The organism is Actinoalloteichus sp. AHMU CJ021, assembly GCF_002895405.1.
GTDB lineage: Bacteria > Actinomycetota > Actinomycetes > Mycobacteriales > Pseudonocardiaceae > Actinoalloteichus_B > Actinoalloteichus_B caeruleus.
The window spans coordinates 1,672,136-1,728,744 of the sequence record NZ_CP025990.1; the positions used below are offsets into that span (position 1 = coordinate 1,672,136).

Sequence of the window (56,609 nt, forward strand, 5' to 3'; positions counted from 1 at the left end):
CCGACGCGAGGGCGGTCACCGCGGGTGGTAGACCGAGAGCGCCACCGCGCCGGTGACCGCCACCACCTCGGGCCGTCCCGCCAACCACGACGAGACCTCGACCTCCTGGACGTGGTGGGCGCTCGGCCCCATGCCCACCAGCCGCCGCACGTCCGCGTGACCGAGGGCCAGCCTGAACTCCACCTGCTCGCGCTCCACCAACCGGAAGTGGGCGCCGAGCTGGTCGTCCATCCGCTCCTGCTTCCTGCTGTCCACCCCGACCAACCCCAACGGCCCCACCAGCTCGGCGAGGTGGTGGTCCTCGGGCGTGACCACCAGCAACACGCCGTCCGCCGCCAGCACCCGGCGCATCTCCGCCGGGTTCCTCGGCGCGAACACGTCCAGCACCAGGTCGACCGCGTGGTCCCGCACCGGCAACCCCGCCCAGGCGTCGGCGACCACCGCGCCGGCCCTCGGGTGGCAGCGGGCCGCGCGCCGCGCCGCGTACCTGGACACGTCCACCGCGACGCCCCGGGAGCCGGCCAGCCGATCGAGGACACCCGCCAGGTAGTAGCCGGTCCCCGCGCCCACCTCCACCACGCACGCGCCCTCGCGCCCCGGCTCGACGGCTGATCCGGCGGCGGTGGCGACCAGGTCGCGGATCGGCGCGTAGTGGCCAGCGGTGAGGAAGTCCGCCCGGTCGGCGACCATGCCCGCGGTGTCCCCACCGTGCCCGGAGTGGCGTCCGGTCAGCAGGCTCACGTAGCCCTGCCGGGCCACGTCGAAGTGGTGCCCCTCCTCGCAGCGCAGCCCCGACCGGGTCGTTGAACAGGCCCGATGGCAGTGCGGGCAGGCCAGGACATCCACGACGTCGGAAAGCACGGGACGGGAACCTTCGGGGACTGGGGGACGGTGACTCGCGCCGCTCAGCCTAGGCAGCGGCGGCACCACCCCCGTGACGGGCACCCGGGCGGCTCGCGGTGGCTCGCCTCACAACCGGTTCTGGGAAGCGGGCGATCTCGTGCACGGTTGGGCAGAGGGTGCCTCAGGGTCGAGGTCCCGCACTCGGAAGTCCTCCCCTCCCCGGGTGACCTCCCCACCGCGCCGGTCACCCACGTCGTCACCCGCACGACGGGCCACCACTCGCCTCACCACCGATCTGGAGAAGTCGTGCCACTCGCCCTCCTCGCCCTGGCCGTCGGCGCCTTCGGCCTGGGCACCACGGAGTTCGTCATGATGGGCCTGCTGCCGGAGATCGCCGCCGGCAACGAGGTGTCCATCCCCACGGCGGGCCACCTGATCTCCGGCTACGCCCTCGGGGTCGTGATCGGCGCGCCCGCGCTCACCGCCGTGGGGGCCCGCCTGCCCAGGAAGACGATGCTGCTCGGCACGATGGCGTTGTTCACCGCGTCGAACCTGGTGTCGGCGCTGGCCCCCAACCACGAGACCCTGCTCGCCACCCGGGTCCTCGCCGGGCTGCCCCACGGGACGTTCTTCGGCGTGGGCGCCGTCGTCGCGGCCAGCCTGGTCGCCCGCGAACACCGGGCGAAGGCGGTCTCCATGATGTTCGCCGGGCTCACCCTCGCGAACGTCGTCGGCGTGCCACTCGGCACCCTGCTCGGGCAGCAGGTCGGTTGGCGGTGGACCTTCGTCATGGTCGGCCTGGTGGGCGCGGCGGCGCTGGTCAGCGTCGCGGCCCTGGTCCCCCGGCAGCCCGCGCCACGGGACGCGGGCATGCGCCGGGAGCTCGGGGCGTTCCGCCGGCCCCAGGTGTGGCTGGCGCTGGGCATCGTCACCTTCGGCTTCGGCGGGACCTTCGCCTGCTTCAGCTACATCACCCCGATGATGACCGACGTCGCCGGTTACGACGCCGGCAGCGTGACCTGGCTGCTGGCGTTGTTCGGCGTCGGCATGACGATCGGCAACCTGCTGGGCGGCCGGCTCGCCGACCGGGCGTTGATGCCCAGCCTGTACGGGTTCCTCGCCGGCCTGGCCCTCATGCTGGGCCTGTTCGCCTTCACCGCGCACGACAAGGTGCTCGCCGCCGTCACGATCTTCCTGATCGGCGTGACCGGCTTCGCCGCCGGCCCGACGGTGCAGACGCTGATCCTGGACCGGGCGGAGGGCGCGCCGAGCCTGGCGGCCGCCAGCATCCAGTCCGCGTTCAACATCGCCAACGCGATCGGCGCCTACCTGGGTGGGCTGGTCATCAGCGTTGGGCTGGGCCTCACCGCTCCGAACCTCGTCGGCGCGGGGCTGGCGGTGGTGGGCCTGGGCATCGCGGTCGTCTCCGGGGTGTTGGCCCGCCGGGAGAACGCGCGCGAGGGCGGCGGACCGACCCCCTCCGAGGGTGATGGCTCCACGGGTGCCGAGCTGCCGGCCGCCCCGGCTGGCGGGTTCGGGGAGCGGGCCACCTCCCCGATCGGCCGCTGAGCGACCCCCGGGGCACCACCCGCCCGCCGGCGGCCCCCAAGAGGGGAGGACCCCACCTCGGGCGGCGCCGAGGGAGGCGGCGGCCGGGCCCGGGCTGGGAGGAAGGCGGCGAGCCCGGCAACCGCACGTGTCCGGGCCCCGCAGCGGGCGCCCCTTGGCCCCAGGACCGGCCCGCACGCCGGACCGTCCTCGTTCCCGCAGCTCAGGACGGTTCTCCCCCAGCTCGACGACGCCGAGGCACCCCCCTGCGCACACCCCTCCAGGGGTGTTGTACTGTATCCCTGCGAGCGAACGGAGGGGGTCCTCCGGGAGCGAGTGACACGGGGCTGTGGCGCAGCTGGTAGCGCATCACACTGGCAGTGTGAGGGTCAGGGGTTCGAGTCCCCTCAGCTCCACCACCATCGAAACCCTCCTGATCGGGATCACCATCCAGGTCAGGAGGGTTTTTCGTGGTTCGCGGACAGTTGCCGTTGACATTGACCCGCTGGCGCTGGGTCGGTCCAGCCGGTGCGGATGGCGCCCGTCCGGGTCCTCACCGGCCGCCGTCCTGAAGGACCGCGACATCGTTCCGGCCGCGACGTCGACGAGGATGCTGACCACCGTCTCACTAACGACCGTCAGGGTCAGTCCGCGTCGAGAGGATGGTGACGTGTCCGGTGCGCACCAGTTCCTGGTCCTGGCGGATGCGGACGCGGATCGACTCAGTCATCCGCCACCACCCGGCGGGATCAGGGCGTGGACGCGGAACCCGCCGTCCGACCCGGGACCGGCCACCAAGTCGCCAACGGGTGCGCTGGAGGAACGGGTTCGGCCTCGGTGACCCCGCGCCACGGCGCCCGCCCGCGGCTAGCCCGCCCTGACGTGACGGGACGCGGACGACGGGCATGCGGGTGCTCTCCCAGCTAGGAGGGGCCGTGCCGCCGGGCCAGCTCCACCAGACGTTCGGCCCCCGCCGTCCAGTCGTCGCCGTGCCCAACCAGCACGGTCCGCGCGCTGGTCTCGGCTATCGCGTCCAACGACTCCAGCGCGCGTTCGGGGTCGACGGTGGCGGCCCCGGAGACGATCTGCGGGCCCGTCGTACCCCGGTACGGGTTGAGGGTCACCACCGCGTCACCGGCGATGACCGCGTCTCGCTCGGGGAAGTGGAACGCGCAGTGGCCCAAGGTGTGGCCGGGGGTGTACAACACCCGAGGGCCTCCCGGGACCACCAGCTCGGTGTCCCGGATGCGGTGCACCTCCTCCACCGGTTTCGGCCACCACGCGCGGTTCCTCACGAATCCGGCGACCAGCGGCGCCGCCCTGAGCTGGGTGGCCAGGTACCAGCTGAGCGGCCGGGATCGGCCGTACTGGCGGGGGTGCCGGGTCAGCGGGACGTCGTTGTCGTGGACGAGGACGGGAACCCCCAGCTCGGACCGCATCCGCTCGGCGAAGCCGAGGTGGTCGAAATGCCCGTGGGTCAGCACCAGCGCCTCGACGTCCTGGAGACGCCTGCCCAGGTCGGCCAGCGCCTGCCGCAGTGGTTCCCACGAGGTCGGGAGCCCGGCGTCGACGACGGTGAGGCCGTCGTCATCCTCCACGATGAACCAGTTGGTGTGGGCGTGCTCCACGCGGTGGATACCGTCCGCGACGTTCCTGCGCAACATGTCGCTCTCCTGGGTCGGGGCTCGCGTCGGTCCTCACGGCGCCGGATCACGGCCGGGGGCGAGCCACGCCGGCCGCTCTCGCCGTGAACCCATGCACGGGGGCTACCCGAGGACTCCCACCACATTCCGGGCTCGCGGAACCGGCGGAGGCGAGGCGCATGCCAGGAAGGACCTCGCTCTCCCGTCGCGCCTCACGTCGACGCCGCCCTCCGCCACCCCGAGGAGGGAGTGCGACGCGCGGTCGTCCGTGGCGAGTCCGACGTGCCCAGGGCGGGGCAGCCGCTGCTGGTCCGCCACGGAGGCCGGTCGGGGGGCCCGCGGCGCGAGGTCGGGCGGGGTGATGTCGATGTCCTGTGAGCGGACGCGGGATGTCGTCCCCGCATGGCCGTGAGGCGGGACCGTATCCGCCCTGCCTTTCCGGCGTGGCGACCCCTGTCATGGCGCGGCCCCTCTGGATCGGGAGGTGACCCCGAGGGGCGGCTGCCAGGCCAGGAGGCCTGATCAGCTGGTGGGCCGTGGGTTGGTCGGGCCGTGGCGGCCCAGTGGCGCGACGCACTCGCCGAAGCCCGGACCACCGCTCACCCCGGGCTGCCCTGGCTCGGTTCCCGACGTCGCCCGCTCCCGGAGGAGTTCCAGCCGCCGGTCCCAGGCCGCGGCCATCAGGCCCAGCTGGTTGGCCGCGGCACCGAGCCGTGTTCCCACCGCCCTGTACCGCAACTCCCGACCGTGTCGCTCCCGCTCGACCAGGCCGGCTCCCCGAAGGATCTCCAGGTGGCGGGAGATCGCCTGCCGGGTGACGGGCAAGCCCTCGGCGAGGGCGGAGGCGGAGGCGGCACCGGCCTCCAGCCTGCGGAGGATCGCCCACCGCGTGTCGTCCCCAAGAGCGGAACAGATCTCCACGACCGTCCGGTCGGGCCCGTTCACCGCGCCGTCCGTCCGACGTGCCGGTGGAGCGCCGCGAGTTCCTGCCGCCAGCCCTCGGTGTTGTCGTCGAGCATCCTGCGCCGGAGCAGTGCGGTCTCGTCCAGCTCCGCGAAGCCGCTCTCCACCACCCGCAGCCGGACCGAGGAGGTACCGACGGGTCGGAGGAGGAACTCGACGAGCGTCGAGTTCCCAGGCCCGAGGGCGGCGACGCGCCCAGCCTCCGAAGGGCCGCCGTACCAGCGGAAGGCGATGTACTCGTGGGGACGGCTGTCGACGGTCTCCACGGCGAAGACGCCGTGCTCCGGGTCGCGGACCAGGACCCGGGCGTCTCCGTCGGCCCGGAGCTCGTGCGGGGTGATCTCGCCGCCGTTGATCCACCAGCCCGGTTCGGACACCAGGTCCCAGACCACTCGAGGTGAGGCCTCGATGAGGATGTCCCGCTCGATCCGGTCCTCGTTCCCATCCCGCGACATGCAACCAGTCTATTGCATGAACGCTGGATTTAGTGCAATCATCCTGTTGCACTTCACTCCAGGAGGTACGAATGCCCAGTCCCCGGTTCCGCGGTGGCCCCAACATCGCCATGAAACTGCCCGCCGCGCGCTTCGACGACACGGTCGCCTTCTACCGGGACGTGCTCGGTCTCGACGTCACCGAGGAACCATCGGCGGCGACCGGGATGGTCTCGCGCTCGGTGCGGGTGGATTCGACGCCTACACCCTGTGGCTCGACCGGGTGGACAACTACGCGCACTCCGACATCTGGCTGGAGCTGACCACCGACGACCTCGACGACGCCGTCCGACACCTCGCGGCGCACGGCGTCGGCACCAACGACGAGCTGGAGGAGCTACCGCCGGGAAGCCGAGCCCACTGGGTGTGCGCTCCGACCGGGGTGCCGCACATCCTGCACCCGCACACGTCATGACCAACCGCCGCGCCACCTCGGCCAGCCAGCGCACTGCGTGACGGGCCGGGTCCGACGGCCCGGCGGGCTCGTGGGCTGCCGCCGCCCCGGGACGGAGGGCCTCAAGCCCTCGCCCCGCCCCCTCCTCCGAAGGCGCGGCGCGGCCCGCCGCCCCACCCGAGCGGAAGCCCCGGTGGTGGCCGGTGGCCCACCCGGCACCCGCGTCAGCCCACGACGACCGGGGACGCCGACCTTCCGGGCCCCTCCTCGGCCGCTGTCGCCGCCCGAGCTCCCGCTGGGGCGACCGTGAAGGCGGTGCGCAGCAACCGCGCCAGGGTGACCAGCTGGTCGCCACCCCGATCACGGCGCCACACCAACCCGAGCTGGGAGGACGCCTCCATGCCCGTCACCGGCAGGAAGCGAACGTCCCGGCGCGCCGCGCGGTCCGCGAGCGGACGGCAGACCAGCATCACGTGCTCTCCGCCGGCGACCGTCGCGAGACCCTCGTGGATCGTGGAGATGGCCACGGACGAGGAGATCGGCAGGCCCGCCGGCGTCGCGCGCGGCACCCTCGCGGCCATCCAGTAGTCGGGTGCGTCGCCGAGGGGGCGGACGACGTCCCACTCCGCCAGCTCCTCGACCGTGACCGACGTCCGGCGGGCCAGCGGGTGGTTCGTCGAGACCGCCAGCAGCCGGTCCTGCGGGGGGAACCGGTACCCGACGGTGAGCGAGGCCTCGTGGCATGGCAGCTCCACCACCGCCGCGTCGACCCGACCCTCCACAACGGCGGTGAAGGGCGAACCCAGCGGTACCTCGCTCAGCGCCATCGACACCCCGTGCTCGGCGCGCAGCGACCGGAAGGCCTCGGTGATCTCCTCGTAGACGTCGCCGTGGAAGCCCACTCGCAGCTCACGCAGCTCACGCCTCCGCGCGCGATCACGCGCTCGGGAGTAGACCGCCGTCAGTTCCTCGTAGGCGGGACGCACCTCGTCCACGAACTGGACCCCGAACCTCGTCAGCGCGACCCGCCGGCTGGTGCGCTCGACCAGCCGGACCCCGAGCCGCCGTTCGAGTTCGGCGACGAGCTGGCTGACCCGGCTCTGCGAGTACCCGAGCCGCTCGGCGGTGCGGCCGAAGTGCAGCTCCTCCGCCAGCGTGAGCAGGCACTCGATCTGGTGCAGGTTGGCCTGGTGCACGGCACCCCCCTCCGACCGCGTTCGATCAGCTCAGCTTATCGATCGGCGAGGAGATCGCCGTTGTTCGGCGGCCGTCCCGTTGCTTGCCTGGGGAGCATGAGTTCCTCCGCTTCCGCCGGGACCCGCTCCCACCACACGACCGCCTGGCAGTGGGTGGCGCTGGCCGTCCTGTCCCTGTCCACCTTCGTGGTCGTCACCTCGGAGATGCTGCCCGTGGGCGTGCTGACGCCCATGGCCGAGGGCTTGGGGGTCGGCTCGGGAACGGCCGGGTTCAGCCTGACGATCACCGGCCTGGTCACGGCGGTCACCGCGCCGGTGGTGCCCCGCGTGCTGGGTGGGGTGGACCGGCGGTGGGTCCTCGCGGTGTCGATGGTCGTGCTGGCGGCCGGGAACGCGCTCACCGCGGTCGCGGACGGGTTCGGGCTTCTCGTGGTCTCCCGCGTCATCCTCGGTCTGGGGATGGGAGCGGTGTGGGGGCTGGCGGCGGCGGTGGCCCCGCGCCTGGTCGGGCCCCGTCATGCGGCGCTGGCGGTGTCCTGCGCCGTCAGCGGGGTCGCGGCAGCCTCGGTGGCCGGCGTGCCCGCCGGCACCGTCATCGGCGACGCCTTCGGGTGGCGGGCGGCGTTCGTCGCGCTGGCCGTGAGCGCCGTCGTCCTGGCCGCCGCCCTGCTGGTCACGCTGCCCCGGTTGCCCAGGCCTCGGACCGGGCCGGCCGTTGGGGTGCCGGCCGGCCGGTCACCACTGGCTTCGAGGGCGGTCGTCGGCGGACTGGCCGTGGTCGTCGTCCTCGTCACCGCCCACTTCGCCGCCTACACCTACGTGCGCCCCGCCCTCGAGGGGCACGGGATGACGGCCGGCGGGATCGCCGTGGCGCTCCTCGTCTACGGGGTGTTCGGACTGGTGGGGAACTTCGCGGCCGGGGCCCTCGCGGCGCGGCGGCCGCGCGCGACCGTGCTGCTCCTGGCCGGCGGCATCGCCGCCTCCGTCGCCCTGCTCGCGCCGTCGGCGGGCCTGACCGGGGTCGCCGGGGTGGCGATGGGCCTGTGGGGCCTGGCCTACGGTGGTCTCTCGGTCGCCGGCCAGCTCTGGATGCAGCGGTCGGCTCCCGACCGCGTCGAGGAGGTGACCGGCCTCTACGTGGGCCTGTTCACGGCCGCCATCGCGCTCGGCGCCCTCCTCGGGGGAGGCCTGGTCGGAGCCGTCGGCATCGTGCCGCTGCTGTGGAGCGCGTCCTGCCTCGCCCTCGCCGCCCTCGCCATCGGCCTGGCGGGACCCCGCGCCGTTCCTCCCTCCGGGAGCGGGACCGACGGGAACGGCTCCCGGATGCCGGCCGAGCTGGCGAACCACCCCGGCAACACGGGTTCGCGCACCTGAACTCCCCGGCCACGAGTGCCCCGCCGGCCGGCACAGACCAGGACCCAGCGACGAGGGCGAGCCCGACCAGCGGAGCGCGTCCCGCCTCCCAGGGCACGGGCGGTGGTCACGGCGGAGAGCCCCCTCGGCGCCCTCGCCAGCGGACCGGGAGGGTGGGGTCAACCGGCGTGACCGGGGGCGCAGTGGCTTCGGCTCGCTCGGAGGCCGTCGGCGAGCGTCTCCTGGTTGAGCATGGCCAGCACCGCGCCTTCGGCTCGTGCGGTGAGGTCCTCGAAGTAGGCGGAGGCGTGCGCGGCACCGACGCACCCGCTCTCGACCTCCGGCCGGCACACCCACAACGGCTTGTCCCCGACTGCACAGCGGTAGATCTCGGCCAGCGTGATGGCCTCGGCCGGTCGCGCCAGTCGGGTGCCGCCGGCCCGCCCCTTGATCGACTCGACCAGACCAGCGTGCCCCAGGGGGACGAGGAGCTTGCGGACCAGGCTGGGGTTGGCGCCGACGCGCTCGGCGAGCTGGCCGCTGCTCACGACCGGCGCGCCCTCCTCCTCGGCGATGGCCAGGAAGAACATGACGGCCAGCGCACTGGAGAACCTGATGTCCAGCACCGTCGCACCTCCCCGTTCGTCCCCGCAGCCTACTCGGCCACCACATGCCGAGCCGAAAACGTCGCAGACACAGTTGCATTTTCTGGCAGAAACTGTATCTTTCAAAGGAGCAATTCGTCGACCTCCCGGGAGTCCAGCCCCATGTCCACTCGCGTCGCCCAGGCCCTCGCCCGCCCGCTGACCCTGGGTTCGGCGGAACTGCCGAACCGCCTCGTCATGGCCCCGATGACCAGGGCTTTCTCACCGGGAGGCGTCCCAGGAACGGATGTCGCCGACTACTACGCCCGCCGGGCCGCGGCCGGCACCGGGCTGATCATCACCGAGGGCACCTACATCGACCACCCCTCGGCCGGGGACGTGGAGAGCGTGCCCCGCTTCCACGGCGAGGCGCCGCTCGCCGGCTGGCGCCACGTCGTCGAGGCGGTGCACGCCGCCGGCGGCCGGATCATGCCCCAGCTGTGGCACGTGGGCATCCAACGCCCCGCCGGCAACCCGCCCTTCCCGGAGGCCCCCTCGGTCGGCCCGTCCGGGATCGCGCTGGACGGCACCGAGGGAGCCGGTGAGGCCCTCTCCCCCACCGAGATCGACCGCGTCATCACCGCGTTCGCCGAAGCGGCCCACCAGGCCGAACGCATCGGTTTCGACGGGATCGAGCTGCACGGCGCGCACGGCTACCTGATCGACCAGTTCCTCTGGGAGCGCACCAACCGGAGGACCGACGGCTACGGCGGCGACCTCGTCGCCCGCACCCGCTTCGCCACCGACGTCATCACCGCCGTGCGCGAACGCGTCGCTCCCGACTTCCCCGTCGTCCTCCGCTTCTCGCAGTGGAAGGCGGACAACTACGACGCGCGACTGGCCGAGACCCCCGACGAGCTCCAGCGGCTGCTCACCCCGCTGTCCGAGGCGGGCGTGACCGCCTTCCACGCGTCCACCCGCCGCTTCTGGGAGCCCGAGTTCCCCGACTCGGGTGTCGACCTGAACCTGGCAGGGTGGACCCGCAAGCTGACCGGGAAGCCCGTGATCACCGTCGGGTCGGTCGGCCTCGACTCCGTCTTCGAACCCGCCGCCCTCTTCGCGGGTCAGGGCGCCGGCGTGGAGAGCGTCAACCGGCTGCTGGACCGGCTGGAGCGTGACGAGTTCGACCTCGTCGCCGTCGGCCGCGCGCTGCTGGCCGACCCCGAGTGGGCGCGCAAGGTCCTGGAGGGACGCGAGGAGGAGCTCACCCCCTTCAGCGCGGACGCCCTGGGCACCCTGCGCTGACCGGTTCCCCGAACGCCGTCGTCGCCCCTGGCCGGCCCGAACGGTTCGGTTCGCGCCGATACCGGTCCCGTCGGGCCAGGCGGTGGGAAGGGGCGACGACGGCCCGGCCGGTAGCACGCCGTCGGCGGGACGCCGCCGGGATGGCACGGAACGCCGGCAGGGGTGACGCCGGCACCAGGGGGCAGCCCTCCTCGTCCGGCCGACACACCGGTCGGCCGTTCAGCGCGCCAGCAGGGCGCGCAGCGCGTGGACGACCTCGCCGGGCGACTCCTCGGCCATGAAGTGCCCGGCGGACACCGTCGAGTGGGCGAGGTCGGGGGCCCACCGTCGCCACACCTCGCCGGCGTCGTAGCCGAGTGCGGCGCCCCAGTCCTGCTGGAGGACGGTGACGGGCATCCGCAGCTGGTTGCCGGCCAGCCGGTCCGCCTCGTCGTGCTCGATGTCGACGGTGGCCGAGGCCCGGTAGTCGGCCACGATGGAGGGAACCGCCTCCCGGGAGGCCCGCAGGTAGGCGGCCCGCACCTCCGCCGGGACGGCGTCCGGGTCCTGGCCCCACACGTCGAGGAAGTGGCCGAAGAAGGCGTCCGGCGCCGCCCCGATCAGGGCCTCCGGGAGCCCGGGCGGCTGGGCCATCAGGTAGAGGTGGAATCCGACGGCGGCGCTGACCCCACGCAGCACGTCCCAGGTGTCGAGGGTGGGGACGACGTCCAGCGCCGCCAGGTGGGTGACGGCGTCGGGGTGGTCGAGTCCCGCGCGGAACGCCACCAGCGCCCCCCGGTCGTGGCCGGCCAGCGCGAAGCGTTCGTGCCCGAACGCGTGCGCGAGGGTGACGACGTCCTCGGCCATGCGTCGCTTCGCGTAGGTGGTCCCGTCCGTGTCGGCGGGCTTGTCGCTGGCCCCGTAGCCCCGCAGGTCGGGGCAGAGGACGGTGTGGTCGGTGGCCAGGTCAGCGGCCACGTGCCGCCACATGAGGTGGGTCTGGGGGAAGCCGTGGAGGAGGACGACCGGGCTCCCGGTGCCCGCCACGGCGACGTTCAACTCGACTCCCCCTGTGACGGGGACCCGCTGGTAGTCGAATCCGGTGATGCGGACGTCGCTGTTCATCTCGTGTCTTCCGCTCGGGTGCGGCGTCCGGGTGACGCCGATGCCCCGAGCGTGTGCCGAGGCGATGAGCACCACGTCAGCGTTGGGTCAGCGCGGGATGAGCGTGGACCGCGCGGCGCGCCACCGCGCTGGTCTCGCCGGCCACGTGAGAACGAGCCGGCCCACCCGGCGGGGTCTGGCGCCGAATTCGGGTGCCGGATCCGAGGACGCCTGGGCTACGTGCTCTCCCCCCGCCGGGGAACTCCCCCAGAACGAGGTCGACGTCCTCCGCCGGCTCCAGCGCGAGGGCCGGGTGGTGGCCATCGGGCCCCGCCCGAGACAGCGGCCGGGTGCCCGCTCGGCGGCGCGGTGGTCAGGGCCAGCCGACTCCCGCCCACGGGCCGGCGCACCGGTCCGGCGTCGGCGGCACCGATCACGCGTCCCGCGACGGTGGAGGTGGCGCGCGTGGCCGCCGGTGCTCCCCACCGTCACTGGGACGGTGCTCGTCGACCATGCGGCGCCGGAGAACGACTTCCTCGGGGTCACCACACCCCGGCTGCCGTGGTGCCCCAGCGCGGTTACAGTGCCGGACCGGTGGCTGCGGAGAGGATGTCGGTGACCTCGTCGGTGTGGTTCTCGGTGCTCGGTCCGCTGGCGGCCGGGAACGCGGGAGGACCGCTGGCCCTGCCCGGCCCCCGGCACCGCGCGGTGTTGGCCAGGCTGCTGGTGGCGCGGGGTCGCGTCGTTCCGGTGGACCGCCTGGTCGATGACCTGTGGGATCCCGCGCCCGCCGGCGCCGTGGGAGCGTTGCGGACCTTCGTCTCGGCCTTGCGCCGCGTGCTGGAACCCGACCGGCCTCCTCGGGCCCCGGCCCGGCTGCTGGTCACCTCCCCTCCCGGGTACGCGCTGCGGGTGGACCCCGACGCGGTGGACGCGCGACGGTTCGAGGCGGCCGTCGCCGACTCCGGTGAACTGCTCGCCTCCGGTCGGCCCGCTTCGGCCCTCGCGCTGCTCGACGAGGCGCTCGGGTGGTGGCGCGGTCCGGCGTACGCGGGGTTCGAGGAGTACCCGTGGGCGCGGGCGGAGATCAACCGCCTCGACGAGTCACGGCTGGTGGCGGTGGAGCGCAGGGCGGCCGCCCTGCTCGCCGGGGGCCGGGGGCCGGAGGCGGTGCCCGACCTGGAGGCGCAGGTGGTCGGGCACCCGTGGCGGGAGGAGGGGTGGCGGCTCCTGGCGCTGGCCCTGTACCGGGGCGGGAGGCAGGGCGACGCCTTGTCCGCCCTGCGCCGCGCGCGCCGGGTGCTGGCCGAGGAGCTGGGAGTGGATCCGGGGCCGGAGTTGCGCCGGCTGGAGGCGGACGTGTTGGCGCAGGCCGAGCACCTGCTGCCGGCGGAGTGGCCGTGGGAGCGTGACACCGGCGGTTCCGACCCGGGCGGCCCCTCCTCGACAGGACGGGAGAGCCCGGTGGCACCGGCGGCGGGACCCGTCGAGCCCCTCGGTACCGATCGGGCCGGGGGGCGGTCGGGTGCCTCGACGCCGAACCGGCGCGGGCGGGCGGCCGCCGCCTCCTCAGGCCCGGCGGCGGCCGACTCGGCGCTGGGCGGCCCCGGCGGTGGTGGCCTGCCCGGTCCGCACGCGTGCCCCCGCCTGGTCGGGCGGGCGGGTGAACTGGCGGCCGTGGATGGCGCCGCGGCGGACGCGGTCGCACGGGACGGGCTGGTCCTCGCGCTGGTCACCGGGGAGGCGGGCGGAGGCAAGACCGCCCTCGCGGAGGCCCTGGCCGCCACGGTCGCGGGGCGGGGGTGGCTGGTGGCCTGGGGAGCGAACCCGGATGAGACGGGCACGGCGGAGGACTGGGCATGGGAGCAGGTCCTGAACGCCCTGGTCGCGACGGGTCTCGGCACCGCGCCCACCAGGGGCGGGGCGGCAGCCGGGGACGCGGTGGCCGCCCGGTTCCGGTGGCATCGGGAGGTGGCGCGGTTCCTGGCGGAGACGGCGGCGCACGGACCGGTGCTGGTGGTGCTGGACGACCTCCACCATGCGGGTGAGGAAACCCTCCGCCTGCTCTCCACGCTGGTGACCGGAGGAGTCACCGGGCCCGTGCTGGTGGTGGGCACCTACCGGACGACGGACCCACCGCCGCCCCTGACGAGGTTCTTGGGGCAGGTGGCGCGAGCCGAACCGGTCCGGGTGGCGCTGGGCGGGCTGGACCGGGACGAGGTGTCGGGGTTGATGGGCTCGATCACCGGGCGCCCTGTCGACGCCGCGACGGCGGCGGCGGTGCGCGGACGCACGGGCGGCAACCCGTTCTTCGTCCGTGAACTGGCCCGCCTGCTCCTGGCGGAGGGGACGGAGGCGTTGGCCGAGGTCCCACCCGGGGTGCGGGACGTGGTGCGCTACCGGGTCACCCGGCTGCCCGCGTCGGCGGCGTCGGTGCTCTCGTGGGCCGCCGTCATCGGGACCGAGTTCGACACGGCGGTCCTGGTGGCGGTGGTCGGGGACGAACAACGGGTGTTGGACGCCCTCGACCTCGCGACGGGCGCCGGGTTCCTGGTCGAGGGCGGTGTCGGAAGGCTCAGGTTCGCGCACGCCCTGGTGCGCGACGCGGTGTACGAGGAGCTGTCGGGGCCACGACGCGCTCGCGCGCACGGCGCCGTCGCCGACGTCGTGGAACGGCTGCGGCCGTGGGAGGTGACGACGATCGCGCACCACCTCGTGCTGACGGGTGACCGGGAGCGGGCGGACCAGGTGGTCCGGTACGCGCGGATCGCCGCGACGGACGCGGCGGCCCGGTTCGCCTCGGAGGAGGCGGCCCGGTGGTGGCGGCACGCCCTGGACTCGCACGACTCAGCGGTCCGCCTCCGGGGGGCCTCGGCGGAGGACGAGGCCGCCCAGGAACGGCTCGACCTCGTCCTGGGGCTCGTGCGGGCGCTCGCGGTCGCCGGCGATCTCGCCGGGGCGCGTTCCTGCCGGTCGGAGGCGCTCGACCTGGCGGAACGGCTGGGGGACGACCAGGTGGTGCGGGCGCTGACGGCCTTCGACGTGCCGGCGGTGTGGACGGCGAGTGACGACCAGCGGCTGGCCCGGCGAATCGCGGACCTCGTCGACAGGGTGGTGGTCCGCCTGCCGGCCGACCGGGTGGTCGACCGCGCCAGGCTGCTGGCCACGCTGGCCCTGGAACTGCGGGGCGGCCGGGACAGCCGCCCTCTGGCGGCCGCCGAAGAGGCGGAACGCCTGGCGAGGGAGTCGGGGGATCCGGCCGTGGTGGCCCTGGCGCTGAACGCGCGCTTCATGCAGACCTTCTGGCGTGCCGGCCTGGCGGACCAGCGGGCCGCGCTCGGCGGGGAACTGGCGCTGCTGGCCCGGGACCACTCGTTGGTGACCTTCGAGATCCTCGGGGAACTCGTGTCGCTCCAGGCACGCTCCGCGTTGGGGGATCTCACCGCCGCCGACCGCCACGCGACCGAGGCGGACCGGCTGGGCCGGGAGTACCAGTCGCCGCTGGTCGGCGTCCTCACGGCCTGGTACCGGGCGATGCGCACCTCCGTCTCGGGCCGGGAGGCAGCCGGGACCGCCGCCTACCGGGCGGCGGCGGCGCGGCTGGCTGGGACGGGCATGTTCGGGCTCGAGCGGGGTCTGCGCGAGTTCGCGTCGTTCTGCCACCGCCTCCGGTGGGACCCACCGGCCTCGGCCGGCGGGGAGGTCCGGGTGGCGGCGGGCGGCGACGCGGACGACTACGAACCCTGGTGCCGCCCGCTGCGGCTCCTGGCCGCCGGGCGGATCGCCGAGGCGCGGGAGGCCGCGTGCCGCGTGCCGGAGTCGCCTCACGACCTGTTCCTTGAGGCCCGGTTGTGCCTGCGGGCGGTGTCGGCGTCGCTGCTGGCGGACCGGGAGACCTCGGACCGGCTGTACGAGGAACTGTCGCCGGCCGAGGCGGAGATCGCCGGGGCGGGCAGTGGCCTGGTGGCGCTGCGCCCGGTGGCCCACCACCTCGGCGACCTGGCGTGGACCCTGGGGCGTCCTGGCGCGGCGGTCGAGCACTACGACCGGGCGCGTGCCCTCGCCGAGGGGGTGGGCGCGCCGCACTGGGTGCGGGCCGCCGAGCTGGCGCGGGCGGCGATCCGGCGCCGGTCGGGCCAGGGGTGAGACCAGCCCCCGGGGCTCCCACGCGGAACGAGGTCGCGGCTCGGCTCCACTGGCCGGAACCGAGGTCGGACCGCGCCGGGTCGAGCCCTGCCGGGGTGTCGGCCGTGCCCGGCGGGGCGAGCCGGGTCGGGGGCGGATCATCCGTCTGGCGGAGATGCCGGGGCCGGGGGCACCGGCGAAACGCGGGTTTTCGGCCACGGTTCCCCCGCACGGGCGGGAAGGTCGCCCGCCCGGGGGTTGGGCGGGGCCTAGATTGCTCCGGAAGAGCGCCCGCAGTGGGCCCCACCGGTTTCCGTGGGGGCGGGGCAGGCGTCGGAGTTCGACCCGAGCGCCCCGTCCGTTCTCCCTCCACGGACGAGTAGGACCAGAGGAACATGTCCGTCTTTTCCCAACCCGGGTCGGTGACCCGTGTCGTTGCCGCGATGGCGTGCCGAGGCATGCGGAGGTCGACGCGGTGACCGACCCCGAGAACACTCCCCCGTCGCCCCGGCCCGAGAGTTCGTCGGCCACCCCGCCACCGTCCTCCGAGGACCGCGAGGCGCACCCCACCCCCGGCCCCGACCAGCCCCCCGGCGAGACCGGGGGAACGCCGTGGTCCGGGTCGCCGATGCCCGGCGCCGTCCCGCCACCGACGGAGGCGGCCGCCGCGCACGGTCACGCGTTCCCACCGCCGGGCGGGGACCAGCCCCAGGCCGGGACCGGGTGGCAGCCGGTGCCCCCGCCGCCGGCGCCGGGGCCCTGGGCGCCCGGCTACCCCCCGCCCCAGCCGCCCCGTCCGCGTCGGACCGGTCTGCTCGCCGCGCTGGTCGCGGTTCCCGTCGTCGTGCTGGGCATCGTGCTGACCGTGGTGTTGACCCGAGGCGGGGACGAACCGTCCGGGTCCCCGGCAGCCGCCGGCACCGAGGTGGAGGACGGGGAGGGCGTCGACGGCGCGGTGCCGGTCGGCGAAGCCCAGGAGCCGAGATGGCACGTTCCCGTCGCCTCGGAGGACCCGTTCGCGCACGAGCTGCTGGGCTCCTGGGTGACGGGGACGACGGCGGTCCGCGCGGAGGCCGGTTCCGTGATCGGCTACGACCTGGCCAGCGGGGATGTCCGCTGGGAGCTGCCGTCCTCCGGCGACGAGCGGTACTGCGGATTGAGCGCGGAGACCCACGAGAACGGCATCGTCGTGTCGCACGGCGTCGGGCACGTCTGCGACCAGCTCTCGATGGTCGACCTGGACAGCGGGGAGACGCGCTGGCAGGTCGCACCGGAGGCCGACGAGGCGGACCCCGGCGCGGTGCTGCGGCCCGTGGTGGCCAACGGTGTCGCCCTGACCTCCGTCGTCCCCGAACGGCTCACCGCGCACGACGCGGGTACGGGTGAGATCCGGTGGGAGGTCGAACTGCCGAACCCGATCGCGGCCGATGCCGAGGCCAGGCCCTGCCGTGCCACCGAGGCCGCCCCGGCCGAGGGGTTCCTCGTCGTCAGCGGGCACTGCGCCCCCGAACGGTTCGCCTTCGGCGAGGCGCAGCGCTTCGTCGCCAGGGTCGCGCTGGAGACCGGGGCGGTCGTCTGGCAGACGGTGGTCCCCGGGGACGTCATCGAGGAGGGCACGACCGGCTCGGTGCGGTTGCTCTCCGCGAACCCCCCGGTGATCGGGCTCGTCGTGCGGGGTGAGGAGTCGGGGCCGATCGCGGTCTTCGACCCGGAGAACGGCACGCTCACCCATGACCTGGTGGTGGACGGCCTTCCGATCGGGGTGGACCCCGAACCGGAACAGGGCGCGGCGCCGCCGGTGCCGACCTGGTCCGACGGGAGCGGGCTGGTGCTCAGGTCCGCCGTGGGGGAGTGCGAGGAGACGCTGACCAGGGTGGACCTGAACTCCGGTTCGATCGCCTGGGAGACGGACGAGACCACCTGTGGTCAGCTGCCGGTCGCGGTGGAGGGCGAGGAGCCGTTGCTGGTGTCGGTGGGTTCCTCGAACGGTGCGCCGACCCTGGCGACGGTGGCGCTGGCCGACGGCCAGGTGCGGCACCTGGGCGCGCTCGGGGGTGACCCGGAGTCGGTGTGGCTGCCGCTGACGGGCCGCGCGCACCGGAACGGGGACAGCGTCGTCGTCTTCCCGGTCGACTCGGCGATGACGAGGACCGCCGTGCTCGCGTTCGACGCGCCCTGAGCCCGGATCGGTTCGCGGAGGCGGGTGCCCGGCGGCCGGCCTCCGCGAACCGTCTCGTCCTGGGTCCGCGTGCTCCCAAGGACGCCGTCGGCCGAGCGCCCCGAGCGCTGGCCTCAGAGCCCACCCCCTGGCTCGGGGACGCGGCGGAGCCCCACCCGCGTCACCGTTGGTGACGTTCCTCGTCGGAGCAGGCTCCGCCGAAACCACCCCATCGGGTCCGCCCCTGGGGCTAGAGTCCGGTCGGCATCGGCACGGCGGGTGACCGCCCGCGCCGGATACGTGGTCGAGCCGGGACGGTGGGGGGAGTTCCCCGACCCGGCCGAAGGACAACGACGGGGGCACCAGGAACGGATGGACACCACACCTCGGCCGGCGCGCGGCGCGTCGGCGACCAGCACCGCCGCGTCAGGGGACAGCCGGAGGGGGAGACGGTGAGCGGCGGTGGCGACCAGCCGGGTCCGGGCCCCTGGCAGGGCGGCGGCCAACCGAACCCGTGGCAGGGCGGCGGCCAACCCGGCCCCTGGCAGGGCGGAGCCAACCCCCAGGGCTGGGCGGGAGCGCCCCCGGGCTCCGGCGGGCAGGCACCGCCCCCCTGGAACCACGGGCAGCCCGCCGGGCCGCCGCCCCGGAAGCCCCGGCGACGAGGCCTGGTCATCGCGCTCGTCACGGTGCCAGCCGTCGTCCTGGCCGGTGTGGCCGCCGTCGTCCTGACCCGGGGCGGCAGCGAGGACCCCCCGGCGCCCGATCCCGCCGCGGGCGGTGTGGCCTCGGAACCTCCAGGTGCGCCGACGGAGCCGCTGTGGGCGGCACCGGCTCCCGTCACCCAGCCCTACGAGAACGACCTGCTCGGCAGCTGGGTCACCGAGAGCACCGCCGTGCGGGCGGAGTACTGGACGATGGTCGGCCACGACCTGGGCACCGGCGAGCCGACGTGGGAACGGCCGGCTCCGGAGGGCAGCTCGTACTGCGCCGTCAGCGCCGAGACGCACGAGAACCGGGTGTTCGTCGTGCACGGCGAGGCTGGCGAGCTGTGCAACCTGCTGTCCTCGGTGGACCTCGACACGGGGGAGACGGTGTGGGAGGTCGAACAACACCCTGCGCAGCCCGACGAGATCGGTCTCCGTCGACCGGCCGTCACCAGCGGTGTGGTGTTGGCCGACTACGACGGAGGGAGGATGCGCGCCTTCTCCGCCGACTCGGGCGAGGAGCTGTGGGACCTGATGCGGATGCCCAACCCCGTCGCGGACCCGGAACAGCCGGCCCGGTGCTCGGTGTACGGCTTCACCCCGGCCCCGGACAGCTTCTACGTGCACGGCGACTGCCGACCGAGGAACCTGACCTTGGGCGATGACCACCGGTACGTGGCCCGGATCGACGCGGCGACCGGGGAGGTGCGGTGGCAGACCCTCGTCCCGGAGTCGGTGATCCCGCTGGGGGAGCCCACCGGCACCGAGCTGTTGTCCACCGATCCGCCGGTCCTCGGGCACTTCCCCCTGAACTCGACGGCCAGCCCGGTGGTGGTGTTCGACCCCGACGACGGGAGCATCACGCACGACCTCGTGCTGGAAGGTCCACCGCCGGCGCTCGGGCAGAGCCCGCTGCGAGGGGACGCCCCGCCGCACACGGTCCTGACCACTCCGGACAGCCTGCTGCTGCGCATCGTCACGCCCGGCGGCGGCTGCGAGCACAACCTGACCCGCATCGACGTGACGACCGGCGCCGTGGCGTGGGAGGGCGTCGCCACCAGCTGCGAACACGTGCTCCTCGGCGTCGAGGACGGGGAGGCCCTGGTGATCTCCAACGGGGGTTCCGCCGGCGAGGAAGCCACGCTGATCGCCGTCGCGCTGGCGGACGGTTCGACCAGGGAGATCGGCCCGCTGGCCGCCGACCCGGGCAGCACCGGGCGGGCCCTGTCCGGCCGGGCCCACCGACACGGCGACAGCATCATCGTGTTCCCGGACTTCATGCTGGGCACGGAGACCGGCGTACTGGCCGTCGCCGCACCGTGACAGGGGGAGCGGTCGTGGGGCCCGGCTGACCTCGCCGTTCCCGGTAGCCCCGGCCTCCTCCACCGCGACAGCTCGCCGGGGCCGCCGTGGCCGGCCCTCCTCCCCTGCCGCCCCCACCCGAGGACTCGACCAGGGCGGCAGCCCGCCGGATGACGACGTGGGTCCTCCCCCGGATCGACCCACCGTCCGCCCTGCGGCCTCCTCCCGGCTCCCTCCGGGCTCGCGCCGCGCGTCCGGAGGGGTCAGGGCGGGCGTGGGTCGTCGTCACCTCGTCCGACCGGTCCCAACCGTCGATGGGGAGGCGGGCCCAGCCCGCCACTCAGCCCGGCTAGTTCGACGGTTGCCGGTAGCGTCCGCCGTCCGCCTCGAAGCGGGGAGGCGGTTCGGCGGGGAGGTCGACGAGGACGACGGCCGGATCCGACGGGTCCGTGGTGACCAGGACCGCGCTGCCCAGGCGGGGGACCTGGTCGGGTGTGGTCACCAGGTGGGCGCGGATCGTCCGGGAGGGTTGGGCGCCGGGGACCTCCACGGTGGCGGCGAAACGTGGGTTGCCGCCCGACCACTCCCGGTGGAACTCGACGGCGGTGAGCACCCCGGGTTCGGATCGGCCCCACTCGCGGAGGGCCCGGATGGTCCGCTGGCGGGTCCGCACGTAGCGGAGTCGGCGTCGCGCTCGGAGCGCGGACACTCCGGCGAGGAGGAGGCACAGGGCGCCGAGGGCGCCCGGCAGCGCACCGAGCACCACGTCGAACGGGGCGCCGTCGGCGGGAGGCCAGGGGCCGAGCAGCAGCGCTGAGGTACCGACGCCGGCGGCGGCACAGCCCGCCAGGGCGGGCACCTCGGCGATCCGCAGCGCGGTGGCGCGCTGCCCGTAGATCCGGTGGGCGGCGTCGTAGGTGATCTCGGTGACCACCGCGGCCAGGAACACCAGGAGGACACAGGGAAGCGCCCACCACCACGGGACGTGCCCTGCTCCGAGCAGTTGGCTGAGGAGGGGCATCAGGGCCAGTGGCCACAGCAGGGCGGCGGTGGTGGCCCAGCCGAGGATCTCCCTCGGCAGGTGGTCCGGGACCGGAACGGGGGTCTCGGCCACGATGTCGTCGCCGCGCTCCGCCACCGAGAACACGGGCCAGGGCGTCGGTCCGTCTCCGGGCAGCGGGTGGGTCGAGGGGGTCGGTCGTGCACTCATGGGGGCCTCCGACGAAGAACGACCTGCCCGGCCGACGCTAGCGACTCCGCGCCGCTCCCGAGGCAGCCTCACCAGAATCGGTGCCCTCTGCGCCGGGGCAGCACGCGCCGAACCGCGGGGGTGGGGCAGGTGCCGCGCGGAGCGGTGGCGGCCGCGTTCCGGGCCACCGGGCCACCGGGCCAGGCGGGCCGGAGCGGGCGGGGCCCTCAGAGCTCGCTGGCGGGGGCGGCGGCTCCGCAGGACTCCCGGACCTCCAGGGTGGGCCAGAGCTGGACGCGGTGCACCGGTCGCCGGTCGCCCTCGGCCGCCCTGCCCAGGGCCAGTTCGACCGCGAGCTGACCGAGGCGGTGCTTCTGCGGGCGCACGGCGGTGAGCGGGGGGTCGGAGGCGGCGGCGACCTCGTCGTCGTAGGAGACGACCGCGAGGCGCCCCGGCACGTCGATGCCCAGGTCCCTGGCCCGTTCGACCATGCCGATCGCCTCCCGGTCCGCGTGGACGAGCATCGCCCGCACCCCCCGCTCCGCGCAGTGGAGCAGGACCTCGTCGTAGACGGGTGGCCAGCCGGGCGTCCCGTAGCTGGGCACCTCGATGTCCAGGTCGGTGTCGTGGGGGAGGCCGAGTTCGGCGGTGGTGGCCGCCCACCCGGCGCGCAGCGCGGTGCTGGTGGGGCTGGTCCGGGAGGTGACCAGGGCGACGGCCCGGTGCCCCAGGGCGGTCAGGTGGCGCACCCCGAGGCCCGCGCCGAGGGCGTGCGCGGTGGTGGCCGCGTCGAGCGCGAGGGTCGACAGCTCCGGCGGCGGTAACCGCTCCATCAGGACCACGGGCACCGGCAGGCTCCCCAGCCAGCGGAGCAGGTCGAGGCCGGCGTCCCCGTGGACCACGGGGGCGGCGAGGACGACGCGGACGCCGTGGTCGACCAGCGCGCTGATCTGCCGGCGGTCCTCGGTCGGGTCGTAGCTGGACACGCGCATGACCAGTCTGCTCCCGGCCGAGGCCACGGCCGCCTGGGCGCCCTGCACGACGTGCGGCCAGTAGTACTCGACGGAGGGCACCACCATCCCGACCAGGGTTCTGCCGGACGCCCCGCCGAGGGCTGGGCGGGGTGCGGTGGGGGTGCGGTTCGGCCGGTGCGGGCGGGTGATCCCGCCGTGGACGCGTTGCACGAGACCTCGGTCCGCCAGGGCCGTGACGTCCCGGCGCACGGTGACCGCCGTGACCCCCATCCGTTCGGCGAGATCGGCCAGCCGGACGGTCCCGTGCCGCTGCACCAGGGCGAGGATCAGCTCCTGCCGCTGTGAGGCCAGCATCGTGGTCCTCCTCCGCGTGGGTCGTCGGCGGGGGCGTCGGCGCGAGCCCGACCGGGGCCGGTCCCCTCGTCGGCGGGAGCCGGTCCCGCCGGTGACGAGACCCCGGTCACTTTCGTTCCTGTTCGTTTCCGTTCGGTTCCGCTCGCAACGATTGACGTCGAACTCTCTCACACGGTGGAGTGACGCGAACCACCGCCAGAAGGGACATCCAAGCAATGGTGCTTGATACCGGCTGGTCGCGGCGTGCCTTCCTGCGGGCGACACTGGGCGCGGCGGCCCTCGGCGCGGGCGGCGCGACGCTGTCCGGCTGTTCCTCCTCGACCACCGCCTCCGGCGCGACCAGGGTGCGGATCTGGTCGTGGCTGACCGGGATGGACCGGTACGTCGCGGCCTTCAACGCCGCCCAGCGCGAGGTGCACGTCGAGCTCAGCGTCATCGCCGCCGGTCTGGACGGCGGCTACGCGCAGCAGACCAACGCGATCCGGGCCCGCAACGCGCCGGACATCCTGCACGTGGAGTACCAGGGCCTGATCCAGGTCCTGGCGACCGGCGGGCTGCGGGACATCACCGACGACATGAGCGATCTCGCCGAGGGGTACTCGGACGCGGCCTGGCGCGGGGTCCGCCCGGACGGCCGTACCTGGGCGGTGCCGATGGACCTCGCCCCGATGGTCTTCTACTACCGGGCGGACCTCTTCGACCGGCACGGCATCGCCGTCCCCCGCACCTGGGACGAGTTCCGAGTGGCCGCCGAGGCGGTGCGGGAGGCGGACCCGGCGGCGAGGCTGACGACGTTCCCGCTCAACGACGGCTCGTTCTTCGCCGGGATGTCCTGGCAGGCGGGCCAGCCGTGGTGGCGGATCGACGGGGACACCTGGGTGGTCGACGTCGACGGCGAGGGCACGCTGCGGACGGGTTCCTACTGGCAGGACCTGATCTCCTCGGACCTGGTCGGCAGCGGTGGCACCGGCACCCAGGACTGGATCGCGAGCATGCACGAGGGCCGCCTGTGGGGGCTGCTCGGCGCGTCCTGGAGCGTGGGGACGTTGCAGAAGTCGATTCCCGACGACACCGGCCGCTGGGCGGTCACCACGATGCCCACCTGGGGCGGCGAGCCGGCCAACGGGATGCAGGGCGGCACCGCCTTCGGGGTGTCGGAGGACAGCCAGGTCCCGGAGGCGGCGATGACCTTCCTCCGCTGGTTGAGCACCGACCCGGAGGTGCCGAGGATCGGGGCGACGTTCACCTCGCCGTTCCCCGGCTACCTGCCCAACCGGGAGGTGGCCCGCGACGAGGTCGGGTTGGACTACTTCGTGGGCGACCCGGTGTTCGACGTGTTGGAGGAGGCGGACCGGCGGGTTCCCGAGTGGACCTGGGGGCCGAACGCCCTGGGGCTGTTCTCGAACATCACCGACTCCTTCGGCGGGGTGCCGGCCGGGCGGACGACGATCCCGGACGCGCTGCGCCGGGTGCAGGGCGTGGCGTTGTCCGGGTTGCGGGAACGCGGGCTGTCCGCGCGGGCCGGTGGTGCGGCATGACCGTCGTCACGGACCGGGGGGACTCCTCCGCTCGTCGCCCGGCTCCCTCCCCCGCCCCCCGCCGGATGGGCGGGCGAGCGGGTCGGGCCAGGTTGGCCCCGCTGCTGCTGGTCGCCCCGTTCGCGCTGCTGCTGCTCGCCACCGTGCTGGTGCCGATCGGGTACGCGCTCTACCTGAGCCTGTTCACCGAGCGGTTGTCCGGGTTGGGTTTCTCCGGCCCGGAGGACGTCTTCGTCTGGCTGTCGAACTACGGCGCGGTGCTGTCGGACCCGGCCTTCGCCGAGTCGGTGTGGAACGTGGCCCGCTACGCGCTGGTGCACGTCCCGCTCATGCTGGGCGCCGCGCTGGTCCTCGCGCTGCTGTTGGACGGGGCCGTGGTGTGGCTGCGCCAGGTGTGGTCGCTCGCGGTGTTCCTGCCCTACGCGGTGCCCGGCGTCATCGCCGGCCTGGTGTGGGCCTACCTGTTCAGCCCGGGGATCGGCCCCCTCAACGACGTCCTGCCGTGGGATCCGCTGGGGTCGGAGGGCGTGCTGCCCTCGATCGTCACGATGGCCACCTGGCAGTGGATGGGCTACAACATGATCATCTTCTACACCGCGTTGCGCACCGTGCCCCGTGACGTGCTGGAGGCGGCGCGGATCGACGGCGCCGGCCCGGTGCGCACCGCGCTGTCGGTGAAGGTGCCGATCATCCGACCGACGATCTTCGTCGCGCTCGTGTTCACGGTCATCGGTTCCCTCCAGCTGTTCACCGAACCGCTGGTGCTCCGTTCGTTCACCGGCTCGGTGACCAGCACCTGGACCCCGAGCCTGTACGTCTACGAGGCGGCGTTCATCACCAACGACTACGGCCGGGCGGCGGCGGCCTCGCTGCTCCTCGCGTTGGCCTGCGCGGTGCTCTCGGCGCTGGTGATGCGGCTGTCCACGAGGAGGTCCGGATGAACGGGGCGCACCGGAACGGCAGCAGGTGGACCTCCCGGAGCGCGGTGCACGTCGTCCTGGTGTTGGCGACGCTGTACAGCGTGCTCCCGCTGGTCTGGCTGGTGACCTCCTCCACCAAGAGCCTCGGTGACTTCTCCACCACGGGGGCGTTCGAGCTGGGCGAGTGGAACCTCGGCACCAACGTCGGGGACCTCCTCGCCGAGGAGGACGGCGTCTTCCTGCACTGGGCGGTCAACTCGCTGCTGTACGCGGGGGTGGGCGCGCTGCTGGGGGCGCTGATCTGCTCGGCCTGCGGCTACGCGATCGCCAAGCTGGACTTCCCCGGTCGTCGGGCGTTGTTCGCGGTCACGCTCACCGGAGTGCTGGTCCCCACCACCGCGCTGGCGCTGCCCCTGTACCTGTTGGCGTCCGAGCTGCGGATCGTGGACACGTTCTGGGCGGTGTTCATCCCGTTGCTCACCAACCCGTTCGGGGTCTACCTGGCCAGGGCGTACGCGGAGGCCGCGATCCCCGGGGAGCTGCTGGAGGCCTCCCGCATGGACGGCGCGGGGGAGCTGCGCACGTTCTTCACCGTGGCGCTGCCCCTGATGCGCCCTGGGGTGGTCACGATCCTGCTGTTCCAGTTCGTGGGCATCTGGAACAACTTCTTCCTCCCGTTGGTCATGCTCACCGATCCGAAGCTGTTCCCCATCACCCTCGGTCTCTACCAGTGGAGTTCGCGCGTGACCCAGTTCCCGTCCTACACCCCGCTCGTCATCACGGGCTCGCTGCTGGCGGTGGTCCCGCTCATCGTGGCCTTCGTGGTGCTCCAACGCCAGTGGCGTTCCGGGCTGGCCGCCGGGAGCGTCAAGTGAGCGCGCCGGAGGGGCCGGTCCTGCCCGGCGAGCACGGGACCGACGGCGGTGGACGGCGCCCCCGGTCGCGGCCGGAGACGACGCTGGTGCTCGACCCGTCGTGGTTCGACACCCTCTTCGGGGCGGAGGAGCTCGCCCGGCTGCGGGCGGCGGCGTCCCTGGGTGACCCGGTGGTCGCCCACGACCTGTCCTCCCCGGCGGCGCTGCGCCGGCTGGCCGAGACGGAGGTGCTCATCACCTCCTGGGGTTGTCCGCCGTTGACCGCCGAGGTGCTGGACGCGGCTCCCCGGCTGCGGGCGGTGTTGCACGCCGCGGGCAGTGTTCGGGGGCACGTCACCGACGCCGTGTTCGACCGGGGCGTTCGGGTCACGACCGCCGCCGACGCGAACGCGGAGCCGGTGGCCCAGTACACGCTGGCCGCCGTGTTGTGGGCCTTCAAGAAGATCCCGTTCCTGGCGGCGGACGCGCGGGTGCACCGCGCCGACTGGGGCTACCGGGAACGGCACGGCGAACTGTCCGGTCGGGGTCGGGTGGTGGTCCTGGTCGGGTTCTCCCGGGTGGGCCGCCGGGTGGCGGAACTGCTGACCCGGCTGGACCTCGCCAGGGTGCTGGTGGTGGACCCGGTGGCCGACCCGGCGGCGGTGCGGGCGGCGGGGGCGGAGCCCGTGCCGTTGGCGGAGGCGCTGCCCCTGGCCGACGTGCTCAGCCTGCACGCCCCCTCCCTGCCGGAGACCCGGCACCTGGTCGGCGCGGCCGAGCTGGCGGAGCTGCGGGACGGCGCGGTGCTGGTCAACACCGCTCGCGGTGCGCTGGTGGACACCGAGGCGTTGGAGCGGGCGTGCGCGGGCGGTCGCCTGTACGCCGTCCTGGACGTCACCGACCCGGAACCGCTGCCCTCGGGTTCTCCGCTGTACACCCTGCCCAACGTGGTGCTCACCCCCCACGTCGCGGGCTCGCTGGGCTCCGAGACGCGGCAGCTGAGCGCGGCGGCGCTCACCGAACTCGAACGCTACGCGGCCGGGTTGCCGCCGCTGGCTCCCGTCACCCGCGAGTCGCTGGCGGTGCAGGCGTGATCCCCGCCGAGGACAGGGACCTCTCACCGCGCACGGGGTGGACCCGCCGGCACTGGGAGGCGGTCGCCGACGACATGCTCACCGCCGTCGCCCGCCACCGCTCCCCGCTGGGCGCGCGGTACGACCTGCCGGGGCCGGCGAGCCGCAACGGCGTGCTCTCCGACGGGTTGGAGGGTTTCGCCAGGACCTTCCTGCTGGCCGGGTTCCGGGTGGCGGGGGCGGGCGGCGCGGACCCGACGGGCCTGTTGGAGAGGTACGCCGAGGGCCTGGCCGCCGGCACCGACCCGGCGTCACCGGAGCGCTGGCCCCGCCCGGACGAGCTGGGGCAGGCGAAGGTGGAGGCCGCCTCGGTGGCGCTCATCCTCCAACTCACCCGACCGTGGTTGTGGGATCGGCTGGACGACGGGGTGCGCCAGCGGACCGTCGAATGGCTGGGCACCGTCGTCGGCCAGCCGTACCCGCCGATCAACTGGGTGTGGTTCCGGATCGTGGTGGAGTCGTTCCTCCGCGAGGTCGGCGGCCCCTGGTCCAGGGAGGACGTCGAGGCGGACCTGGCGGTGCACGCGTCGCTGCGACGACCCGACGGGTGGCTGAGCGACCACGCCGAGGAACGCGCCTACGACCACTACACCGGGTGGGCGCTGCACCTGTACCCGCTGTTGTGGGCCGAGTGGTTCGACGTCGTCGGTTCCCTGTGCCCGCCCGCGTTGCGCGAGACGTGGGCCGGCGACCTGCGCCGGTACCTGCGGGACGCCGTCTCGCTGGTGGGCGCGGACGGTTCCCCGCTGCTCCAGGGGCGCAGCCTGGTCTACCGGTTCGCCGCCTCGGCGCCTTTCTGGGTGGGGGCCCTCGCCGGTACCGGCGGTGTCGCCCCCGGTCAGGCCCGCCGGGCCGCGAGTGGCGTCCTGCGGCACTTCGTCGACCGGGGGGCGTTGGGCGGGGACGGGCTGCTGTCCCTGGGCTGGCACCACGGGTGGCCGGGGATGCGGCAGTCCTACTCGGGTCCGGCGTCCCCGTACTGGGCGGCCAAGGGGATGCTCGGGCTGGCGCTGCCCGCCGACCACCCGGTGTGGACGGACCAGGAGCTGCCGTTGCCGGTGGAGACGGCGGACGTGTCCTCCGTGGTCACCGCCCCCGGGTGGTTGGTCACCGCCCGGCGGCGCGACGGCATCGTCACCGCCGTCAACCACGGGACCGACCACGCGGTCCTCGGCGCTGAGGTCGCCGACTCCCCGCTCTACGCCCGGTTGGGGTACTCGACGGCCACGGTCCCGCCGCTGACGGGTCCGACGGTGGCGGACCCGCTGGACAACTCGGTGGTCCTGCTCGATGCCGGGGGACGCGCCACCCACCGCACGGGATTCGGGACGCTCCTCGCCGAGCACCGGTCACCCGACGTGCTGGTCGCCGCCTCCTCCGGCCGGGTTCGCTGGGTCGACTCGACGGGCGACTCCTCCCCCGACCACGGTTCGGGCCGGACCGGGCCGGCGACGGCGGGACCGGTGGTGACGGTGGCCTCGGTCGTGCGGGACGGCGTGGAGGTGCGGATCGTCCGGGTGGCGCCACCCACTCCCGGCCAGCGGTGGCGGGCGGTGCGCCTGGGCGGCTGGCCGGTGGCGGACGACGACCAGCCGACGGCGGGGTGCGGTGCGCGGGTGACGACCGCGCGGCTCAGCTCGGAAATCCGCCCGCTGGTCGGTCTGCCGCACGCCGGGGTGGTGGTGGAGCGCGGCACCAGCCCGCTCGCGGACTGGACGGCCGTTCCGTGGCTGGCCGCGCGGGGTGAGTCGCCGCACGGGGTGTTCGCGGCGGTGGTGGAGCTGCGGGGCACCCGCGGTGGCCACGGCGGGACGCCGCCCGACCCGACGGTCGACGTCGGGCCGGAGTCGGTGGCGGTGCGCTGGCCGGACGGCGTCCGGACCGAGGTCGCCATGCCCGCGTCCTCCGCGCGGGCGGACTGATCCCCGCGCGCCTGGCCCTCCCTCTCGGGTCCGCACGGGCCGCCGTGCCCGGTGGGCGCGGTCGGCCGGTACCCGCGTGCCCGCCGCACGGGCCCGCCGACCCGGCCACCGGTTCCGGCGATGGGGAGGGCGCGCCCACGCCCCCACCTACAGCAGGGAACCGAGGGGGCCCAGGTCGAGGTTCAGGTCGGAGGCGCGCAGGCCGTAGCGCTCACGCAACTCGGTCATCCTGTCCTCCAGCAGCATGAGCGTGAGACCCATGCGTTCCTCCTGCTCCTCGGTGAGGTCGCCCTGGTCGACCCGGCGCAGCGCCTGCCGCTCGACGAGCTGCCGCAGCAGCTCGACGATGGTCAGCACGAGCTTCATCAGGTCGCGTTCCACCGTGTCGGGGTGGGCGTCGACGCGGTTGGGGAGTTCCCTGGCCGCCTCGGTGAGCGCGGCCGTGACCCCGGCGCCCACCCCGTCCATGTCCGCGCCCCCGCCCGCCGCGGTGTTCGCGGCCCGCCCACCGGGCTGGGTCCCACCGATCCTGATCGTCGAGGGCCCGCCGCCGGTCGTCGGGCCGTCGTCCGTGTCCGCCACACCGCCTCCTTCCACTCCACCACCGCTCCGGTGGTGCCCGTCGTCGGGCCGCCGCGCCGCCGGCCAGGAGCCCCGACCAGGCCTCGGGTGCCGTCCAGTCCGCCTCACCGCTCCCACGGCGAGGGGACGTCCGGCCGCACCGAGGTGATCAGCGCCCGCAGCGAGATGTGCACGAGGTCCACGTCCGCGATCGCCAGCGTCAGGTCACCGGTGAGCACCACCCCGCCGGCGAGCAGCCGGTCCAGCAGGTCCACCAGTGAGACGTCCCGGTTGGCCAGCGGGAGGTCACCGTCCTCGTCGCCGGGTACGAGTTCGGTCGCCATCCCGGTCACCGCTCCACGGTGGACGGGGAGGGGTCGGGCGAGGTCCGTTCGTCCAGGCCATCGGGGACGAACGAGTAGGGCACCCAGGGGCCGGTCAGCTCCACCCGCACCCCGGGTTCGGCCCGCGACCACCGCTCCACCTCCGCGGCGAAGGCCCGCGTGTTCTCCTCGGACACCAGGAACGCCGCGTTGAGCACGTTCCTGCCCCGGGCGCCGGACAGCTGGTTGTCCTGCGCGCGGTGCCTCCGCCGGGCCTCCGCCAGCTGGTCGAGGCGGTCGACCAGCCGGGTGGAGAGGTCCGACGCGCGTTCCCAGGCCCGTTCCCGCGCCTCTCGCCGCTGGATCCGGCGGCGCAGGTAGGCGCGTCCGGCGCCCCCACCGCCCGGGGTGGTGGGGCGGGAGGGCGCTGGTGCCGCCCGGGCACCCTCGTCCGCCGGGGCCGGGGTGTCGTCGGTGAAGACCTTGACGCCCCATTCGGCCCGACCGGCGAACCGGTCGAGGGCGGAGAGGAACTCCCGCGCCCGACCTCGCACCATCTGGCGGACCCGTTCGTCGTCGTCGTAGATGGTGGCCAGCCGCAACGGCAGCACCGGTCGGTGGGCCGCCATGTCGGACACGACCGTGTGGTGTCCCCTGGCGACCGCTTCCAGCCGGCCGAGGTCGTTGAGGCTGTCCTTGAGGGCAGCCTCGCTGAAGTGGTCGCGGGGCAGGGAGCTGACCACCGCCGTCAGCGGGCCGACCGGCAGTGCCCGGACCGACGCGCCGTCGATGCCACCGGAGGGCGGTGTGTGCCCCTGCCCGCTGTCCGGTTCGCTCGTGGTGACGGCGTAGACGTAGGTGATGGTGGCGAGCGTGGCCGTCATCGGGCATCCTCCTCTGTCTCCGCCACCGCACCGGACCGGGGAGCCGAGGGACCGTCCCGTTCGGCCTCGGTCCGACCGGAGGGGGCGAGGGTGGGGCGTTCACCGGCTTCCAGCGCCCGGATCCGGTCCCGCAGGCGTTCGTTCTCCTCGGCCAGGTCGCCTCGCCGGGCGCCGGAGGACAGCGTCGGGTCGTGTTCCCACCAGTCGATGCCCATCTCCTTGGCCTTGTCGACGGACGCGACCAGCAGGCGGAGCTTGATGGTGAGCAGCTCGATGTCGAGCAGGTTGATCTTGATGTCGCCGGCGATGACGACACCCTTGTCCAGGACCCGTTCCAGGATGTCGGCGAGGTTCGCCCCCGTCGACTGGGACTGGGTGCCGGCGACCCGGGAGGGCGCCCCGGACCAGGCCATCGGTTCTGTCATCGCGCTGACCCCTCCTTCCTCGTCGCGAGACCTTCCCGGTGCCGGTGCGCGCTCAGCGCCGCGCCGAGGTCCGGTGCCGCCCGGCGGCCTCGTCCTCGTCGGCGTCGTCGACCTCGTCCTCCGGTCCCAGGTCGTCCTCGTCGGCGTCGTCCTCGAACTCGGGTCCGTCCTCCTCGTCGTCCTCGTCGTCGTCCTCGTCGTCGTCCTCGGCGCGCGCCTCACCCCGGTGGTCGTCCTCGTCGGCGTCGAACTCGTCCCGCCGTCCGGCGGTGGCGTCGTCCGGTTCGGAGGAGCGGTCCGCGTCCGACGGGGTGGCCCCGTCGTCGGGACGGTCCTCCTCGTCGCGGTCGACGACCGCGCCGTCGCGCACCTCGCCACGCCACCCGTCGGGCCGTTCCTCCCGGAGGGAGACGAAACGCCGGAAGTGGGCGAGGTCCCGCCGCACCCTGCGCCGCTGCGCGCCGAAGGCGTTGCCGAGCCGCTCCAGCAGCCCTCGGGGCCGGTGGTCGAGCACGAGCAGGACCCGGGTCAGGTCGGGGGTCACGTCGTGGAAGGTCACCGTGCCCCGCGTGGTGCCCTTGGTCCCGTCCGAGGTCCAGCGGATGCGTTCGTCTGGCACCTGTTCGAGGATCTCCGCCCGCCACGTCCGCCGGGAGAACAGGATCCTGGCCGACCAGTCGGTGGTGGTGTCGTCGACCTGGTCCACCTCGCGGACACCCTCGGCGAACCGGTCGAAGTCCTGGAACAGGGTCCACTGGTCGTAGACGTCCCGCACCGGCAGGCCGACGTCGAGGTCCTCGACGATGGTGACGGACCGGCCACCGCCCTTCTTCCTGGCGCGGCGGTCGAGCACGCGCCGGGTGGCGGTGCGCAGGCGGCCGCCGAGCGTGGAGAGGCCGGAGCGGACCGCGCCGAGCGGTCCTCGGCCGCCCTTCCCGTCGCCGGTGTCGTCGGTCGACACCGAGCGGTCGCCCCCGCCGGCCAGGCGCTGGGTGGCGGCGCCCATCCGGTGCCCCGCCCAGGTCAGCGCGTGCCTGGCCCGTGCCTGGAGGTGGCGTTCCACCTCCAGGAGGAGGCGTTCGCCGGAGGCGTTCCTGCTGGCGAGTTCGCGGAGGTTGGCCAGTGGCCCCTGCTCGTCCGCGCGCCCGGTCCTCTCCTTGACGTCGCTGGTCCTGGTCATGCTCCACCCCGCTTGGTCCGCGTGCTCCGGCCGCTCGACCCGCCGGTCGTCGTCCCGCTCGTCGTCCTGCCTCGTCGCGCGCCCTCGGCCCTGGTGGTCCGGCCGGTCGGCCCGCCGGTGCCCCTGGACTTCGAGTCCTCACCGGACGAGGACGACTTCCTCCCTGGGGAACCCCCGGTCGTGCTCGAGCGCGACCGGGTGCTCGGTCGCCCGCTGGACCTGGTGGGTGCCGCGCCGTCGTCCTCGGCGGACCGGGCGTCCTCGCTCTCGCCGTCGACGTCCTCCGCGTCGGGTTCGCCGTCCCCGCTCCCGGAGGCCCGTCGCACCGACCTGCCCGCGTCGCGCGCCGACTCCCCCACGTCCGTCACGGTGTCCTCGGCGCGCTCGCCGGCGTTCGTGGCCGCCTCCTCGGCGGTGCCGGTGGCGTCCCGACCCTGTTCGGCGAGGGCGCGGGTGCGCTCGCCGAGGGTGTCGGCGAGGCGGTCGGCGCGGTGGGTCAGCGCGGCCTGGGCGGCGGTCTTGCCGGCCTCCCACAGGCTTTCCCTGGCCTGCTCCCGCAGCTCGTTGAGGTCGGCGGAGGTGCCGATCTCCTTCGCCACCGTGACCAGCATGCGTTTGGGGTCGAGGTCGAGCTTCTTGCCGACCAGCCACAGCCCGAGGCCGATCGCGAGTTTCGCCTTCCGGCGGCGACCGAGCAGGTATCCACCCACCACGGCCACCGCCACCTTCGCTCCGGTGTTCACCGTCGTCTCACCCTTCCGTTCCGCCCGGCCGGGGTCCGGCCAGCCGGTCCAGCAGCTCGTCCTCCCGGCTGTCGAACTCGTCCTCGCTGATCAGGCCGACTTCCAGCTGCCGTTCCAGTTCGACGAGTTCCCGGCGCACCGCCTCCGGTGCGTGGTACTCGCGCTCGGCCGCCGCCAGCACCTGCCGGAGGGTCCAGCCGACCCCCCGGGCGGGTGCGAGCGGAAGTCCCAGCACCATGCCCAGCAGACCCACGGGTCACCCGCTCGTCACGCCGCCGTGGACGCCCGGAGGTCCACGAAGCTGTAGGGCGGGAGGGGGCCGACGGCCCTGATCTCCAGCCATTCCCCGAACCGCCTCTCGGCCACGGCGACCTGGTCGTGGAAGGACTCCATGCCGTCGCGGGGCACCAGGAACGAGGCGTTGAGCAGCGGGCCGCCCACCTCGCTCGGGACCGTGCTGACCTGGTGGGCCGCGGGTCCCAGGACGTCGAGGACGGCCGAGGCGTCCTCCCGCCGGCGCACGTCCAGGGCACCGGCGACCAGTTCTCCCAACCGGAGCCGGTCCTGGTGGCCCGCCCCCTCCCTGGTCCGTTCGTTGAGCCTCAGCAGCTCCGGGTCGGCGAGGAGGATCTGGCGGAGGACGACGTCCTCCCGGTGGGTCACCTTGACGTTGATCTCCACCATCTGGTCGACCTCGTCGAGCAGATGGGAGAAGTGGGCGGCACCGGCCGCGAGCTCGCGGAGGACGGTGCCCTCGTCGGGGGAGACGACCCCGAAACCGAAGGGCAGCACCGCGCCCTGCTCACCGAGGGCGTCCAGGACCCGCTGGTGCGCGATCAGGTCGCGCCGTTTCCCCCGCAGGTCGCGGGGGGCCTCGCTGACCACGACGGCCAGTCCTCCGTCGCGCAGGACCCGCAGGGGCGGCCGGTCCGGGCCCACCCCGTGGTGGGAGGACAGGTCGGCGGGGTGGTCACCTCGGATGATCCCGTACAGGTAGAACGTCATCAGCTGGCCTCCTCCTTGCGGCGAGCGCTCCGACGGCGTGGCTGCTCCTCGTCGTCACGTCCCTTCCCGGAGGCCTCCTCGCGACCGTCCCGGAAGGACTCCGCGACCGTCTCCACCGCCCCGGAGAGCGCGCCCTTGGACTTGCCCTTGGCGCCCTTCTCGGTGATGCTCCCGATCATCTCCGGAAGGGTCTCGGACTTGGAGTTGTGCGTCAGGTCGAGCCGGTTGCAGGCCTCGGCGAAACGCAGGTAGGTGTCCACACTGGCCACCACCACCCGAACGTCGATGGTCAGCAGTTCGATGCCGACCAGGGACACCCGGACGAAGGCGTCGATCACCAGTCCCCGGTCCAGGATCAGTTCCAGGACGTCGTACAGGCTGCCGGACCGGCCGCCTCCCGAGCCGCTGGCCTGGCTGTTCTGCTGTGTCGCGACGGTCATCGTGCGCTGCCTCCTCTTCTGCCTCGGCGATCGTGCGCCGTGGAGCGTCTCGGCATGTCGTTCCCGTCGGCTCCGCGCCCGGTCGGCGCGGAGTGGCGGTGGCGGGGGCGGGCGGGGGCGGGTCGGGGCCGCCCGCACCGGGTCACCGGTCGGCCTGCCCCCGTGCGTAGCGCGCGATCCGCTGGTAGCCCAGGAGCTCCCCGTCGGAGTCCACCTCGACCCGGTAGGTGGCCAGCAGGCTCATGGTGTCGGGGACCCTGGCGAGCTCGACGACCTCGAGGGTCACCTGCCAGCCCTCATCGGCGCGGGACAGGCCGGAGACGCTTTCCGGGACGAGTCCGGTGATGTCCTGGAACTGGTCCCGCGCCGCCCGCACCCGCTGGGCTGCTCCCAGCCGCCGGCCGGCGCGGGGCGCCTCCTCCTCGTCAGCGGTCCTCGGCGTGTCCGCGTCCTTCTCGGGCATCTCCGCTGCCTCCCTCCCACCCACCGCCCGGTGTCACCGTGCGTGTCGCTGCGCTGGTCCGTCGTCTACCCGAACGAGTGAGAGGCGAAACGGCCGAGGAAGCGCCCTCCTCGCGACGCGATGGACGGGAGCGAGTGGGGAACGCCCGGTCAGCGAAGTCCTCACAGGACTTCTCCGGTGGCGGAACTCCCTGGTGACGAGCACCGGGTCGGCCGGAGCGGCGACCCTCGGCCGCCCGGGGGTGGGGCGGCCGGGGCGGCGCCGCCGGGGGCGGGGAGGCGGGACGCGCCAGACCTTGGGCACGGGGCTCACGGCCACCACCGGCCGACCCCGTCGCCGCCCCACGCACCCCGCCGTCGAGGACGCCCCCACCCCTCCGCCCGAGACACCCCGCCCCCGTAGTGACCAAAGTATGTATTGTGGTCACTACGACGTCCCCAGGAGAGGCGATGCCCCGACCACTGATCCCCAACAGACCGGACGCGATCCTCGACGCCGCCGAGGCCCTCGTCCTGGAACACGGCTACGACCGCATGACGATCGACCGCATCGCCGCTCGCGCCGGGATCGGGAAGGGCGCCGTCTACCGGGAGTACGACAGCAAGCCCGCCGTGCTCGACGCACTGCTCCGCCGGTCGATGCGACGACTCGTCGCCACCGTGCGACGTCGGGTCGTCGAGCACGAGGGGACGGTGGGGCTGAGCCTCGCGTGGCGCCTCGGCCTGAACGCGTTGCGGGCCGACCCGCTGATGCTGCGCTGCTACCTCGGTGACACCGACCTGCTCGGCTCCTACGTCCGCTCCGTCGAGGACGACCGGTACGTCTCCCGGCGGCGGTGGCTGGTCGAGTACCTGACGGCCATCCAGCGGGCGGGCGCCCTCGACGCCGAGGTCGATCCGGACGCCCTGGCCATCGTGCTCAGCTCCATCAGCATCGGTCTCATCTCGGCGTCCTCGGTGGTCGGGCCCATCAGCCCCGAGCAGTTCGACCGGGCGGTCGAACTGGTCATCACCCTCGTCGAACGCGGCCTCGAGGCGAACACCGCTCCCGACCCGGAACGGACCCGCCAGGCCCAGTTCGGACAGCTCGACCTGATCTCCCACCAGCTCGACCCCGCCACCACGACAGAGGAGCACCCCTCATGACACGGTCCATCTTCGAGTCGTCGGCGGACCTCAGCCTGGCCGGCGGACCCATCCGGCTGCACCAGGCCGGGCCCAAGGGCGCTCCCCCCGTGCTGCTGCTGCACGGCGCGATGCTGGACACCTCCGAGTACACCTGGCGCGGGATCCTGCCGGGCCTGGCCAGGGCGCACCGGGTGCACGCGATCGACTGGCCCCGGCACGGCGGCAGCCGCCCCTGGCAACGAGGTCGCCGCATCACCCAGGAACTCCTCGAACAGATCATCACCGAACTGCTCGACCACCTGGGCATCGCGAAGGTGACGTTGGTCGGCCTGTCCATGGGCGGCGGCGTCGGGCTCGGCTACGCGTTGAACAACCCCGACCGGGTCGAGCGCATCGCGGCGTTGGCGCCGGGCGGTGTCGGCGCGCGCCGCCCCTGGCAGTTCCTGACCTGGCTCACGCTGCGCACCCCGGGCATGCTGCGGTCGACGAGCTGGTTCCTCGCCCGCGACACCACCTACCTCCGGAAGTCGATGCGTGGTTTCCTCACCGCCGGTGAGGACACCCAGCACTTCGAGACCCTCCACGAACTCGCCCACGCCGAGTCGGTGGCCAAGCACCGGCACCGCGAGCCGGCGTTGGACGACTGGCAGGTGCTCTCCTACGGCCCGTGGCGGATGGCCCTCGACCACACCCCGCGGCTGCCGGGGCTCCGGATGCCGGTCCTGTGGATCCGGGGTGACGAGGACCCGCTCGTCGGCCACTCGGAGCTGGCCACCGCCCACCAGTTGGCCCCCGACTCCCGCTTCGTGACGCTCACCGACGCCGGCCACGTGGCCCCGCTGGACAAGCCCGCCGAGGTGACCACCCTGCTGCTGGACTTCCTCGCCGAGGAGCGCGCGGAGGACACCGCACCCCGGGCCTGACGCGCCCTTCGGACCAGCTGACCCGCGCGAGCGGTGAGTGACCGACGGACGCCACGTGGACCGGCCACCGCGTTCCTCTCGCGGGCTGGCCGGGGAGCCGGTGCGCGCGTCGCGGAGCGCGCGGCTCCCCTCGCCGGGCCTCCCGCTCGACGTCCGCACCCCTCCCGGTGCCACCCCGGCGCCGGGAGGCAGGGGCTCGGCGGGTCGGCGGGTCGCACGAGCGGCGGACGGCCTGGGGCCGGGCAGTCCACCAGCCGGCGAGCCGGGCCGCCGCTCGCGTCACCCCGGGGGTTCGGCCACGCGGGTTGATCGCAGGAAGGCCGCCGTGAACTCCTCCACCGCCCGGTCGGTGGAGGGCAGCTCGTCACCGAGCGACGGGGCCAGCACGGGTCGCAGCAGCAGGTGCATGAGCATGGGGCCGACCAGCAGTTGGACGAGCAGCGGCATCGGCAGTGGCCGCACCCTCCCGGCTCGCACCTCGCCCATCACGAGCTCCCCGACGCTGCCGAAGAGGCGGGGGAAGTTCTCCTGGAGGAACTCGCCGGCCGGGCCGCCGGGCCGGCTGAGCATGTCACCGAAGATCGCCGGGATGACGCGCGGTTCCCGCTGGAACGCCGCGACCACCGCGCGGTAGATGGCGCGCACGGTGTCCTCCGTGGTGGCGGGCGGGTCACGCCGGAGGGAGTCGAGCGCCAGCACCGGGCTGTACCTGTCGAACACCGCCCCGAGCAGACCGTCCCGCCCCCCGAACACCGTGTGCAGGCTGGGCAGGGAGCAGCGCGCCTCCGCGGCCACCGCGTCCAGGGTCACCGCGCCGAGCCCCCGCTCGCCGATGAGGGTGGCCGCCGCCTCCACCGCCCGCTCCCGCACTGGTCGGCGACCACCGGGGTCGATCCCCGCATCGCGGACCGCCTCGTCCAGGCGAGCGCGGGTGCCGCCCAGCCGCCGCAGCAACGTGCTGCGGGAGATGCCGGCCGCCTCGGCGATGGCGGTCAGGGGTACGTCGGCGACGTCCTGCCCGCGCTCCCGGCTCGCGGCCAGCGCCGCCTGGACGAGTTCCGAACCCACCTGCTCCGACATGGTCCCCTCCTCGGCGCACCGCGACCCTACCGTTCGCCGCACGGGCACGAGCGGACTCGGATGACCGGGCACGGGGGGACCGCGTCGGCGCGATCGACCACGGCTCGCCGCCGCACGACATCCCCGCGGCCTCGCCGGAGTCGGGCGGTCACGACAACCTCGGGGTTGACACGTGGCACTTCGATATACATATCATCGTTCCAGATTCCACCGACGACGACGGTGAGGGGACGACGATGACGACGAGCACGGTTCTCATCGCGGGGGGTGGACCGGCCGGCATGACGCTGGGCCTGCTCCTCGCCCGCGCGGGCATCCAGGTCACCGTGCTGGAGAAGCACGCCGACTTCCTGCGGGACTTCCGGGGCGACACGGTTCATCCGTCCACCCAACGCCTGCTCGACGAGTTGGGTCTCGGAGACGCCTTCCGGGCGCTGCCGCAGACCCCGCTGGGGAACCTCCTCCTCCCCGGTCCGGGTGGCGACCCGGTCACGATCGCCGACTTCACGCTCCTCCGGGGGACCCACCGGGAGGTGCGGATGGTGCCGCAGTGGGACCTGCTGAACCTGCTGGCGGAGGCGGCGAGCCAGGAACGCACCTTCACCCTGCGCCGGAACACCGAGGTGATCGACCTGGTCCGGTCACACGGGAAGGTCGCGGGAGTGCGGTACCGGACCAGCGACGGCGAGGAGGGCGTCCTCCACGCCGACCTCACCGTCGCCTGCGACGGCCGCGCCTCGGTGCTGCGACGCGCGGCCGGGCTGCGACCCGTGGAGTACCCGGTGCCGCTGGACGCGTGGTGGTTCCGCCTGCCCCGCACCGACGACGGCACGGCCGTCCCGGCCCTCATCCCGAGGTCCGTGGACGGTGCGATGCTGCTCGTCCTCGCCAGGGAGGGTTTCCAGCAGCTCGCCTTCCTCGCGGCCAAGGGGCGGGATCCGGAGCTCCGGGCGGAAGGGGTCGAGGCGTTCCGGCGGCGGATCGCCGCGATCCGACCCGACCTCGCCGAGGAGTCGGGGGCACTGCGGAGCATGGACGACGTGCACCTGCTCGACGTCAAGTTGAACCGGCTCCGCCGGTGGTCGGTCCCCGGCCTGCTCTGCATCGGCGACGCCGCGCACGCGATGTCCCCGGCGGGCGGCGTGGGCATCAACCTCGCCGTGCAGGACGCCGTGGCCACCGCCCGCCTGCTGGCCGACCCGTTGCGACGGGGTCACGTCACGCCCCGCGACCTCGCCAGCGTCCAGCGACGACGCCGGATGCCCACGGTCGTGATCCAGGCGTTGCAACGGGTGCTGCACCGGTCCGTCATCGCGCCGGCGTTCTCGGGGAGGCGGACGAACCCTCCCCGGCCGCTGGTCGCGGTGGTGCGCCGCGTCCCCGCCGCTCGGCGGGCGCTGGCCGCGTTGATCGGCTTCGGCCCGCGCCCGGAGCGGGCGCCCGCGTTCGCCCGACGTTGAGCGGGACGGGACACGGGGGCGAACAGCTCCCTTCCCATCCACTGGGAAATGACCGCCGCCACCGGGCGCTCTTCCGTCCCACCGGTCTCGCTATCGCCCGAACGGGGGATACCCTTCGGCTCGGCCCCGGTGCCGGTTGGCGGACGGGGACCCGGCGGAGAGGACGATGATGTCGACACCACCACAGGGCGCGGTCGCCCGCGTCGCCGAGCTGGCCGGTCGCTGGTTCGGTGTCCTCGTGATCCTCGGCGCGGCGGTCGGGCTCGCCCTCCCCGGCCCCACCGCGACACTCGCCCCCTCCGTGCCGCTGCTGCTCGGCGTGATCATGTTCGGGATGGGCCTCACCCTGCGGCCCGCCGACTTCGCCCTGGTGCTCCGGAGGCCGTGGGCGGTGTGCATCGGGATCGTGGCCCAGTTCGCGGTCATGCCCGTCGCCGGCTGGCTGGTGGGCACGCTGCTCGGGCTGACCGGCGCCCTGCTGGTCGGCATGGTGCTGGTCGGCTCGGCACCGGGAGGCACCTCCTCCAACGTCATCGTGTTCCTCGCCAAGGGGGACGTGGCGCTCTCGGTCACGATGACCTCGGTCTCCACCCTGCTGGCTCCGGTGATGACCCCGCTGCTCGTGCTGTGGCTGGCCGGGTCGAGCCTCCCGGTGGACACGGCGGGGCTGCTCTTCTCGATCGTGCAGACGGTGCTGGTGCCGGTGGTCGCGGGCATCCTGCTGCGGGTGTTCGCCAGCCGCCTCGTCGCCCACATGCTGCCCGTGCTCCCACTGGTCTCGGTGACCGGTGTGGTCCTCGTGGTCGCCAGCGTCGTCGGGGCGAACGCGGACGCCGTGATCAGCAGTGGCGCGCTGCTGATGCTCGCCGTGGTCCTGCACAACGGCATCGGCTACCTGCTGGGCTACCTCGCCGCGCGGGCCGCCCGCCTGGACGAGGCCTCCCGGCGCGCCGTCAGCGTGGAGATCGGCATGCAGAACTCGGGCCTGGCGGCGAGCCTCGCGACCGTGCACTTCACCCCGCTCGCGGCCCTGCCGGCCGCGCTGTTCTCGGTCTGGCACAACATCTCCGGCGCGGCCATCGCCTCGTTCTGGGCCCGCCGGCCGACCAGGGACGACCGGGACGACAGGACGTCCGCCACCGGGACCGGCTGAGGTGACCGAGGTCGGGTACGCGTCCCGCACGGCGCCGAACGGGTGAAGGGCGAGTCCTCTCCCCTCCACCACCCCTGACCGGGGCACGTACCGCTCGGGCGCCCGAGGCACCCCGGCCTGGCCCGCTCCCCGGAGCGGCGGCACCGGGCCGCTCCTCCTCCGCGCCGAAGCAGCCACGGCACGCGCCCACCCACCCGCCGAGGACACCGTGCCAGCGGGAACCGGGGCCGGGCTCGGCATCACTGGTCGGTCTCCGCGACCGCCCGAGCCGGGCCGTGGCGGACGGACCACCGGGGCGATCGGCCCCGGTTCGACGAGGCCTGGCACGCTGCCAGGACCAGCCCACCCGGTCGGGGATCGTGGGACGTCGCACGGTCAGCGGAGCGGTGGCCCCGCCCACGGCGACCGTCCCCGGTCCGGACGACCCGGCCCGATCTCGAACAGGGGTACCCCGTGACCGACAGCGCGTTCCTCACCGCGATCGCCGACACCCTGCACGCCCTCCCCGGCGTCCACGCCGTCTCCCTGGGCGGGTCACGCGCCCAGGGGAGGGAGCGCCCGGATTCCGACTGGGACCTGGCGCTCTACTACCGGGGGGCGTTCGACCCCGAGGACCTGCGATCGGTGGGCTGGGAGGGCGAGGTCTCCGAGCTGGGCGCCTGGGGCGGCGGCGTGTTCAACGGCGGCGCATGGCTCCGGGTGGAGGGCAGGGCCGTCGACGTGCACTACCGCGATCTCGACGTCGTGGACGCCCAGGTGGCGCGCGCCAGCCGGGGCGAGTTCGACATCGAGCCCCTGATGTTCCACCTGGCCGGTATCCCCACCTACCTGGTGGTCGGGGAACTCGGCCTGCACCGCGTCCTACGGGGGACCCTCCCCCGCGTGGACTACCCGGAGGCGTTGCGCCGCTCGGCGCCGGCGGTGTGGTCGGCCAGGGCGGACCTCACGCTCGACTACGCCGAGCACAACCACGCCCGCGCCGCCCGTGCCACCCAGTGCCTGGGTGGCATCGCCGTGGCCGCGACCCAGTACGCGCACGCCATCCTCGCCGCCCGGGGCGAATGGGTGACCAACGAGAAGGACCTGCTCTCCCGGGCGGGTCTCGACGTCCTCCACGGGGAGGTGCTGGCCGCGCGGGGCGAGCCGGACGCGCTGCGCGCCCTGGTCCGGGACACCAGGGTCCGGGGTCAGGCCCTGGTGCGCGACGCGACGGGCTGAGGGCGCGTGCGCGGCGTCCTCGGGGCGGGCACGCGGGAGCCGTCGTGGAGCCCAGGTCACCCCGCGCCGCGCAGCCAGTCGCCGACCAAGCGGACGAGCACCGTGCCGCCCCGGTCGGTCAGGTGCAGGTTGTCCGAGTACACCCCGCCAGCCGACGACGAGACGCGGGCGGCGGTGCTGACGGCCGGACTCGCCGCACCCTCCGCTGGGGTCGGGCGCACCGCCCCGACCCGCTCGGCCCGCTCGCCAGGGGAGGGCGGTGGGGGGGTCGTCCACCCCAGCATCTCCCGGACCTCGGCGCCCACCGGCAGCAGGGTGACGCCGTGCTGTTCCGCGAGGTCCCTGATCACCTCGTTGTAGCCGGGCAGGCGGCGGTTCGCGTCGCTGTCCCGGTCCGGTCCGAGCGGGGGGAGGGTGCCCACCGCGAGGCGCGCGTCGGTTCCCTCGCGGGTCCGTGCCAGGATGGCGTCCAGGTTGGCCCGGTAACGGTCGAGGGGGACGCCGGTGCGGACGTCGTTCGTGCCGATCAGGACGGTGACGGCATCCGGATCGCAGGCGACGACATCCCGGTCCACCCGGGCCAGCAGGTCCGCGCTCGTGTCACCGTTCACGCCGGCGTTGACGAAACGGATCCCGGCCGGGCCGAGACGCTCGCGGAGCGCGCCGACCCAGTCCGAGCTCACCGAGCCCCGGGTCATGCTCGCGCCGGCCGTGACCACCAGGTAGTCCTCGGACGTGCCGCACCTGGCCGCGTTCGGGTCGGTCGGCGGCGAACTCGCCTTCCCACCGAGGCCGGCCACCCCGATCAACAGCGCGCACAGGGTGAGCGCGCTCGCGACGGGGCGGGACCGGGGTGGGCTCGGTGGTCCACTCCGCGTCTCCGCGCTCGTCCGGGTCGAGTCGTCCTCTCGCACCACGACACCTCCGCCGACGGTCGGATCCGCCGTGTCGACATACGGCCTCCGCACGGGTTTCCCGAGCGGCCGCACGCCAACCGGTTCATGGCTCCCGCCACAGCGCCGTTCCGCCGCCGCTGGCTCTCCGCCGGCGGTGGCTGGTCAGAGGGTCGCATGGACCGGCGTCCGCCGCCGGACGTCGGGCCGGGGGGCTGGCGGAGCCGCATCGACGGCCGCGAGCCGGCCCGACGGGTGGGGAACGGGCACGGCGCGGATGCCGTCCGGCTGCTCGCCGAGCCGTCCCCGGTCGCGACCCCCTCGTCGGGCGGCGGGAGGCCCCGACGCCACCGCCACGCCCTGGACGTCCTCGGCGTCCGCCCGCTCTCGCGGCAGGGGGAGGGTCAGCCCTCGAGGTAGGCGAGCACGGCCAGCACGCGACGGTGCCCGCTGTCCCCCGGCGGGAGGTCCAGTTTCGCGAAGATGTTCCCGACGTGCTTGTGCACGGCGCGGTCGGTCACGACGAGGCGTTCGGCGATCTCCCCGTTGGCGTAGCCCTGCGCCATCAGGCCCAGCACCTCCCGTTCGCGTGGGGTCAGCGTGACCAGCGGCCCCGCACGCCGCGCCAGCAGCTGCTTGACCACCTCGGGGTCCAGCGCGGTGCCGCCGGCGGCGACCCGGCCCAGCGCGTCCAGGAACTCCCCGATCCGCGCGACCCGGTCCTTGAGCAGGTAGCCGACTCCCCGCGCCCCGTCCGCGACCAGCTCCCGCGCGTAGGTCCCCTCCACGTACTGGGAGAGCACCAGCACGGGGAGGTCGGGCCGGTCACGACGGGCTCGCAGCGCCGCCCGGACGCCCTCGTCCCGGAACGACGGCGGGAGCCGGACGTCGACGACGGTGACGTCCGGCCGGTGCTCGGCGACGGCCCGGACGAAGCCATCACCCGTGGTGACCCGGGACACCACCTCGTGCCCCGAACTCGTGAGCACCAGCGACAGCCCTTCGGCCAGCAGCACGTTGTCCTCGGCGATCACCACTCGCACGGGCAGTCCACGAGCACCGTGGTGGGTCCACCCAGTGGGCTGTCGATGCGCAACCGGCCGTCCAGCGCCTCGACCCTGCGACGCATCCCCACGATCCCGGTCCCCGCTCCCTCCACGACGCCACCGGCGCCGTCGTCCCGGATCTCGGCGCGCAGCGAGCGGCCCTGCCTGCTGACCGCGACGGTCACCAGGGACGCGCCGCTGTGCTTGGCCGCGTTGGTGAGGGCCTCGACGACGACGAAGTACACCGCCGCCTCCACCGGGTCGGGCACCTCACCGAGCTCCCCGACGGACAGTTCGGTGGGTACCGCGCAGTCCGAGGCGACCGAGGCCAGCGCACCGGGCAGTCCCCGGTCGGAGAGGATCGGCGGGTACATCTGCCGCAGCACCTCACGCAGTTCGACCATGGCGTCCTCGGCCCCGGCGCGCGCCTTCGCGACCAGTTCGCCCACCGCCTGCGGGTCGTCGCCCAACCGGCGCTCGGCCAGGCCGAGGTGCATCGCGATGGACACCAGGCGGGCCTGGGTTCCGTCGTGCAGGTCCCGCTCGATCCGCCGCAGCTCGGCGTCGTGCGCGCTCACCGCGCCGCTGCGCGTCGCCCGGAGGGTGTCCACCCTCGCCGCCAGGCGTTCCCGCTCGCCGGGGTGCAGCAGCACCCGGTTGATCCACCCGAGCAGCGAGGCGGCGGCCACGGGGACCACCACGGCGAGCACGACGGCGAGCACGAGGGTCGTGCCGCCGAGGAGCCCGGCGCTGCCCCAGCTGTCCACCGGTTGCCCGGCCAGCATCCGCATCGGCTCGTCCTCGGGGAAGACCCACCAGAAGCCGGTCGCGACCAAGGCCACCAGCGGCGTCACCGCGACGCCGAGCCCCAGGACTCCCAAGGTGGTGCCCGCGACCATCGACGTCGGGAGCCACCGCAGGTCGCGCCAGGTCACCGGGTCGCCCAGCGACTCGGCCAGCCGCTGGCCGGCCGCGCGCGGGACCTCCGGGGTGGGGCGGCCGGTGAACCGGTCCGTCTCCCGCCTCGCCATGTCCGCGAGCCGGGCGAGCACCCGAAGCCCCGCCGGCAGCAGGAACAACCCCACCCCCAGCAGGCAGAGCGCGGCCAGCAGGAGGAGTACCGGGAGCAGCGCCATGCTGGCCACCCCGAGACCCACCCCCACCGCGCAGAACCGGAGGGCGCGGGGGACCCGTGCCAGTCCGGAGCTCGACTCGTCACTCACCGGGCGCACCCCTCGTCTCGTCCTCGTTCCACGCGCCGATTCTGTCCCGGCGCGGGACGGGAGCGCGGTGGAGCGGGCTACACCCTCTCACCGGGCACGCGGTCATCGACCGGCGTGCGGAGGTGGGCCGACCGGCGGGTGCGGCGACCAGCGCGAGCCGTGGTCACCGCCCCGAGGCGAGCACCTGGTCCAGCCAGTCGGGCTGACCCCAGTCGATCATCCGCTCCCCGACGGCCACGGTCGGCGTGCCGAAGCTCCCGTCCTGCAGGAGGTAGCCGCGGTTGGGGATGTCCTCCATCTCGGCGTCCACCTCGGCGCGGTGCTCACCCTCCCGCACGCAGGTCGCGAACTCGTCACCCTCGATACCCAGGTCACGGCCCAGCTCGACGAACTGGTCGGCGTCGTACCCGCGCCGGCCCTCGGTGGGCTGGGCGGCGAACAGGCTCGCGTGGTAGTCGGGGAACTGGCCCGCGTCGGCGGCGCACAACGTGGCGTTGGCCGCGTCGCCCGAGTAGCCGGCGGGGTCCGAGGCCGCGTCGAGGAACGGCAGCATGTGGTACCGGACCTGGAGGTTGCCCTGGGCGATCTCGGACTCGATGCGCTCGGCGTAGGCCTCCTCGAAAGCCCCGCAGCCGGGGCACAGGAAGTCCTCGTAGAGGTCGATCGTCACCGGTGCGGTGTCCTCGCCGGCCACCACCACGGCGCCGTCCCGCTGGGCCGCGAAGTCGACGCTGGCCGAGCCGGCGGGGATCGACTGTTCGGCCTGCTGCTGGTCCTGGTTCCTGGTGAACAGCACCCCGCCGATGATCACGGCGGCGACCACGAGCACCACCACCACGCCAACCACGACGGGTTTGGCGTTGCGGTTCGACGCGCGGGCGGCGCTGACCGCCTTCGCCCCCTGGTTCGCCTGCCGCTTCTTCCGCGCGTTGCGCTCCGCGCCTCCCACGTCCACGTCCCTTCCGTGCCGACCCGCGGCCGCGACCGTCCGCTCCGCGCGGGCCGTCGAGCCGATCGCCCAGCAGGGTACTCAGCGGTCCTGAGAGCGAGCTGAGGACAGTCGAGGGCAGGGTTGACGGCGTCCGCGCAGGTGCCAGGGGTTCCGCCGCCCGCCTGGGCGCCCGTTCCACGCCGGCCAGCCGCCCCCGGTGCGTCCGATTTCACCCGATCGACTGGGCTCACCGGTGCGATCGGATCAGCGGGGCGGCGTGGGTTCGGCGACCCGTTCCCCGCTGGGCGGTTCCGGCCCCTCGTCGAGCGCCCCGGACTCCGCGGCCACCGTCGAACCGGTCTCGGCCGGGTCCCCGCCGTCCTTGGGCAGGGTCTCCGGGGCGAAGGCCCAGAACAGGGAGGCGACCACGGCGACGGCCCCGGTCACCCCGAAGGCCAGGCCGTAGGAGGAGACGTCCACGAGCAATCCCGCGAGCAGGGGGCCCACGATGGCACCGACGTCGGCGGCCATCTGGAAGCCGGCGAGCACCGGTCCGCCCCCTCCCCGTCGGCCGATCACGTCCGCGACGGCGGCACCCTGCGGCGGGCTGAGCAGGCCGGCACCGAGCCCGGCGACCAGCGACGCGGCCAGGAAGGCCGGGACGGTCGTGGTGAACCCCAACCAGGCCGTGCCGCCGGCCGAGACCAACAGCCCGGCGAGCACCAGGGGTTTCCGCCCGATCTGGTCGGCCAGTCGACCGGAGAACAGGAGCACCACGGCGTTGCCAGCGGCGAACACGGCCAGGGAGATCCCGGCCATGCTCTCCCCCACCCGCAACGCCTCGACGACGAAGAGGGGCAGGAGGGAGATCCGCACGCCGAAGACGGCCCAGCCGTGGGCGAAGTTCGACACGAGCGCGGCGCGGTAGGTGGCGTTGCGCAGGGCGTCCCGGACGCTCATCGGGTCGCTTGAGTCCTTGTCCTCCCGCGCGGCCAGCGCCGAGTTCCGGAGGAAGAACCAGGTGCTGAGGACGGCGAGCAGCGTCATCCCGGCGTAGATGAGGAACGGCGCGCGGATCGAGGTCTCGACGAGACCGCCGCCGATCAGGGGGCCCGCGATGTTGCCCAGCAGGAAGGAGGTCGCCCACAGCCCGGAGGCGCGGCCACGCATCGTCGACGGGGCGAGTCGGATCAGCAGCGCGATCCCGGACACGGTGAACATGGTGGAGCCGATGCCGCCGAGCGACCGGAAGAGCAGCATCTGCCAGTACTCGGCCGCGAAGGCGCAGGCGCCGGTGGCCACGCCGGTGATGCTGAGCCCCACGAGGTAGACGGGGCGCTCACCGAGCCGCGTGACGAGGCGGCCACCGAGGGGGGCGAAGAGCAACCGCATCGCGGCGAAGGCGCTGACGATCATGGAGACCGCGGTCACGCCGACGTCGAAGCTCGCGGCGAAGGTGGGCAGCGCGGGCGCGACGATCCCGAACCCGACCGCGATCACGAAGTTCGCGACGCAGAGGACCCAGATCTCCACGGGTAGCCTGCCGCCGGTCTCCGGGGTCCGTCTCTTCCGTCGTTCCCCGGCTGCCGACCGCACTGTGTGCCTCCTCAATCTTCTTAGCTTGGCTAAGAATACAGACGGGGAAGTGCTTTCCCCAATCCGACAATCCGGTCGGGTACCAGCGTCGACCCGACCCCGCCCACCGGCCGTGGTCAACGCCGACGGCCCTTCCCCGCATTCCCGACCGCGCCCGCGCCGGGACCGGTGGTCCGGGTGGGACCGGCTCCGACCAGGGGAACGTCCGCTCCCGGCCACCTGGGTGCCGGAAGCCGCGACGCGTCCGAACGAAGGCCGGCGGGCCGACCCCCACGAGGGGATCGACCCGCCGGTCACGTCCACCGGCCACCTCGTCGGGCGACCGGACGACCGTCAGCCCACCGAGACGATGCGGCCCTCTCCTCCGAACGGGTACCGCTCCGAGGAGACCGTGCCGCCCAGCCCCTCCCGCAGGTAGCCGCTGAGCGCCTGCTGGTCGGTGCGCCCGACCACGGTGAAGTCCAGGCCGACGAAGGGGTAACCGTCCCCGCCCCGAGCGGAGAAGTCGTTCACCGCCACCGACACCGCCGGGCCGTCCACGACCTCACCGTCGGCCACCAGCACCGTCCCGTCGTCGAGGACGACGTCCCGAACCCGCTCGCCCGGTGTCAGGACCTCCCCGGTGTTCACCTCGACCACCTGCGCCGTCTCCTCCACGTCGTAGGTGAACCTCATCCCCGACACCTGCATGAACTGGCCCGCCTGCCCCGGCAGCGCCGCCACGCCCCGCTCCAGCAGCTGGCGCAGCCGGTCCCGGGGCACGTCGGGCACCACGGACACGAAGTTGCCGAACGGCGAGACCTCGAACGTGTTCAGCTCGCTGACGGGGCCGGCCGGGATCACCGTGCCGTTGCGGATGCCGCCCCCGTTCTGGATGGCGACCTCGGGCACCGGGACGTCGTACTCGTCGGCCTGCTCCGCCGCCTGCCAGCGCACCGCGTCGGCCAGCAGGTTGCCCAGGTTGGTCTCCCGGGACCGGACGTTCTCCCGGACGCCGTCGAGCGGGACCTCGCTCGTCGCGACGACCGTCTCCGCCATGTTCTCCAGGTAGGCCAGCACCGGCTCCTCGACGTGCCGCCGCACCCAGGGATCGGGCTCCACCGCGTCCTCGCCGACACCGGCGACCCGCACCGGCCCGGTCCTCTCCTCGTCCCACCCGAGCAGGTCGCCGGCACGGTCGAAGTTCAGCACGATCCGACCGATGTACTTGTAGTCGCCGGTGGTGGTCACGACCGGCACCACCCGGCCGTCCCTGTCCTTCTCCACCAGCGGGAACTCCCGCTCGGCCACGTCGCCCGGCACCAGCGGATCGCCGTCGTTGGCGAGGATCTCCCCACCGCCGGCTCCGACCACGACGTCGACCCCGGAGAGCTCCGGGACGAGCGCCAGCTCGTTGTCGATGTCCTGGAGGTGCGAGACCAGGACGACCTTGGTCACCCCCCGCTCGGCGAGGCCCTCGGCCAGGCCGTTGGTGATCTCCGCCAGCTCCGGCAGCACCCGGACACCGCGCGGGCTGGAGAGCGCCGGCAGGTCGGGGGTGGTGAGCCCGATGATGCCGATCTGCTCACCGGCCTCGCGGAACACCCGCGTGGAGACGATCGTGCCGTCGTCGGTGTGGGCGGTCAACGAGGGTTCCGCCGTGAAGTCGAGGTTCGAGCTGACGAAGTCGAGGGTGCCGTCGAACCCGTTGATGAAGTCCGCGAGCACCTCGGGGCCGAAGTCGAACTCGTGGTTGCCGATGATGGAGGCGTCGTAGTCCATCGCCTTCATCGCCAACGAGTCGTAGTACGGCGCGCCCTTGTCGATGCTCGCCGCGAACTCGGGTCCGGGCAGGAAGTTGTCACCACCGGACAGCAGCAGCGAGGCCCTGCGCGGAGAGCCGGTGCGGTCCGTCGCCGCCTCCACGCGCAGTTGGTCGACGAGTGTCCTCGCTCGTGCGACACCGCCGAAGCTGCGCTCCTCCTCCGGGCTGATCTGGCCGTCACCGTCGATGTCCGCGTCCACGCCGAGCAGGGCGGACTCACCGTCGTTGGTGAACAGCAGGGTGAGCGTGAAGCCGTCACGGGGGGCGGGGGCCGAGGCAGCGGCGACCGTCTCGGTGGCGGCGGCGGGAGCGGCCACCGCGGCCAGGGTCACCGCGCCGAGCGCGAGGGCGGCCAGGGCGCGGGGCCGGCGACCGGCAGGTCTGGGGGCGGGCACGGTTCTCCTTGCGGTTCGGAGGGTTCGGGACGTCACAACCCGGAGGTATCGAACCAACCCCGGTGAACCGTGTCGAGAACGCGTGCTTGATTCACGGGAAATTCGTCATGATGTTCGCACCGCCGTGATGACGGGACTCCCGTCCGCTACCACGCGTGCGGCCAGCGGCCCCCTCCCGGCCCGCCCTGGGTGAATCACCCGGCTGCCGCTCCGGCCCGCCCGGGACGGTGGCGGGTCGCCCCGCCACCGCTGACGGCCGCTGACGGCCGCTCACATCCCGACAGCGGCCCGGACCTGGTCGAGCAGCGGACGCGCCCGGCGACGCGCCTTCTCGGCACCCTCCGCGAGCGCGCGGTCGAGTTCACTCCCTGGCGCCATCAGTTCCTCGTACCGGGCACGGAGATCCCGCAGTTGCTCGTTGAGGACCTCGAAGAGCTGGTTCTTCAGCTCACCCCACCCGACGCCGCCGGCCTCCAGCCGCTTCCGCGTCTCCGCCACGGTCTCGGCGTCGGCGAACTGCTCCAGGATCCGGAAGACGGGCGACGAGTCCGGGTCCTTCGGCTCCTCGACGGGAACGCTGTCGGTCGGGATCCGCCTGATCAGCTTCCGCAGCTTCGGCTCCGGGAGGAAGAGCGGAATGGTGTTGTCGTAGGACTTGCTCATCTTCCGACCGTCGGTGCCGGGCAGCGTCCGCCCCGCCTCCGCCTCGGGTACGACGGCCTTGGGCACGTGGAACCGGAACGACGCACCGTAGTGGTGGTTGAAGGAGCCGGCGATGTCGGCGGCGATCTCCACGTGCTGCGTCTGGTCCCGACCGACCGGCACCAGGTCCGAGTTCATCAGCAGGATGTCGGCGGCCATCAGGATCGGGTAGTTGTACAGCCCCATGTTGACGCCGGAGTCCAGGTCGTCACGCCCGGCCTCGGCGTTGCGGTCCCGGATCGCCTTGTAGGCGTGCGCCCGGTTCATCAGCCCCTTGCCGGTCAGGCAGGACAGCACCCACGCGAGCTCGAAGGTCTCCGGCACGTCCGACTGCCGGTAGAAGATCGTGCGCTCGGTGTCCAGCCCCGCCGCCATCCACGTCGCCGCGACGCTCCGCGTGTACTCACGGACCTTCTCCGGGTCCCGGATCGTGGTGAGCGCGTGGTAGTCGGCGATGAAGTAGATCGAGTCGTGCTCCTCCACCAGCGACAGGGCGGGCCGGATCGCACCGATCAGGTTGCCGATGTGGGGGTCACCGGTCGGCTTGATTCCGGTCAGGGAGACCTTGCGTGCGGGCGCTGCCATGACAGGGCATGTTACCCGGGCGGTCGTGGACGGCATCGCTGGTTTCCCGCCGCCCGGCCGGCCCCGCGAGGGGTCCACCTCCCGCGACCGATTCGCCGAGCTCGACGTCACCTCCGTCGACCTGCCCACCAACCACGGGCCGATGCTGACCGAGCCCGAGGAGCTCGCCCGGGTCCTCCTGGCCACCGCGCGGTGAGGGAGACGTCCTCACCGCACTCGGAGGCCCACCCGGGGACGAGGGGCCAGGACGCACGAAGGGTGGCCCGCGTGTCGCGGGCCACCCTCTGGGTTTCGAGTGGAGGTGCCGGGAATTGAACCCGGGTCCTCCGACGCTTCCTCAGGACTTCTCCGTGCGCAGTCCGCTCAGCCTCTACTTGACTCCACCGGTCACGCGAACCTGCCGGTGTGACGAGCCCAGCTACTGTGAGGTGTCCTGCCAGTTCCCGTAGCCAGTCCTAGCAGTTGAGCCTTCTCAATGATGCCGGGGTCCGGGACGAAGGCGTTCCCGGTCCGACAGAGTTAGTCCTCGCTCAGGCGGCGAGGGCGAACTCGGCGCGACTCTTGTTGTCGGCGCTTATTTGTTGTGCGGCGACGCTCTAGGTGGTCTCCCGCCTGCACCTGCACGCTTCCCCTGACTCACCGTCCGGAGTCGAAACCGTTCACCCCCTTGTCGTGACGCGTCCAGCATAACGCGTGAGCCCACCCGGTTCATTCCCATTTCCGGAGCTGGCCCTCCCGGGGACCGTACCCACCGGGTGGCGCGCCGGCACCCGGCGGCGCCCGGACAGGACCCCACCGGCGACCGCGCAGGTCAGCGGCCCCGCCACCCCGGATCGTGACCCGCGCCACTCCACTCGCGGGTCACCACTTGCCCTTGCGGGCCCGCCCCACGGCCCGCTCCATCTCCCGCTCGGCGTCCCGTTTGGCGATGGCCTGCCGCTTGTCGTGGGCCTTCCGCCCCCTGGCCAGCGCCAGTTCGACCTTGACCTTGCCGTCCTTGAAGTAGAGGGAGAGCGGCACGAGGCTGAGCCCGCTCTCCTTCGTCTTCCCGATCAGCCGCAGGATCTCGGCCTTGTGCAGCAGCAGCTTCCTGGTCCGCCTCGGGGTGTGGTTGGTCCACGTCCCCTGCGCGTACTCGGGGATGTGCAGCCCCCGGAGCCACACCTCCCCGTCGTCGACGGTGGCGAAGGCGTCCACCAGCGAGGCGCGTCCGGCCCGGAGGCTCTTCACCTCGGTGCCCATCAGGGCGATCCCGGCCTCGTAGCTGTCCAGCACGGAGTAGTCGTGTCGCGCCCGCTTGTTCGACGCGATCACCTTCTGGCCTCGTTCCTTCGCCATGCGATGAACTCTACGGGTCCTCGCAAACCGTTTCCCCGGACCGCCGCGCCACCACCACTAGTTGCGCACGTAGAGCCGCAGCGTGACGTAGCCCGTCACGGCCGAGACGGCCGCCGCCACCCCGAACAGCACCGGTGAGATGAGCAGCACGTCGGCCAGCGACAGCTCGGGGATGATGTTCGCCTCGATCGGCCCCTGCAACACCCGGTCGATGAAGCCCAGCTTCGCCACGACCAGGCCGCCGACCGCCAGGAGGGCACCGATCAGGCCGGCGACCACCGCTTCCAGGAGGAACGGGAGTTGCGTGTACCAGCGCGTCGCGCCGACCAGCCGCATGATCCCCACTTCCGTCCGCCTCGTGAACGCCGACACCTGGATGGTGTTGGAGATCAGCAGGAGCGCGGCGATGGCCTGGACGAGCGCGATGGCGAACGTCGCGTTCCGGACGCCACCGAGCAGGTCGAACAGGCGGTCGAGGAACTCGGCCTGGTCCACCACCCGGTTCACGCCCGCCTGGCCGCTGAACTCCTCCTCCAGCGCCGCGAACCGCTCCGGGTTCTCCAGCTTCACCCGGAACGACGCCGGCAGCGACTCGGGGCGGGTCAGGTCGACCAGCTCGGGCTGGCCGGCGAAGATCTGCTGGAACCGGGCGTAGGCCTCCTCCCTGCTCTCGAACACCACCGACTCAACGCCCGCGGCGTTCTGCAGGGAGGACTGGAGGCCGGCACAGGGTTCGTCCGAGCAGGTCGCGTCGCTCTGGCTGACGTCGTCCGTGAGGTGCACGTACACCTCGAGGTGGTCGAGGTAGTTCTCGCCCATCCGGTCGATCATGCGAACGACGAGCAGACCGCCGCCCAGCAGGCCGAGCGAGATTGCGGTCGTGAGGATCATCGCGATGGTCATCGTGACGTTCCGGCGCAAGCCGGTGAGGACCTCGCTGAACACGAAACTGGCGCGCATCGGGGGAAGCGATCCTTGCGAATTCGGGGGAGGAGGGCGGGGTGGTTCAGCCGGGGCCGGGGCTAACGGCCAACGCCGTAGACACCCCGGGAGTCGTCACGAGTCACCTTGCCGAACTGCAGCTCGACCACCCGGCGACGCATGGAGTCGACGATCGAGTGGTCGTGGGTGGCCATGAGGACGGTGGTGCCGGTGCGGTTGATCCGCTCCAGCAGCAACATGATGTCCTGGCTCGTGTCGGGGTCGAGGTTACCGGTCGGTTCGTCGGCCAACAGGAGGAGCGGCCGGTTCACGAACGCACGGGCGATGGCGACGCGCTGCTGCTCGCCACCCGACAACTCGTTCGGCATCCGCTCGGCCTTGCCGTCGAGCCCCACCAGCTGGAGCACCTCGGGCACCACCTTCCGGATGGTGTGCCTCGGCTTGCCGATGACCTCGAGCGCGAAGGCGACGTTCTCGGCGACCGTCTTGTTGACGAGCAGCCGGAAGTCCTGGAAGACGCAGCCGATGCGTTGCCGCAACCGGGGCACCCGGCGCCGGGGCAGCTTCGTCAGATCCCAGTCGGCGACGTGGATCTCGCCCTTGGTCGGTACGTCCTCACGCAGCAGCAATCGCAGGAAGGTCGACTTCCCTGACCCGGACGGGCCGATGAGGAACACGAACTCGCCCTTGTCGACGCTGACCGAGACGTCCTCCAGGGCCGGGCGCGGTGAGGTCTTGTAGACCTTGGTCACGTGCTCTAGCCGGATCACGGCTGGCCAGTCTACTCACGCCCGTGCGGCGGCCCGGACGCGTCCCGTCCCAGCTCACGACGGTCACCGAGGGTGTCTGACATGCGCGAAGAGTCAGCGGGCCACCGGTGCCGCGCGAGCGGGACGAGGACGGTCGAACCTCCGGTCAGCTCTCGGACTGCCGGCGCCAGCGGATGCCGGACTCCAGGAAACCGTCGATGTCGCCGTCGAGCACGGCCGTCGGGTTGCCCACCTCGAAGTCGGTCCGGAGGTCCTTGACCATCTGGTAGGGGTGCAGCACGTAGGAACGCATCTGGTTGCCCCAGCTGGAGCCGCCGTCACCCCGGAGCGCGTCGAGCTTGGCCCGCTCCTCCTGGCGCTGCCGCTCCAACAGCTTGGCCTGAAGGACGCCCATCGCCGTGGCGCGGTTCTGGAGCTGCGACCGCTCGTTCTGGCAGGACACGACGATCCCGGTGGGCAGGTGGGTGATCCGGACGGCGGAGTCGGTGGTGTTCACGCCCTGCCCGCCCGGCCCTGAGGACCGGTAGACGTCGATCCGGAGGTCCTTCTCGTCGATCTCGACGTGGTCGGCCTGCTCGACGACCGGGACGACCTCCACCCCCGCGAACGAGGTCTGCCGGCGCCCCTGGTTGTCGAAGGGCGAGATCCGGACGAGGCGGTGCGTCCCCTGCTCGACGGAGAGGGTGCCGTAGGCGAAGGGGGCGGTGACCCGGAAGGTCGCGGACTTCAGCCCGGCCTCCTCCGCGTAGGAGGTGTCGTAGACGTCGGTCTTGTACCCGTGGCGCTCCGCCCAGCGCAGGTACATGCGCAGCAGCATCTCGGCGAAGTCCGCGGCGTCGACCCCGCCGGCCTCGGCGCGCAGGGTGACCAGGGCGTCCCGGTCGTCGTACTCGCCGGACAGCAGGGTCCGGACCTCCATCGACGCGATGTCCTTGCGCAGCCGCGCCCGTTCGTCGTCGGCCTCGGAGGCCGAGCCGGCGTCGGCTTCCTCCTCCGCGAGCTCGTAGAGCACCTCCAGGTCGTCGAGGCGCTGCCGCAGGTCGGAGACCCGACGCAGTTCGCTCTGCTTGTGCGAGAGCTTGCTGGTGACGGTCTGGGCGTGCTCCACGTCGTCCCACAGGCTCGGGGACTCGGCCTGCTTCTCCAGCTCGGCGATCTCGGTGCGCAGGCCGTCCAGGTCCATGACGGCCTCGACGCTGGACAGCGTGGTGGACAGGTCCTTCAGGTCAGCGGCGACGTCGGGGTTCACGAACACGAAGCGTACGCGTCCGGCGGGGGCCCGCGCTCAACCGGGGAGCAGGAGGCCTGGACGCCCGTGGGCCGCGCGTCGGCACCGCCCCGGGTCGGGCGGTCGAGCTCGACCGCCCGGTGGACGGTCGCGCCCGAACCGGCCCGCCTCCCACTCGTGGTGGGGATCAGTCCGTCGGCACGGTGTCGAGCAGTTTCAGCAGGGCTCGGCTGTGCGCGACCGCGAAGTCGGCGACCGCCTTGGTGAAGGGGTCGTCGGCCGCCTTCGCGTCCTGCTTCGCGGCGTCCAGCCTGGCGGCGGCGTCCGGTCGCGCCGCCTCCACCAGGGCGCGTCGCTGCCGAGCCGTGAGAGACCCGGCGTAGGCGAGCCTGAGCACCAGCGGACTCCGGAGGTTGTCCGGTCCCGGTTCGGTGTTCAGCCATGTCTTGAAGGCCCGCTTGCCCGCGGCGGTGATCACGTACTGCTGGCTGGAGCGTGGGCCCTGTTTGCCCAGCCGCAAGAGGCCGTTCTGCGCCAGAGCCGGAAGTTCCCGGTAGACCTGGCTCCTGGTGACGCTGAAGAACCCACCAAAGCGTTCGGCAACCGCCGCGACGAGCTGCCCGCCGGTCATGGGACCGTCGTGCAGCAGGCCGAGCAGTGCGGCAGACGTTGAGTTCAACTCGGACACGGCTCCACGGTGCCACGGCGCGCGCGGCTCGTCCACAGTGGCCGAGGCCGGGCCGGGGCCTGTCCTGGCTGGTCCCCCCGACGATGCCCCGAAAGGGTCAGCGACGGTACGGCCCGTGGCACGCCGCGCCTTCCTCCACACCCGCCTCCGGGCCTTCCGGCCCCGGACATCGCCTGGTCAGGGGCGGCCAGCGGCGCCTACCGCACATCGCCGGTCCGCGCCAGCCGGAAGCCCGGGACTCCCGTCACCCACTTTCGCGGCCCGACGGGGAAGGGCCATGCGATCGGGCGGAAATCGCGCACTCGCCGCGCGCGTTCCGGGCGCCCCGTCGAGCATGACGAGGTCCGGCCCCCTGGCCGAGCACAGATTCCCCCGACCGGAGGTAGTCGTCGAATGCACCGCAGCTGGCTGCGAGACAGGGCCGCCGCCCGGAGCGCCGAGGTACGGGACCAGGTCGCCGAACGCGCCCGCACCCTGAGGACTCGGTTCCTCCCCCCGCCGGCCGACGACGGCGAACGGTGCGGGGTGTGTGGACGCGCGCTGCGGGGACAGCACCGGCGCTCGGGTACCGAACGGGCCTGTTCGGCCGCCTGTGCCCGTCGGTGGGCGGAACGCGTGGAGGAGGCCGAACGGGAACGGGCGGAGCAGGAGGAGACCGAGCGCGCCGAGCGGCGCGCCTGGGAGCGGTGGCGGGCGGTGGTGGCCGAGGCGGAGGGGCCGACCTCCTCCTGAGGCGGGGCGGCCCTCAGCACCACCGGCCGGGCCACCCGCCTGGTCACCCACCTCCGGCGGGTCATCGGGTCCCGACGGAGGTGCACGGCGGTCCCGGTCGTCCGTTCGTCTCCTCGGCCACCACCGGGGCGGCGGGTGCCCGGTCGCGGGGGCGCGCCCAGCCCCGTCG

Annotated in this window: 51 protein-coding genes, 1 tRNA gene and 1 other RNA gene; 20 read left to right on the forward strand and 33 right to left on the reverse strand. The window is 73.5% G+C overall.

The window, feature by feature from the left end; genetic code table 11:
• Positions 1-15 precede the first annotated feature (15 nt).
• Positions 16-861, reverse strand: coding sequence for a putative RNA methyltransferase (locus tag C1701_RS06875; protein WP_103055708.1), 846 nt, complete (start codon positions 859-861; stop codon positions 16-18).
• 288 nt (positions 862-1,149) lie between these two features.
• On the opposite strand from C1701_RS06875, the gene C1701_RS06880 reads away from it, so the two are divergent.
• Both C1701_RS06880 and C1701_RS06885 read left to right on the forward strand, forming a co-directional pair.
• On the forward strand, positions 1,150-2,412 hold the full coding sequence (locus C1701_RS06880) for an MFS transporter (RefSeq protein ID WP_103055709.1): 1,263 nt from the start codon (positions 1,150-1,152) through the stop codon (positions 2,410-2,412).
• A 322-nt stretch (positions 2,413-2,734) separates the two neighbouring features.
• Positions 2,735-2,810, forward strand: a tRNA-Ala gene (locus C1701_RS06885).
• Between the two features lie 504 nt (positions 2,811-3,314).
• Here C1701_RS06885 and C1701_RS06890 read toward each other — a convergent pair.
• The 3 genes from C1701_RS06890 to C1701_RS06900 all read right to left on the reverse strand — a co-directional run bounded on the left by C1701_RS06890 (position 3,315) and on the right by C1701_RS06900 (position 5,452).
• A complete protein-coding gene (locus tag C1701_RS06890) occupies positions 3,315-4,055 on the reverse strand; it encodes an MBL fold metallo-hydrolase (protein ID WP_026417216.1) in 741 nt (246 codons plus the stop codon).
• Positions 4,056-4,556: 501 nt separating this feature from the next.
• Entirely contained in the window at positions 4,557-4,979 is a 423-nt protein-coding gene (locus C1701_RS06895; protein ID WP_337662174.1) for an ArsR/SmtB family transcription factor, read from the reverse strand.
• Positions 4,976-5,452 (reverse strand): hypothetical protein, encoded by a 477-nt coding sequence (locus C1701_RS06900; RefSeq protein ID WP_035291273.1) that lies wholly within the window; start codon positions 5,450-5,452, stop codon positions 4,976-4,978. The genes C1701_RS06895 and C1701_RS06900 overlap by 4 nt, the downstream gene beginning before the upstream one ends.
• 262 nt (positions 5,453-5,714) lie before the next feature.
• Between C1701_RS06900 and C1701_RS27200 the strand changes: the two genes are divergently transcribed.
• Positions 5,715-5,906: a VOC family protein gene (locus tag C1701_RS27200; protein WP_211237445.1), complete on the forward strand. Its 192-nt coding sequence runs from the start codon at positions 5,715-5,717 to the stop codon at positions 5,904-5,906.
• Between the two features lie 203 nt (positions 5,907-6,109).
• Here the strand turns inward: C1701_RS27200 and C1701_RS06910 are convergent, their stop codons facing one another.
• Entirely contained in the window at positions 6,110-7,081 is a 972-nt protein-coding gene (locus tag C1701_RS06910; RefSeq protein ID WP_337662175.1) for a LysR family transcriptional regulator, read from the reverse strand.
• Positions 7,082-7,177: 96 nt separating this feature from the next.
• On the opposite strand from C1701_RS06910, the gene C1701_RS06915 reads away from it, so the two are divergent.
• Positions 7,178-8,455, forward strand: a complete 1,278-nt coding sequence (locus tag C1701_RS06915; RefSeq protein WP_103055710.1) for an MFS transporter — start codon at positions 7,178-7,180, stop codon at positions 8,453-8,455.
• A 158-nt stretch (positions 8,456-8,613) separates the two neighbouring features.
• On the opposite strand, the gene C1701_RS06920 is transcribed toward C1701_RS06915, so the two are convergent.
• Positions 8,614-9,060: an RrF2 family transcriptional regulator gene (locus tag C1701_RS06920; RefSeq protein WP_016698686.1), complete on the reverse strand. Its 447-nt coding sequence runs from the start codon at positions 9,058-9,060 to the stop codon at positions 8,614-8,616.
• 141 nt (positions 9,061-9,201) lie between these two features.
• Here C1701_RS06920 and C1701_RS06925 point away from each other — a divergent pair, with 141 nt between their 5' ends.
• Positions 9,202-10,323 carry an NADH:flavin oxidoreductase gene (locus tag C1701_RS06925; RefSeq protein ID WP_103055711.1) on the forward strand — a complete coding sequence of 374 codons (1,122 nt, stop codon included), beginning with the start codon at positions 9,202-9,204 and terminating at the stop codon, positions 10,321-10,323.
• Between the two features lie 219 nt (positions 10,324-10,542).
• On the opposite strand, the gene C1701_RS06930 is transcribed toward C1701_RS06925, so the two are convergent.
• Positions 10,543-11,427, reverse strand: coding sequence for an alpha/beta fold hydrolase (locus C1701_RS06930; RefSeq protein ID WP_030104090.1), 885 nt, complete (start codon positions 11,425-11,427; stop codon positions 10,543-10,545).
• Between the two features lie 573 nt (positions 11,428-12,000).
• On the opposite strand from C1701_RS06930, the gene C1701_RS06935 reads away from it, so the two are divergent.
• The 3 genes from C1701_RS06935 (at position 12,001) to C1701_RS06945 (ending at position 19,719) form a co-directional block, all read left to right on the forward strand.
• Positions 12,001-15,552, forward strand: a complete 3,552-nt coding sequence (locus C1701_RS06935) for a BTAD domain-containing putative transcriptional regulator (RefSeq protein WP_337662176.1) — start codon at positions 12,001-12,003, stop codon at positions 15,550-15,552.
• Between the two features lie 454 nt (positions 15,553-16,006).
• A complete protein-coding gene (locus C1701_RS06940; protein ID WP_103055713.1) occupies positions 16,007-17,710 on the forward strand; it encodes an outer membrane protein assembly factor BamB family protein in 1,704 nt (567 codons plus the stop codon).
• 431 nt (positions 17,711-18,141) lie between these two features.
• Complete coding sequence (locus C1701_RS06945) at positions 18,142-19,719, forward strand: outer membrane protein assembly factor BamB family protein (protein WP_157163087.1); 1,578 nt, start codon at positions 18,142-18,144, stop codon at positions 19,717-19,719.
• 328 nt (positions 19,720-20,047) lie between these two features.
• Here the strand turns inward: C1701_RS06945 and C1701_RS06950 are convergent, their stop codons facing one another.
• Together C1701_RS06950 and C1701_RS06955 are read right to left on the reverse strand one after the other, a co-directional pair.
• The gene (locus tag C1701_RS06950; protein WP_155886011.1) at positions 20,048-20,908 is read right to left on the reverse strand and encodes a hypothetical protein; all 861 of its coding nucleotides are present in this window, start codon (positions 20,906-20,908) and stop codon (positions 20,048-20,050) included.
• Between the two features lie 206 nt (positions 20,909-21,114).
• Positions 21,115-22,215, reverse strand: a complete 1,101-nt coding sequence (locus C1701_RS06955) for a substrate-binding domain-containing protein (protein ID WP_016699885.1) — start codon at positions 22,213-22,215, stop codon at positions 21,115-21,117.
• Between the two features lie 215 nt (positions 22,216-22,430).
• Between C1701_RS06955 and C1701_RS06960 the strand changes: the two genes are divergently transcribed.
• Genes C1701_RS06960 through C1701_RS06980 form a run of 5 tightly spaced genes read left to right on the forward strand, consistent with a single transcriptional unit; the run spans position 22,431 to position 28,582 of the window.
• Positions 22,431-23,753, forward strand: coding sequence for an ABC transporter substrate-binding protein (locus tag C1701_RS06960; protein ID WP_016699884.1), 1,323 nt, complete (start codon positions 22,431-22,433; stop codon positions 23,751-23,753).
• On the forward strand, positions 23,750-24,694 hold the full coding sequence (locus C1701_RS06965) for a carbohydrate ABC transporter permease (protein WP_016699883.1): 945 nt from the start codon (positions 23,750-23,752) through the stop codon (positions 24,692-24,694). Before C1701_RS06960 ends, C1701_RS06965 begins: the two co-directional genes overlap by 4 nt.
• Positions 24,691-25,548 carry a carbohydrate ABC transporter permease gene (locus C1701_RS06970; RefSeq protein ID WP_016699882.1) on the forward strand — a complete coding sequence of 286 codons (858 nt, stop codon included), beginning with the start codon at positions 24,691-24,693 and terminating at the stop codon, positions 25,546-25,548. The genes C1701_RS06965 and C1701_RS06970 overlap by 4 nt, the downstream gene beginning before the upstream one ends.
• Positions 25,545-26,621, forward strand: coding sequence for a hydroxyacid dehydrogenase (locus tag C1701_RS06975; protein ID WP_245588664.1), 1,077 nt, complete (start codon positions 25,545-25,547; stop codon positions 26,619-26,621). Before C1701_RS06970 ends, C1701_RS06975 begins: the two co-directional genes overlap by 4 nt.
• Entirely contained in the window at positions 26,618-28,582 is a 1,965-nt protein-coding gene (locus tag C1701_RS06980) for a DUF2264 domain-containing protein (protein WP_103055714.1), read from the forward strand. The genes C1701_RS06975 and C1701_RS06980 overlap by 4 nt, the downstream gene beginning before the upstream one ends.
• A 147-nt stretch (positions 28,583-28,729) precedes the next feature.
• Here C1701_RS06980 and C1701_RS06985 read toward each other — a convergent pair whose 3' ends face one another.
• The 10 genes from C1701_RS06985 to C1701_RS07030 form a co-directional block, all read right to left on the reverse strand.
• Positions 28,730-28,948 carry a gas vesicle protein GvpK gene (locus C1701_RS06985; RefSeq protein ID WP_052168860.1) on the reverse strand — a complete coding sequence of 73 codons (219 nt, stop codon included), beginning with the start codon at positions 28,946-28,948 and terminating at the stop codon, positions 28,730-28,732.
• A 320-nt stretch (positions 28,949-29,268) separates the two neighbouring features.
• Positions 29,269-29,487, reverse strand: a complete 219-nt coding sequence (locus C1701_RS06990; RefSeq protein WP_030104098.1) for a gas vesicle protein — start codon at positions 29,485-29,487, stop codon at positions 29,269-29,271.
• A 5-nt stretch (positions 29,488-29,492) separates the two neighbouring features.
• On the reverse strand, positions 29,493-30,350 hold the full coding sequence (locus tag C1701_RS06995; RefSeq protein ID WP_103055715.1) for a GvpL/GvpF family gas vesicle protein: 858 nt from the start codon (positions 30,348-30,350) through the stop codon (positions 29,493-29,495).
• Positions 30,347-30,775, reverse strand: a complete 429-nt coding sequence (locus tag C1701_RS07000) for a gas vesicle protein (RefSeq protein WP_026417228.1) — start codon at positions 30,773-30,775, stop codon at positions 30,347-30,349. Before C1701_RS07000 ends, C1701_RS06995 begins: the two co-directional genes overlap by 4 nt.
• Before the next feature lie 52 nt (positions 30,776-30,827).
• Positions 30,828-31,955, reverse strand: a complete 1,128-nt coding sequence (locus tag C1701_RS07005) for an SRPBCC family protein (RefSeq protein ID WP_051313273.1) — start codon at positions 31,953-31,955, stop codon at positions 30,828-30,830.
• Positions 31,952-32,698 carry a hypothetical protein gene (locus C1701_RS07010; RefSeq protein ID WP_103055717.1) on the reverse strand — a complete coding sequence of 249 codons (747 nt, stop codon included), beginning with the start codon at positions 32,696-32,698 and terminating at the stop codon, positions 31,952-31,954. The genes C1701_RS07005 and C1701_RS07010 overlap by 4 nt, the downstream gene beginning before the upstream one ends.
• Before the next feature lie 7 nt (positions 32,699-32,705).
• Positions 32,706-32,951 (reverse strand): gas vesicle protein GvpG, encoded by a 246-nt coding sequence (locus C1701_RS07015; protein WP_103055718.1) that lies wholly within the window; start codon positions 32,949-32,951, stop codon positions 32,706-32,708.
• A 14-nt stretch (positions 32,952-32,965) separates the two neighbouring features.
• Positions 32,966-33,703, reverse strand: a complete 738-nt coding sequence (locus C1701_RS07020; RefSeq protein ID WP_026417229.1) for a GvpL/GvpF family gas vesicle protein — start codon at positions 33,701-33,703, stop codon at positions 32,966-32,968.
• Positions 33,703-34,143: a gas vesicle structural protein GvpA gene (locus tag C1701_RS07025; RefSeq protein ID WP_016699674.1), complete on the reverse strand. Its 441-nt coding sequence runs from the start codon at positions 34,141-34,143 to the stop codon at positions 33,703-33,705. Before C1701_RS07025 ends, C1701_RS07020 begins: the two co-directional genes overlap by 1 nt.
• A 142-nt stretch (positions 34,144-34,285) precedes the next feature.
• Positions 34,286-34,606 (reverse strand): gas vesicle protein GvpO, encoded by a 321-nt coding sequence (locus C1701_RS07030; protein ID WP_016701351.1) that lies wholly within the window; start codon positions 34,604-34,606, stop codon positions 34,286-34,288.
• Positions 34,607-35,055: 449 nt separating this feature from the next.
• On the opposite strand from C1701_RS07030, the gene C1701_RS07035 reads away from it, so the two are divergent.
• Positions 35,056-35,751, forward strand: a complete 696-nt coding sequence (locus C1701_RS07035) for a TetR/AcrR family transcriptional regulator (RefSeq protein ID WP_016701171.1) — start codon at positions 35,056-35,058, stop codon at positions 35,749-35,751.
• Positions 35,748-36,656, forward strand: a complete 909-nt coding sequence (locus tag C1701_RS07040; RefSeq protein WP_030104106.1) for an alpha/beta fold hydrolase — start codon at positions 35,748-35,750, stop codon at positions 36,654-36,656. The genes C1701_RS07035 and C1701_RS07040 overlap by 4 nt, the downstream gene beginning before the upstream one ends.
• Positions 36,657-36,935: 279 nt before the next feature.
• On the opposite strand, the gene C1701_RS07045 is transcribed toward C1701_RS07040, so the two are convergent.
• Entirely contained in the window at positions 36,936-37,736 is an 801-nt protein-coding gene (locus C1701_RS07045; protein WP_016701169.1) for a TetR/AcrR family transcriptional regulator, read from the reverse strand.
• A 236-nt stretch (positions 37,737-37,972) separates the two neighbouring features.
• Here C1701_RS07045 and C1701_RS07050 point away from each other — a divergent pair, with 236 nt between their 5' ends.
• The 3 genes from C1701_RS07050 to C1701_RS07060 all read left to right on the forward strand — a co-directional run bounded on the left by C1701_RS07050 (position 37,973) and on the right by C1701_RS07060 (position 41,567).
• Positions 37,973-39,196, forward strand: coding sequence for an FAD-dependent oxidoreductase (locus C1701_RS07050; RefSeq protein ID WP_016701168.1), 1,224 nt, complete (start codon positions 37,973-37,975; stop codon positions 39,194-39,196).
• 169 nt (positions 39,197-39,365) lie between these two features.
• Positions 39,366-40,349, forward strand: a complete 984-nt coding sequence (locus tag C1701_RS07055) for a bile acid:sodium symporter family protein (RefSeq protein WP_103055719.1) — start codon at positions 39,366-39,368, stop codon at positions 40,347-40,349.
• Between the two features lie 453 nt (positions 40,350-40,802).
• Positions 40,803-41,567: a nucleotidyltransferase domain-containing protein gene (locus C1701_RS07060; RefSeq protein WP_035273192.1), complete on the forward strand. Its 765-nt coding sequence runs from the start codon at positions 40,803-40,805 to the stop codon at positions 41,565-41,567.
• Between the two features lie 56 nt (positions 41,568-41,623).
• Here the strand turns inward: C1701_RS07060 and C1701_RS07065 are convergent, their stop codons facing one another.
• The 7 genes from C1701_RS07065 to C1701_RS07100 form a co-directional block, all read right to left on the reverse strand.
• Entirely contained in the window at positions 41,624-42,481 is an 858-nt protein-coding gene (locus C1701_RS07065) for an SGNH/GDSL hydrolase family protein (RefSeq protein WP_156038276.1), read from the reverse strand.
• Between the two features lie 383 nt (positions 42,482-42,864).
• On the reverse strand, positions 42,865-43,503 hold the full coding sequence (locus C1701_RS07075; RefSeq protein WP_026417235.1) for a response regulator: 639 nt from the start codon (positions 43,501-43,503) through the stop codon (positions 42,865-42,867).
• Positions 43,491-44,729: a sensor histidine kinase gene (locus tag C1701_RS07080; RefSeq protein ID WP_337662177.1), complete on the reverse strand. Its 1,239-nt coding sequence runs from the start codon at positions 44,727-44,729 to the stop codon at positions 43,491-43,493. The genes C1701_RS07075 and C1701_RS07080 overlap by 13 nt, the downstream gene beginning before the upstream one ends.
• Positions 44,730-44,892: 163 nt before the next feature.
• Positions 44,893-45,678 (reverse strand): DsbA family protein, encoded by a 786-nt coding sequence (locus C1701_RS07085; protein WP_026417237.1) that lies wholly within the window; start codon positions 45,676-45,678, stop codon positions 44,893-44,895.
• Between the two features lie 246 nt (positions 45,679-45,924).
• On the reverse strand, positions 45,925-47,256 hold the full coding sequence (locus C1701_RS07090) for an MFS transporter (RefSeq protein WP_026417238.1): 1,332 nt from the start codon (positions 47,254-47,256) through the stop codon (positions 45,925-45,927).
• Positions 47,257-47,589: 333 nt separating this feature from the next.
• Complete coding sequence (locus C1701_RS07095; RefSeq protein WP_337662178.1) at positions 47,590-49,455, reverse strand: bifunctional metallophosphatase/5'-nucleotidase; 1,866 nt, start codon at positions 49,453-49,455, stop codon at positions 47,590-47,592.
• Positions 49,456-49,725: 270 nt separating this feature from the next.
• Positions 49,726-50,742, reverse strand: a complete 1,017-nt coding sequence (locus tag C1701_RS07100; protein ID WP_026417240.1) for a tryptophan--tRNA ligase — start codon at positions 50,740-50,742, stop codon at positions 49,726-49,728.
• Between C1701_RS07100 and C1701_RS27205 the strand changes: the two genes are divergently transcribed.
• On the forward strand, positions 50,741-50,938 hold the full coding sequence (locus C1701_RS27205; RefSeq protein WP_155886013.1) for a hypothetical protein: 198 nt from the start codon (positions 50,741-50,743) through the stop codon (positions 50,936-50,938). The two genes, C1701_RS07100 and C1701_RS27205, sit on opposite strands and share 2 nt — an antisense overlap.
• Before the next feature lie 97 nt (positions 50,939-51,035).
• Here C1701_RS27205 and ssrA read toward each other — a convergent pair.
• From ssrA to C1701_RS07130, 6 genes are all read right to left on the reverse strand, one after another.
• Positions 51,036-51,409, reverse strand: a transfer-messenger RNA (tmRNA) gene (gene ssrA / locus C1701_RS07105).
• 194 nt (positions 51,410-51,603) lie between these two features.
• A complete protein-coding gene (gene smpB / locus C1701_RS07110; protein ID WP_026417241.1) occupies positions 51,604-52,080 on the reverse strand; it encodes an SsrA-binding protein SmpB in 477 nt (158 codons plus the stop codon).
• A 57-nt stretch (positions 52,081-52,137) separates the two neighbouring features.
• Positions 52,138-53,040, reverse strand: coding sequence for a permease-like cell division protein FtsX (gene ftsX, locus C1701_RS07115; RefSeq protein WP_026417242.1), 903 nt, complete (start codon positions 53,038-53,040; stop codon positions 52,138-52,140).
• 62 nt (positions 53,041-53,102) lie between these two features.
• Positions 53,103-53,792: a cell division ATP-binding protein FtsE gene (gene ftsE / locus C1701_RS07120; RefSeq protein WP_026066196.1), complete on the reverse strand. Its 690-nt coding sequence runs from the start codon at positions 53,790-53,792 to the stop codon at positions 53,103-53,105.
• Between the two features lie 145 nt (positions 53,793-53,937).
• Positions 53,938-55,041, reverse strand: a complete 1,104-nt coding sequence (gene prfB / locus C1701_RS07125; RefSeq protein ID WP_026417243.1) for a peptide chain release factor 2 — start codon at positions 55,039-55,041, stop codon at positions 53,938-53,940.
• Positions 55,042-55,207: 166 nt separating this feature from the next.
• Positions 55,208-55,708 carry a PadR family transcriptional regulator gene (locus C1701_RS07130; protein WP_030104113.1) on the reverse strand — a complete coding sequence of 167 codons (501 nt, stop codon included), beginning with the start codon at positions 55,706-55,708 and terminating at the stop codon, positions 55,208-55,210.
• Between the two features lie 393 nt (positions 55,709-56,101).
• Between C1701_RS07130 and C1701_RS07135 the strand changes: the two genes are divergently transcribed.
• Entirely contained in the window at positions 56,102-56,440 is a 339-nt protein-coding gene (locus C1701_RS07135) for a hypothetical protein (protein WP_051313276.1), read from the forward strand.
• The last annotated feature ends 169 nt before the right edge of the window (positions 56,441-56,609 follow it).

Excerpts from the sequence above, each read along its gene's own strand:
- C1701_RS06985 (WP_052168860.1), bottom strand. The coding sequence starts at position 28,948 with ATGAAGCTCGTGCTGACCATCGTCGAGCTGCTGCGGCAGCTCGTCGAG.
- C1701_RS06960 (WP_016699884.1), top strand. The coding sequence starts at position 22,431 with ATGGTGCTTGATACCGGCTGGTCGCGGCGTGCCTTCCTGCGGGCGACA.
- C1701_RS06965 (WP_016699883.1), top strand. The coding sequence starts at position 23,750 with ATGACCGTCGTCACGGACCGGGGGGACTCCTCCGCTCGTCGCCCGGCT.
- C1701_RS06995 (WP_103055715.1), bottom strand. The coding sequence starts at position 30,350 with ATGACGGCCACGCTCGCCACCATCACCTACGTCTACGCCGTCACCACG.
- C1701_RS06925 (WP_103055711.1), top strand. The coding sequence starts at position 9,202 with ATGTCCACTCGCGTCGCCCAGGCCCTCGCCCGCCCGCTGACCCTGGGT.
- C1701_RS07100 (WP_026417240.1), bottom strand. The coding sequence starts at position 50,742 with ATGGCAGCGCCCGCACGCAAGGTCTCCCTGACCGGAATCAAGCCGACC.
- C1701_RS06915 (WP_103055710.1), top strand. The coding sequence starts at position 7,178 with ATGAGTTCCTCCGCTTCCGCCGGGACCCGCTCCCACCACACGACCGCC.
- C1701_RS07135 (WP_051313276.1), top strand. The coding sequence starts at position 56,102 with ATGCACCGCAGCTGGCTGCGAGACAGGGCCGCCGCCCGGAGCGCCGAG.
- C1701_RS07055 (WP_103055719.1), top strand. The coding sequence starts at position 39,366 with ATGTCGACACCACCACAGGGCGCGGTCGCCCGCGTCGCCGAGCTGGCC.
- C1701_RS07035 (WP_016701171.1), top strand. The coding sequence starts at position 35,056 with ATGCCCCGACCACTGATCCCCAACAGACCGGACGCGATCCTCGACGCC.
- C1701_RS06890 (WP_026417216.1), bottom strand. The coding sequence starts at position 4,055 with ATGTTGCGCAGGAACGTCGCGGACGGTATCCACCGCGTGGAGCACGCC.
- C1701_RS07025 (WP_016699674.1), bottom strand. The coding sequence starts at position 34,143 with ATGACCGTCGCGACACAGCAGAACAGCCAGGCCAGCGGCTCGGGAGGC.
- C1701_RS07040 (WP_030104106.1), top strand. The coding sequence starts at position 35,748 with ATGACACGGTCCATCTTCGAGTCGTCGGCGGACCTCAGCCTGGCCGGC.
- C1701_RS07045 (WP_016701169.1), bottom strand. The coding sequence starts at position 37,736 with ATGTCGGAGCAGGTGGGTTCGGAACTCGTCCAGGCGGCGCTGGCCGCG.
- smpB (WP_026417241.1), bottom strand. The coding sequence starts at position 52,080 with ATGGCGAAGGAACGAGGCCAGAAGGTGATCGCGTCGAACAAGCGGGCG.
- ftsX (WP_026417242.1), bottom strand. The coding sequence starts at position 53,040 with ATGCGCGCCAGTTTCGTGTTCAGCGAGGTCCTCACCGGCTTGCGCCGG.
- C1701_RS06970 (WP_016699882.1), top strand. The coding sequence starts at position 24,691 with ATGAACGGGGCGCACCGGAACGGCAGCAGGTGGACCTCCCGGAGCGCG.
- C1701_RS07030 (WP_016701351.1), bottom strand. The coding sequence starts at position 34,606 with ATGCCCGAGAAGGACGCGGACACGCCGAGGACCGCTGACGAGGAGGAG.
- C1701_RS27205 (WP_155886013.1), top strand. The coding sequence starts at position 50,741 with ATGACAGGGCATGTTACCCGGGCGGTCGTGGACGGCATCGCTGGTTTC.
- C1701_RS06950 (WP_155886011.1), bottom strand. The coding sequence starts at position 20,908 with ATGAGTGCACGACCGACCCCCTCGACCCACCCGCTGCCCGGAGACGGA.
- C1701_RS06900 (WP_035291273.1), bottom strand. The coding sequence starts at position 5,452 with ATGTCGCGGGATGGGAACGAGGACCGGATCGAGCGGGACATCCTCATC.
- C1701_RS07020 (WP_026417229.1), bottom strand. The coding sequence starts at position 33,703 with ATGACGTTCTACCTGTACGGGATCATCCGAGGTGACCACCCCGCCGAC.
- C1701_RS06955 (WP_016699885.1), bottom strand. The coding sequence starts at position 22,215 with ATGCTGGCCTCACAGCGGCAGGAGCTGATCCTCGCCCTGGTGCAGCGG.
- C1701_RS07005 (WP_051313273.1), bottom strand. The coding sequence starts at position 31,955 with ATGACCAGGACCAGCGACGTCAAGGAGAGGACCGGGCGCGCGGACGAG.
- C1701_RS07000 (WP_026417228.1), bottom strand. The coding sequence starts at position 30,775 with ATGACAGAACCGATGGCCTGGTCCGGGGCGCCCTCCCGGGTCGCCGGC.
- C1701_RS07050 (WP_016701168.1), top strand. The coding sequence starts at position 37,973 with ATGACGACGAGCACGGTTCTCATCGCGGGGGGTGGACCGGCCGGCATG.
- C1701_RS06990 (WP_030104098.1), bottom strand. The coding sequence starts at position 29,487 with ATGGCGACCGAACTCGTACCCGGCGACGAGGACGGTGACCTCCCGCTG.
- C1701_RS06930 (WP_030104090.1), bottom strand. The coding sequence starts at position 11,427 with ATGAACAGCGACGTCCGCATCACCGGATTCGACTACCAGCGGGTCCCC.